This is a genomic window from Nonomuraea insulae (genome assembly GCF_042656245.1).
This window is the reverse complement of the sequence record NZ_JBHSPA010000057.1, coordinates 171590-223965: the sequence shown is the minus strand read 5'-3', so window position 1 is coordinate 223965 and position 52376 is coordinate 171590. Positions and strand designations below refer to the sequence as shown.

At 69.8% G+C, this 52376-nt stretch carries 47 protein-coding genes and 1 tRNA gene; 18 read left to right on the top strand and 30 right to left on the bottom strand.

Annotated features, from left to right (window positions below; translation table 11 throughout):
- Positions 1 to 139: 139 nt before the first annotated feature.
- From ACFPZ3_RS44295 to ACFPZ3_RS44270, 6 genes are all read left to right on the top strand, one after another.
- Positions 140 to 535, top strand: coding sequence for a PaaI family thioesterase (locus tag ACFPZ3_RS44295; RefSeq protein WP_379520399.1), 396 nt, complete (start codon positions 140 to 142; stop codon positions 533 to 535).
- Positions 536 to 963: 428 nt separating this feature from the next.
- Complete coding sequence (locus tag ACFPZ3_RS44290; protein ID WP_379520390.1) at positions 964 to 2250, top strand: branched-chain amino acid ABC transporter permease; 1287 nt, start codon at positions 964 to 966, stop codon at positions 2248 to 2250.
- A 12-nt stretch (positions 2251 to 2262) separates the two neighbouring features.
- Complete coding sequence (locus ACFPZ3_RS44285; RefSeq protein ID WP_379520389.1) at positions 2263 to 3249, top strand: branched-chain amino acid ABC transporter permease; 987 nt, start codon at positions 2263 to 2265, stop codon at positions 3247 to 3249.
- A gap of 4 nt (positions 3250 to 3253) precedes the next feature.
- Complete coding sequence (locus tag ACFPZ3_RS44280) at positions 3254 to 4177, top strand: ABC transporter ATP-binding protein (RefSeq protein WP_379520398.1); 924 nt, start codon at positions 3254 to 3256, stop codon at positions 4175 to 4177.
- Positions 4174 to 4971, top strand: a complete 798-nt coding sequence (locus ACFPZ3_RS44275) for an ABC transporter ATP-binding protein (RefSeq protein WP_379520388.1) — start codon at positions 4174 to 4176, stop codon at positions 4969 to 4971. Before ACFPZ3_RS44280 ends, ACFPZ3_RS44275 begins: the two co-directional genes overlap by 4 nt.
- A 63-nt stretch (positions 4972 to 5034) precedes the next feature.
- Entirely contained in the window at positions 5035 to 5436 is a 402-nt protein-coding gene (locus tag ACFPZ3_RS44270; protein ID WP_379520387.1) for a hypothetical protein, read from the top strand.
- Between the two features lie 51 nt (positions 5437 to 5487).
- On the opposite strand, the gene ACFPZ3_RS44265 is transcribed toward ACFPZ3_RS44270, so the two are convergent.
- Positions 5488 to 6783, bottom strand: a complete 1296-nt coding sequence (locus ACFPZ3_RS44265) for an ABC transporter substrate-binding protein (RefSeq protein ID WP_379520386.1) — start codon at positions 6781 to 6783, stop codon at positions 5488 to 5490.
- A gap of 187 nt (positions 6784 to 6970) precedes the next feature.
- Here ACFPZ3_RS44265 and ACFPZ3_RS44260 point away from each other — a divergent pair, with 187 nt between their 5' ends.
- Positions 6971 to 7828 carry a hypothetical protein gene (locus tag ACFPZ3_RS44260; protein WP_379520385.1) on the top strand — a complete coding sequence of 286 codons (858 nt, stop codon included), beginning with the start codon at positions 6971 to 6973 and terminating at the stop codon, positions 7826 to 7828.
- Here the strand turns inward: ACFPZ3_RS44260 and ACFPZ3_RS44255 are convergent.
- The 3 genes from ACFPZ3_RS44255 to ACFPZ3_RS44245 form a co-directional block, all read right to left on the bottom strand.
- On the bottom strand, positions 7825 to 9129 hold the full coding sequence (locus tag ACFPZ3_RS44255) for an ABC transporter substrate-binding protein (RefSeq protein ID WP_379520384.1): 1305 nt from the start codon (positions 9127 to 9129) through the stop codon (positions 7825 to 7827). The two genes, ACFPZ3_RS44260 and ACFPZ3_RS44255, sit on opposite strands and share 4 nt — an antisense overlap.
- 225 nt (positions 9130 to 9354) lie before the next feature.
- On the bottom strand, positions 9355 to 10647 hold the full coding sequence (locus tag ACFPZ3_RS44250; RefSeq protein WP_379520383.1) for an ABC transporter substrate-binding protein: 1293 nt from the start codon (positions 10645 to 10647) through the stop codon (positions 9355 to 9357).
- Between the two features lie 153 nt (positions 10648 to 10800).
- The gene (locus ACFPZ3_RS44245) at positions 10801 to 11385 is read right to left on the bottom strand and encodes an ANTAR domain-containing response regulator (RefSeq protein WP_379520382.1); all 585 of its coding nucleotides are present in this window, start codon (positions 11383 to 11385) and stop codon (positions 10801 to 10803) included.
- A gap of 109 nt (positions 11386 to 11494) precedes the next feature.
- Between ACFPZ3_RS44245 and ACFPZ3_RS44240 the strand changes: the two genes are divergently transcribed.
- Both ACFPZ3_RS44240 and ACFPZ3_RS44235 read left to right on the top strand, forming a co-directional pair.
- Positions 11495 to 11577, top strand: a tRNA-Leu gene (locus tag ACFPZ3_RS44240).
- 244 nt (positions 11578 to 11821) lie between these two features.
- Positions 11822 to 12391, top strand: a complete 570-nt coding sequence (locus tag ACFPZ3_RS44235) for a helix-turn-helix domain-containing protein (RefSeq protein ID WP_379520381.1) — start codon at positions 11822 to 11824, stop codon at positions 12389 to 12391.
- A 9-nt stretch (positions 12392 to 12400) separates the two neighbouring features.
- Here the strand turns inward: ACFPZ3_RS44235 and ACFPZ3_RS44230 are convergent, their stop codons facing one another.
- Complete coding sequence (locus tag ACFPZ3_RS44230; RefSeq protein WP_379520380.1) at positions 12401 to 13129, bottom strand: SDR family NAD(P)-dependent oxidoreductase; 729 nt, start codon at positions 13127 to 13129, stop codon at positions 12401 to 12403.
- A 70-nt stretch (positions 13130 to 13199) separates the two neighbouring features.
- Here ACFPZ3_RS44230 and ACFPZ3_RS44225 point away from each other — a divergent pair, with 70 nt between their 5' ends.
- Positions 13200 to 14036 (top strand): LysR family transcriptional regulator, encoded by an 837-nt coding sequence (locus tag ACFPZ3_RS44225; protein ID WP_379520379.1) that lies wholly within the window; start codon positions 13200 to 13202, stop codon positions 14034 to 14036.
- 143 nt (positions 14037 to 14179) lie between these two features.
- Here the strand turns inward: ACFPZ3_RS44225 and ACFPZ3_RS44220 are convergent, their stop codons facing one another.
- Positions 14180 to 14659 carry a MarR family winged helix-turn-helix transcriptional regulator gene (locus tag ACFPZ3_RS44220; protein WP_379520378.1) on the bottom strand — a complete coding sequence of 160 codons (480 nt, stop codon included), beginning with the start codon at positions 14657 to 14659 and terminating at the stop codon, positions 14180 to 14182.
- Positions 14660 to 14741: 82 nt separating this feature from the next.
- On the opposite strand from ACFPZ3_RS44220, the gene ACFPZ3_RS44215 reads away from it, so the two are divergent.
- The 3 genes from ACFPZ3_RS44215 (at position 14742) to dapD (ending at position 17715) form a co-directional block, all read left to right on the top strand.
- Positions 14742 to 16178, top strand: a complete 1437-nt coding sequence (locus ACFPZ3_RS44215; protein ID WP_379520377.1) for an MFS transporter — start codon at positions 14742 to 14744, stop codon at positions 16176 to 16178.
- A gap of 120 nt (positions 16179 to 16298) precedes the next feature.
- Positions 16299 to 16721, top strand: coding sequence for a pyridoxamine 5'-phosphate oxidase family protein (locus ACFPZ3_RS44210; RefSeq protein ID WP_379520376.1), 423 nt, complete (start codon positions 16299 to 16301; stop codon positions 16719 to 16721).
- Positions 16722 to 16746: 25 nt separating this feature from the next.
- Positions 16747 to 17715 carry a 2,3,4,5-tetrahydropyridine-2,6-dicarboxylate N-succinyltransferase gene (gene dapD / locus ACFPZ3_RS44205; RefSeq protein WP_379520375.1) on the top strand — a complete coding sequence of 323 codons (969 nt, stop codon included), beginning with the start codon at positions 16747 to 16749 and terminating at the stop codon, positions 17713 to 17715.
- Positions 17716 to 17954: 239 nt separating this feature from the next.
- On the opposite strand, the gene pyk is transcribed toward dapD, so the two are convergent.
- From pyk to gltB, 7 genes are all read right to left on the bottom strand, one after another.
- Complete coding sequence (pyk, locus tag ACFPZ3_RS44200; protein ID WP_379520374.1) at positions 17955 to 19385, bottom strand: pyruvate kinase; 1431 nt, start codon at positions 19383 to 19385, stop codon at positions 17955 to 17957.
- Positions 19386 to 19420: 35 nt separating this feature from the next.
- Positions 19421 to 19771, bottom strand: a complete 351-nt coding sequence (locus tag ACFPZ3_RS44195; protein ID WP_379520373.1) for a DUF2784 domain-containing protein — start codon at positions 19769 to 19771, stop codon at positions 19421 to 19423.
- Entirely contained in the window at positions 19768 to 21396 is a 1629-nt protein-coding gene (locus tag ACFPZ3_RS44190; RefSeq protein WP_379520372.1) for a S8 family peptidase, read from the bottom strand. Before ACFPZ3_RS44190 ends, ACFPZ3_RS44195 begins: the two co-directional genes overlap by 4 nt.
- Positions 21397 to 21526: 130 nt before the next feature.
- Positions 21527 to 22936, bottom strand: coding sequence for an MDR family MFS transporter (locus ACFPZ3_RS44185; protein WP_379520371.1), 1410 nt, complete (start codon positions 22934 to 22936; stop codon positions 21527 to 21529).
- Between the two features lie 145 nt (positions 22937 to 23081).
- Entirely contained in the window at positions 23082 to 23663 is a 582-nt protein-coding gene (locus ACFPZ3_RS44180) for a TetR/AcrR family transcriptional regulator (protein ID WP_379520370.1), read from the bottom strand.
- 291 nt (positions 23664 to 23954) lie between these two features.
- Complete coding sequence (locus ACFPZ3_RS44175; protein WP_379520369.1) at positions 23955 to 25433, bottom strand: glutamate synthase subunit beta; 1479 nt, start codon at positions 25431 to 25433, stop codon at positions 23955 to 23957.
- Between the two features lie 14 nt (positions 25434 to 25447).
- Positions 25448 to 29953: a glutamate synthase large subunit gene (gene gltB, locus ACFPZ3_RS44170; protein WP_379520368.1), complete on the bottom strand. Its 4506-nt coding sequence runs from the start codon at positions 29951 to 29953 to the stop codon at positions 25448 to 25450.
- A gap of 258 nt (positions 29954 to 30211) precedes the next feature.
- Here gltB and ACFPZ3_RS44165 point away from each other — a divergent pair, with 258 nt between their 5' ends.
- Entirely contained in the window at positions 30212 to 31753 is a 1542-nt protein-coding gene (locus tag ACFPZ3_RS44165) for a bis-aminopropyl spermidine synthase family protein (protein WP_379520367.1), read from the top strand.
- A gap of 306 nt (positions 31754 to 32059) precedes the next feature.
- Here the strand turns inward: ACFPZ3_RS44165 and ACFPZ3_RS44160 are convergent, their stop codons facing one another.
- From ACFPZ3_RS44160 to ACFPZ3_RS44130, 7 genes are all read right to left on the bottom strand, one after another.
- Entirely contained in the window at positions 32060 to 32647 is a 588-nt protein-coding gene (locus ACFPZ3_RS44160) for a hypothetical protein (RefSeq protein ID WP_379520366.1), read from the bottom strand.
- Positions 32648 to 33245: 598 nt separating this feature from the next.
- Positions 33246 to 33998 (bottom strand): hypothetical protein, encoded by a 753-nt coding sequence (locus ACFPZ3_RS44155; protein WP_379520365.1) that lies wholly within the window; start codon positions 33996 to 33998, stop codon positions 33246 to 33248.
- A 467-nt stretch (positions 33999 to 34465) separates the two neighbouring features.
- Positions 34466 to 35956, bottom strand: coding sequence for a hypothetical protein (locus tag ACFPZ3_RS44150; protein WP_379520364.1), 1491 nt, complete (start codon positions 35954 to 35956; stop codon positions 34466 to 34468).
- Between the two features lie 120 nt (positions 35957 to 36076).
- The gene (locus ACFPZ3_RS44145) at positions 36077 to 36781 is read right to left on the bottom strand and encodes a VIT1/CCC1 transporter family protein (RefSeq protein WP_379520363.1); all 705 of its coding nucleotides are present in this window, start codon (positions 36779 to 36781) and stop codon (positions 36077 to 36079) included.
- The gene (gene lgt, locus ACFPZ3_RS44140) at positions 36778 to 38076 is read right to left on the bottom strand and encodes a prolipoprotein diacylglyceryl transferase (RefSeq protein ID WP_379520362.1); all 1299 of its coding nucleotides are present in this window, start codon (positions 38074 to 38076) and stop codon (positions 36778 to 36780) included. The genes ACFPZ3_RS44145 and lgt overlap by 4 nt, the downstream gene beginning before the upstream one ends.
- 26 nt (positions 38077 to 38102) lie before the next feature.
- Positions 38103 to 38867 carry a DsbA family protein gene (locus ACFPZ3_RS44135; RefSeq protein ID WP_379520361.1) on the bottom strand — a complete coding sequence of 255 codons (765 nt, stop codon included), beginning with the start codon at positions 38865 to 38867 and terminating at the stop codon, positions 38103 to 38105.
- Positions 38864 to 39340 carry a MauE/DoxX family redox-associated membrane protein gene (locus tag ACFPZ3_RS44130; RefSeq protein ID WP_379520360.1) on the bottom strand — a complete coding sequence of 159 codons (477 nt, stop codon included), beginning with the start codon at positions 39338 to 39340 and terminating at the stop codon, positions 38864 to 38866. Before ACFPZ3_RS44130 ends, ACFPZ3_RS44135 begins: the two co-directional genes overlap by 4 nt.
- Positions 39341 to 39534: 194 nt before the next feature.
- Between ACFPZ3_RS44130 and ACFPZ3_RS44125 the strand changes: the two genes are divergently transcribed.
- Positions 39535 to 40131: a TetR/AcrR family transcriptional regulator gene (locus ACFPZ3_RS44125; protein ID WP_379520359.1), complete on the top strand. Its 597-nt coding sequence runs from the start codon at positions 39535 to 39537 to the stop codon at positions 40129 to 40131.
- On the top strand, positions 40128 to 40775 hold the full coding sequence (locus ACFPZ3_RS44120) for a VC0807 family protein (protein WP_379520358.1): 648 nt from the start codon (positions 40128 to 40130) through the stop codon (positions 40773 to 40775). The genes ACFPZ3_RS44125 and ACFPZ3_RS44120 overlap by 4 nt, the downstream gene beginning before the upstream one ends.
- Here ACFPZ3_RS44120 and ACFPZ3_RS44115 read toward each other — a convergent pair.
- The 10 genes from ACFPZ3_RS44115 to ACFPZ3_RS44070 all read right to left on the bottom strand — a co-directional run bounded on the left by ACFPZ3_RS44115 (position 40762) and on the right by ACFPZ3_RS44070 (position 51140).
- Positions 40762 to 44604, bottom strand: a complete 3843-nt coding sequence (locus ACFPZ3_RS44115) for an endo-alpha-N-acetylgalactosaminidase family protein (protein WP_379520357.1) — start codon at positions 44602 to 44604, stop codon at positions 40762 to 40764. The two genes, ACFPZ3_RS44120 and ACFPZ3_RS44115, sit on opposite strands and share 14 nt — an antisense overlap.
- A 123-nt stretch (positions 44605 to 44727) precedes the next feature.
- Positions 44728 to 45522 carry a tryptophan synthase subunit alpha gene (trpA, locus tag ACFPZ3_RS44110; RefSeq protein ID WP_379520356.1) on the bottom strand — a complete coding sequence of 265 codons (795 nt, stop codon included), beginning with the start codon at positions 45520 to 45522 and terminating at the stop codon, positions 44728 to 44730.
- Positions 45523 to 45641: 119 nt separating this feature from the next.
- On the bottom strand, positions 45642 to 46847 hold the full coding sequence (gene trpB / locus ACFPZ3_RS44105) for a tryptophan synthase subunit beta (protein ID WP_379520397.1): 1206 nt from the start codon (positions 46845 to 46847) through the stop codon (positions 45642 to 45644).
- 38 nt (positions 46848 to 46885) lie between these two features.
- Positions 46886 to 47725, bottom strand: coding sequence for an indole-3-glycerol phosphate synthase TrpC (gene trpC / locus ACFPZ3_RS44100; RefSeq protein WP_379520355.1), 840 nt, complete (start codon positions 47723 to 47725; stop codon positions 46886 to 46888).
- Positions 47726 to 47858: 133 nt separating this feature from the next.
- Positions 47859 to 48290, bottom strand: coding sequence for a DUF2752 domain-containing protein (locus ACFPZ3_RS44095; protein WP_379520354.1), 432 nt, complete (start codon positions 48288 to 48290; stop codon positions 47859 to 47861).
- 43 nt (positions 48291 to 48333) lie between these two features.
- Entirely contained in the window at positions 48334 to 48858 is a 525-nt protein-coding gene (locus ACFPZ3_RS44090; RefSeq protein ID WP_379520353.1) for a CD225/dispanin family protein, read from the bottom strand.
- 152 nt (positions 48859 to 49010) lie between these two features.
- Positions 49011 to 49703, bottom strand: coding sequence for a DUF4190 domain-containing protein (locus ACFPZ3_RS44085; RefSeq protein ID WP_379520352.1), 693 nt, complete (start codon positions 49701 to 49703; stop codon positions 49011 to 49013).
- A 109-nt stretch (positions 49704 to 49812) separates the two neighbouring features.
- Positions 49813 to 50394, bottom strand: coding sequence for a Trp biosynthesis-associated membrane protein (locus ACFPZ3_RS44080; protein WP_379520351.1), 582 nt, complete (start codon positions 50392 to 50394; stop codon positions 49813 to 49815).
- 9 nt (positions 50395 to 50403) lie between these two features.
- Positions 50404 to 50751 (bottom strand): phosphoribosyl-AMP cyclohydrolase, encoded by a 348-nt coding sequence (gene hisI / locus ACFPZ3_RS44075; protein WP_379520350.1) that lies wholly within the window; start codon positions 50749 to 50751, stop codon positions 50404 to 50406.
- A gap of 53 nt (positions 50752 to 50804) precedes the next feature.
- Positions 50805 to 51140 (bottom strand): STAS domain-containing protein, encoded by a 336-nt coding sequence (locus ACFPZ3_RS44070; protein ID WP_379520349.1) that lies wholly within the window; start codon positions 51138 to 51140, stop codon positions 50805 to 50807.
- 154 nt (positions 51141 to 51294) lie between these two features.
- Here ACFPZ3_RS44070 and ACFPZ3_RS44065 point away from each other — a divergent pair, with 154 nt between their 5' ends.
- On the top strand, positions 51295 to 52125 hold the full coding sequence (locus ACFPZ3_RS44065) for an MEDS domain-containing protein (protein ID WP_379520348.1): 831 nt from the start codon (positions 51295 to 51297) through the stop codon (positions 52123 to 52125).
- Positions 52118 to 52376, top strand: a 259-nt coding sequence (locus ACFPZ3_RS44060; protein WP_379520347.1) for an ATP-binding protein, incomplete at its 3' end; no start/stop codon positions are given. The genes ACFPZ3_RS44065 and ACFPZ3_RS44060, both read left to right, overlap by 8 nt.

Here is a 52376-nt window from a genome sequence, read left to right as displayed (position 1 = left end):
TCAACGAGGCCCTTCCCCATTGGTGGCGATGGCCCAAGAACTTCGGACTTACTCGTCTAGTCTGCGTCTACGACAGAAAACCCGAGCTCGGAAGAGTGGAGGCGTCCCCTTGACGCAGACCAACCCCGCGGACGCCCCCATGGACGCGAACATGTTCGGTGACCTGCACCGGGGCACGCTCCCCGACCGGATGGGCATCGAGTTCCTCGAGACCGGGCCCGAGCGGGTCGTGGGCCGGATGCCGGTCGAGGGCAACAGGCAGCCGTACGGGCTGCTGCACGGCGGGGCGTCGGCGGTGCTGGCGGAGACGCTGGGATCGGTGGGGGCGGCCATCCACGCGGGGCCCGACAGGATCGCGATGGGGATCGAGATCAACGCCACCCACCACCGTTCTGCGACCTCCGGCTACGTCACGGGCGTCGCCACCAGGGTGCACGGCGGACGCTCGCTGGCGACGTACGAGATCGAGATCAGCGATGAGCAGGGGCGGCGCGTGTGCACCTCCCGTCTCACCTGCATGTTGCGCGACCGCTGACCCGTCTGCCACTTTTCCTGACCCTTTGCGCATGGCCCCCGCGGGTCGCTACGGTGGGTGCACCAGAGCCCGCGGGGAGGCCCAGTAGAAAACGTGTTCGGCCCTTCCGCATGCGGGGTGTCCCGCCCGCGGCAGGGGAAGCCCTTACATGGCCCCAAAGGCCGTCCCCGCGGGCTCGTTCACGGTCTCCGGCGATCGTTATCGATCCGCCCCCCGAAGCGCCAGGCGTCAAGCCCGATTTAGCCCCTGACCAGGCTCGTTGATTCCTCACATCAGTGACACACACATGTCACTAATTGGTGACGAACGATACTGAAACGGGCGTCTCCGGAATAAGCTCCCGCCATTGCATCCCAGTTGTGCCTGCGATGCGCGCGTGTCGAGATGGAGGGGCACAACCCCGCCTTGACCTACTTGAGGGAGCACCATTGCGCAGAGCCGTGATCGCGTTCACGGCCTTCCTGGGTGGACTCATCTTCCTGCTGGCCGGTCCCGCCCAGGCGGACCCGGCCGACTGCCAGGGTTTGAGGGGAACACTCACATTCCAAGGCCAGCCAGTGAACGGCGCCAAAATCGCTGTGACCGACGAGGGCGGACAACCCGTCGAGACGGTCACGAGTAACGCCCAAGGCACGTGGGAAGTCCAGGTCGACAAAAAGGGTAAGTACAAGGCCACCCTGGATGTCAGCACCCTGCCGCAGAACGCCGAGGTGCGCGGGGGCAACAACGTCCGCACGCCGACCGTCTACGAGGACAACTGCTCCGCGGTCCTGTTCGCGCTCCAGGCCAAGAGCGCCCCAGGCCAGGCTCAGGAGGAAGCCCCCGGAAGCACGTTCTGGGGACAGGCCGCCCAGCTGACCTTCGAGGGCGTCAACCTCGGCCTGATCATCGCCCTGGGCGCGCTGGGCCTGTCGCTCATCTACGGCACCACCGGCCTGACGAACTTCGCCCACGGCGAGCTGATCACGCTCGGCGCGGTCATCGCCTACGCCTTCAACGTCGGCTTCGGCATACAGCTGATCCCCGCCGCGGTGCTCGCCGTCGTGGTCGCGGGAGCGCTGGGCTACGGCCAGGACCGCCTGTTCTGGGGGCAGCTGCGCAAACGCGGCACCGGCACCATCGCCATGATGATCATCTCGATCGGCGTGGCGATCCTGCTGCGCAACCTCATCCAGTTCTTCTTCGGCGCGCAGAACGAGAGTTTCACCGACTACAACACCCAGGCGGGCATCACGATCGGCCCGATCAGCGCGGCGCCCAAGAACCTCTGGGCGATCGGCATCGAGCTCGCGGTCCTCATCGTCGTGGGCCTGGCCCTGATGAAGACCCGGACCGGCAAGGCCGCGCGCGCCGTCTCCGACAACCCGGCGCTGGCCGCCTCCTCGGGCATCAACGTCGACCGGATCATCCGCATCATCTGGGCCTCGGGCTCGGCCGTCGCGGCGCTGGCCGGCATCATGCTCGGCGTCTCGCAGTCGCTGAAGTTCACCATGGGACAGGACATCCTGCTGCTCATCTTCGCGGGCGTCACGCTCGGTGGGCTCGGCACGGCCTTCGGCGCCCTGGTCGGCTCGCTCGTGGTGGGCATCTTCATCCAGGTTTCCACCCTGTGGGTGCCACCGGAGCTGAAGTCCGTCGGTGCGCTGGCCGTACTGATCATCGTGCTTCTCTTCCGGCCGCAGGGCATCCTGGGCCGCCGCGAGCGGATCGGGTGACGGGGGTAACACATGGACTGGCTCACGATTCTCACCACCACCGTCCACGCCGCCATCGGCTGGGAGACCGTCGTCTACGGCCTGGCCGCGATCGGCGTCAACATCCACTTCGGCTACACCGGCCTGCTCAACTTCGGCCAGTCGGCGTTCATGGCCGTGGCCGGGTACGGCCTGGCCGTCACGGTCACCGTCATGAACATGCCCTTCTGGGTCGGCATCCTGGTGGGCCTGGCGGCCGCGGTGGTCCTCGCGCTCCTGCTGGGCATCCCGACGCTGCAACTGCGTGCCGACTACCTGGCGATCGTGACCATCGCCGCGGCCGAGATCGTCCGGCTCGTCTTCCGCTCGGTGTACTTCAAGGACATCTTCGGCGGCTCCGACGGCCAGCGCGGCTTCAACGGCGACTTCTACGCGATGAACCCCTACCCGACCGGCCATTACGGCATCGGCCCGTTCGGCTTCGACGAACGCACGATGTGGCTGCTCACCGTCGGCTGGATCGTCGTCCTGCTCAGCTGCCTGGTGGTCTACCTGCTCATGAAGAGCCCGTGGGGCCGCGTGCTCAAGGCGATCCGCGAGGACGAGGACGCCGTGCGGGCCCTGGGCAAGAACGTCTTCGCCTACAAGATGCAGTCGCTGCTCCTGGGCGGCATCATCGGCTGCTTCGGCGGCTTCTTCTACGGCCTCTACAACGGCGCCGTACAGCCCGACGTGTTCGGCACCGAGATGACCTTCTTCGCCTACACCATCGTCATCCTCGGCGGCGCCGCCCGCGTCTTCGGGCCGGTCGTCGGCGCGATGATCTTCTGGGTGCTGTTCGTCTTCGTGGGCAACCTGCTGGCCGAACTCGTGTCCAACGGGTACATCCCGTTCATGACCACCATCCAAGTAGGCCCCATCCGCTATGTCCTGGTTGGTCTAGGCTTCATCCTGTTGCTGGTCATCCGGCCACAAGGCATCTTCGGGGACAAGAGGGAGATCGCCATCGATGCGCGATGACACGATGACCGCCGGCCCCAAGGCGACGGCGCTGGCCGCGTTCAAGGACATGCCGCGCGAGCCCGGCGTGCCCAAGCCCGACCCGATCCTCGTGGTGGACAACGTGGTGCGCCGCTTCGGCGGCCTGACCGCCGTGGAGGTGAACCACGTCGAGATCCAGCGTGGCTCCATCACCGCGCTGATCGGCCCCAACGGAGCCGGCAAGACCACGTTCTTCAACCAGCTCACCGGGTTCGACACGGCCGACTCCGGGTCGTGGACGTTCAACGAGCGGCCCATGAACGGCGTGCCCGCGCACCGGGTGGCACGTTCCGGCATGGTGCGCACGTTCCAGCTCACCAAGGCGCTGTCGCGGCTGACGGTGCTGGAGAACATGCGGCTGGGCGCCCAGCAGCAAAGGGGCGAGAACTTCTTCCGCGCCCTGGTGCCGCGCTTCTGGCGTACGCAGGAGGACGAGATCACCGAGCGGGCCGAGGAGCTGCTCGCCCGCTTCAAGCTCGACACCAAGCGCGACGACTTCGCCGGGTCGCTGTCCGGCGGCCAGCGCAAGCTGCTGGAGATGGCCCGCGCGCTCATGGTCCAGCCCGAGCTGGTCATGCTCGACGAGCCCATGGCCGGGGTGAACCCGGCGCTGACGCAGTCGCTGCTCGGCCACGTCAAGGACCTGCGCGAGCAGGGCATGACGGTGCTGTTCGTGGAGCACGACATGGACATGGTCCGCGACATCAGTGACTGGGTGATCGTCATGGCTCAGGGCCTGGTCATCGCCGAGGGACCGCCCTCGACGATCATGTCCGACGAACGGGTGATCGACGCCTACCTGGGCGCCCACCACGACGCGCCACTGTCGGAGACCGAGCTGGAGGCCCAGCTCAACGAGGCCGAGGCGGCTCTGTCGGCCGAGATCGAAGAGGAGACGCAGAAGTGAACGCCGAAGAGCCGGAGCCGGCTCAGTCCAAGGCGGCCATCACCGACCGCAGCGCTCACGTGGAAGGCGCCGAGGGCGCCGTGCTGCGCTGCGACGAGCTGATCGCGGGCTATCTGCCGGGCGTCAACATCCTCAACGGCTCCGACCTGTACGTGGGGGACGGCGAGCTGATCGGCATCATCGGCCCCAACGGCGCCGGCAAGTCGACCCTGCTCAAGGCCATGTTCGGGCTGGTCAACATCCGCAGCGGCACGGTCCTGCTCAAGGGTGAGAACATCACGAACATGAAGGCCCACTCGCTGGTGGCGCGCGGGGTCGGCTACGTGCCGCAGAGCAACAACGTCTTCCCCAGCCTCACCATCGAGGAGAACCTCGAGATGGGCGCCTTCCAGGTGCCGGGCAAGTTCAAGGAGCGCTTCGAGTTCGTGGCCGAGCTGTTCCCCGCGCTCAAGGAGCGGCGCAAGCAGCGCGCCGGCTCCCTGTCCGGCGGCGAGCGGCAGATGGTGGCCATGGCCAGGGCGCTCATGACCGAGCCCTCGGTGCTGCTGCTCGACGAGCCGTCGGCAGGCCTGTCGCCGAAGCTGCAGGACCTGGTGTTCATCCAGGCCCAGCAGATCAACAAGGCCGGCGTGACCGTGATCATGGTGGAGCAGAACGCGCGGCGCTGCCTGCAGATCTGCCACCGCGGCTACGTCCTCGACCAGGGCCGCAACGCCTACACCGGAACCGGGCTGCAGCTCGCCAACGACCCCAAGGTCATCGAGCTCTACCTCGGGACGCTCGCGAAGGCGTAACGAAACGATTGAGACGGGGAAGGGGCTCCCACGGGGCCCCTTTCCCGTCTTTTAATGAGCGATGTGAAACGTTTGGCGACAGTCGCGCTCATCCTGCCCGTCCTGCTCGTCGGCTGCCAGGACGCCCCCTCCTCGGCGGAGAAGTACAGCACCGGCGGCGACCCCACCGACAGCCCGTGCGCCCGCGTGGTCTCCTCCATCGGCTACGCCGGCCTCATGCTGGGCCCGAAAGGCCAGGAGGAGCGGCAGAACTTCGAGGACGCGCTGATCGGCCGGCTGGCCGAGGTACGCGGGATCACGCTGGAGTTCGGCCCCCGGCTGCCCGGCTCGCTGAGCGGGGCCGTGGCGACCGTCAGGACGACGACCGCGGGGTTGTCCAGGAACGACGTGCCACACGATCGGCAGGTGGCGCTGCTCAAGCAGTACCGGGTGGCGGCCGACCAGATCGTGGCCGGCTGCGCGTGACGAAAGGGGCCCGGTCGCGGTGACCGGGCCCCTCTTCGTCCGCTGCGCTGACTAGCCGGCGATGTTGCCGGTGCGGTACTCCAGCGCCTTGGTGGCGTACTTGTTGTTGTCGCCGTACTGGTAGATGCCGATGGTCGCGACGGCCGGGTCACCGGCCTCGTCGAACTCGACCGGACCGCTGACGCCGTCGTAGTCGATGTCCGTGCCGGCCTTCAGCAGGTCCACGCACTCCTTGAAGCTCTTGCACTTCGTGCCGCCCTTGCTGACCTCCGCCAGCTTGGCCGCGACGTCCACGCCCGCGTCGCTCTTGGCGGCCTCGGCGGCCAGCGCGATCAGGTTCGCGGCGTCGTAGGACTCGGGGGCGTAGCTGAAGTCCTCAAGCTTCGGGTTGACCTCCTTGAGCTTCGTCTGGAACTCCTCCGGGGCGGCCGCGCCGGGGATGGTGCCCTTGACGCCGTCGAGCGTGCCCTTGGGCATCTTCACGTAGTTCGTGTTGGAGGTGTTGCCGTCCACCATGTACCACTTGTGCTCACTGGCCGGCAGACCCTGCTTGACCAGCTCCTGCACGACCTTGGCGGTCTCCTCGAAGCCGATCAGCACGATGCCCTTGGGGGCCTTCGCCTTGATCTTGGCCACGTCGGCGGAGAAGTCGGCGGCCTTCGGGTCGTAGTCGACCCGCTCGACCACCTGGGCGCCACCGTCGGTGACGGTCTTCTGGACCTGGTCGGCCAGGCCGGTGCCGTAGGAGTCCTGCATGGCCAGGATGCCGACCGTGTCGTTGCCGTCGGCCACGATCAGGTCACCGAGCACACGGCCCTGCAGCTTGTCCGGCGGCGCGGTACGGAAGTACAGGCCCTTGTCGGCGATCGTGGTGAACTTGTCGGAGGTGTTGGCCGGCGAGAAGTGCACCACACCCGCACCCGTGATCTTGTCGATCACCGACTCCGACACCGACGAGGACGCCGCACCGATGATGGCGTCGGCCTTCTGCGCCAGCAGCTTGTCCACCGACTGCGAGGCGATGTTGGTCGTCGTGTCGCCCGAGTCCGTGTCGAACTTGGCAACGGGCTTGCCGAGCACGCCGCCGGCCTCGTTGATCTCCTTGAGCGCGAGGTCGACCCCCGCGAACTCGGGCGGGCCGAGGAATGCCAGCGAACCGGTCTGGGGCAGCAGCGTGCCGAGGGTCAGCGTGCCATCCCCCTTTGCCGCGGGCGCTGATGAGGCCGGCGCCGCACTCTGGGACGACTGCGTGGCGGTGTCACCGCCACCACCGCCGCAGGCTGTCAGGGCCAGGCTCGTGGCAGCCACGACAGCCAGCGCCCGTCCCACGGGAGCAATGCGGATCATGAAGTGTCTCCTTCATTCCAGGCCGGGATCCGTCAGCACCGCCGAGCGTTCCCGATCGAATGACGGAAACGTACAAAATAGTTGTGGACTACAACCAGTGTCCTGGGGAACTGTCGGCACTTGGATGCGGAGTCGTAATCACTCCTCAACTTACGGGACCTGCGGAAGCACGCTTAATGTGCGTTGGGTGAAGCGTTTTGGGCTCCTTCTGGCGCTGACCGTCCTCGCCGGTTGCGGTTCCCCGCCGCCGCCTTCTCCGCCGTCGGACAAGCCGCCCGCGGGCGTATCCGTCTCTCTGGCGCAATGGCGTTCCGACGAGCCGGTGCACATGCTTGAAGTGGCCGTCCGAAATACCAGCGACACACCGGTGCATTTCGCCGACGTCCAGCTCGTCACACCGTCCTTCAGAACGTTGCCGGCGCGACGGTCCGACGCCGTCATCAAGAAGACGCGGCGTACGGACCTGCCCATCACGTACGGCGCCGCCAACTGCTCCCCGGCGGGCCTGCCCGAGGTCCGCCCCGCCACCGTCGTGGCCCACCTCAGCACCGGCTCCGAGCCGCCGCGCAGGGTCGTCTTCGCCGTGCCGCACCCCGACCCGCTGCTGACCAGGCTGCTGCGCGACGAGTGCTCGGAGTTCCTGATCAAGCAGGCGGTGAACATCGAGTTCGGGCCCGAGTGGACGGAGTCGGGCCCGAAGCCGGACAGGGTCATGCGGGGCGACCTGGTCGTCACCCGGCGCGGGCCAGGATCGGTGTCGATCAACGACATGGGCGGCACCACCCACTACATCGTCACCGTGAAGAGCAGGCCCATGGCCGTGCTCGGGCCCGGGTCGCAGCGGCTGGAGCTGCCCGTCGAGCTCACTCCCGGCCGCTGCGACCCGCACGCGTTCGCCGAGGCCAAGAAGGCCTTCCTGTTCCCCGTGCGGGCCGCCATCGACGGGGGCCAGGAGCGCGTGGTGATCGTGACGCCGCCCAAGGCGTTGCAGGACCGCCTCATCACGTACGCGCTGCGGGCCTGCGGGCTGCCTCCCGCGGGTTAGCCGTCGATCTTGCCGGTCCGGTACTCCAGCGCCTTGCCGGGGTACTTGTTGTCGTCGCCGTACTGGTAGACGCCGATCGTCGCCACGGCCGGGTCGCCCGCGTCGTCGAACTCGACCGGGCCGCTGACACCGTCGTAGTCGATGTCCTTACCGGCCTTGAGCAGGTCCACGCACTCCTTGAAGCTCTTGCACTTCTCGCCGCCCTTGCTCACCTCGGGCAGCTTGGCGGCGATGGACCTGCCGGTGTCGTCCTTGGCGGCCTCGGCGGCCAGGGCGATCAGGTTCGCGGCGTCGTACGACTCGGCGGCGTAGGTGAAGTCGTCGAGCTTGGGGTTGAGCTCCTTGAGCTTCTTCCTGAACTCGTCCGGGGCCTCGGCGCCCGGGATCGTGCCCTTGACGCCCTTGAGCGTGCCCTTGGGCATCTTCAGGTAGTTGGTGTTCGACATGTTGCCGTCCACCATGTACCACTTCACCTTGTCCGCGGTCAGGCCCTGCTTGACCAGCTCGGCCATGACCTTGGCGCCCTCCTCGAAGCCGATCAGCACGACCGCCTTCGGGTTCTTGGCCTTGATCTTGGCCACGTCGGCGGAGAACTCGGCCGCCTTCGGGTCGTAGTCCACCCGCTCCACGACGCTCGCGCCGGCCGCCTCGGCCGTCGTCGTGATCTGGTCGGCCAGGCCGGAGCCGTAGGAGTCCTGCATGGCCAGGATGCCGACCGTGTCGTTGCCGTCGGCCACGATCAGGTCACCGAGCACACGGCCCTGCAGCTTGTCCGGCGGCGCGGTACGGAAGTACAGGCCGTTGTCGTTGATCGTGGTGAACTTGTCGGAGGTGTTGGCCGGCGAGAACTGCACCACGCCCGCGCCCGTGATCTTGTCGATGATCGACTCCGACACCGACGAGGACGCGGCGCCGATGATGGCGTCGGCGTTCTGCGTCAGCAGCTTGTCCACCGCCTGCGAGGCGATGTTGGTGGTGGTGTCGCCGGAGTCCGTGTGCACCTTGGTGATCGGCTTGCCGAGCACGCCTCCGGCCTCGTTGATCTCCTTGACGGCCTGGTCCACGCCGGCGAACTCGGGCGGGCCGAGGAAGGCCAGCGAACCGGTCTGCGGCAGCACCGTGCCCAGGGTCAGCGTGCCGTCGCCCTTGGCCGCCGGCGCCGAGGAGGCCGGGGACGAGGCGGCGGAGCTGGGGTCCTGCGCGGCCGTGTCACCACCTCCGCCGCCGCCACACGCCGTCAGGGCCAGGCTCGCCGCGGCGGCGACGGCCAGCGCGCGTCCCACTGGAGCAATACGGTTCATAAAGAGACTCCCCCTATCTCAACGAAGCGACGATCACCTTCGCCGGGTTTTCCGAGCTCAGCATGCCTCTCCTGAGACGCGGTGGGGAGTTCTTACGCGGCTTTTATACTGATTCGTAATGTCCCAAACACCCATAGTAATGACTTGTTTCATGAGAGTTACGGACAGCGCACGACATGTCAAAGCCCTGACCCGAAATATCCGGATCAGGGCCAGAATGTGAGATCAGCCGGCGATGTTGCCCTTGCGATATTCGAGCGCCTTGGCGGCGTTGAACTTGTTGTCCGCGCCGTACTGGTAGACGCCGATCGTCGCCACCGACGGGTCACCCACGTCGTTGAAGTCCACCGGACCGCTGACACCGTCGTAGTCGATGTCCGTGCCGGCCTTCAGCAGGTCCACGCACTCCTTGAAGCCGGCGCACTTCGTGCCGCCCTTGCTCACCTCCACCAGCTTGCCCGCGATCGCCGCGCCCGCGTCGTCCTTGGCCGCCTCTGCCGCCAGAGCGACGAGCGTCACCGCGTCGTACGACTCCGTCGCGTACGTGAACTCGGACAGATCCGGATCCACCGCCGCCAGCCGCTTCTGGAACTCCTCCGGCGCCTCCGCCCCCGGCAGCGTGCCCTTGACGCCGTCCATCGTGCCCTTCGGCGTCCCGGCGAAGTTGGTGTTCGACATGTTGCCGTCCACCATGTACCACTTGTACTTGTCGCTGGTCAGACCCTGCTTGACCAGCTCCTGCACGACCTTGGCGGTCTCCTCGAACCCGATCAGCACGATCGCCTTCGGGTTCTTCGCCTTGACCTTGGACACGTCCGCGGAGAACTCCGCCGCCTTCGGGTCATAGGCGACCCGCTCCACCACCTGGGCGCCGCCGTCGGTGACGGTCTTCTCCACCTGGTCGGCCAGACCGGTCCCGTACGAGTCCTGCATCGCCAGGATGCCGACCGTGTCGTTGCCATCGGCCACGATCAGGTCACCCAGCACCCGGCCCTGCAGCCTGTCCGGCGGCGCTGTACGGAAGTAGAGCCCCCGATCGTTGATCGTGGTGAACTTGTCGGAGGTGTTGGCCGGCGAGAACTGCACCACGCCCGCACCCGTGATCTTGTCGATCACCGACTCCGACACCGACGACGACGCGGCGCCGATGATGGCGTCGGCCTTCTGCGCCAGCAGCTTGTCCACCGACTGCGAGGCGATGTTGGTCGTCGTGTCGCCCGAGTCCGTGTCGAACTTGGCAACGGGCTTGCCGAGCACGCCCCCGGCGTCGTTGATCTCCTTGAGCGCCAGATTGACGCCCCCGAACATCGGCGGCCCCAGGTACGCCAGCGAACCCGTCTGCGGCAGCACCGTACCGATCGACAACGTGCCGTCCCCCTTCGCCGGCGGGGCCGAGGAGGGCAGCACGGAAGCGGACCCCGTGGCTTCGGACCCGGCGGTCGTGCCACCGGACGAGCACGCGGCCAGCGCCAGGCACGCCGCGGCGGCGGCGAGGGGCACGCGAAGAATGCGGATCATCGACAGCGTCTCCGTTCGGGATGAGCGGACCTTCCGTCCGCCCATCAGTTACGCGCCGGGACGCCGCCCCGCGAAAGCACCCGAAGCCGGTTGGATGCGCAGTCGTGACCACACCACAACCCACCGGGTCAAATCACCTGATAAAGGGCTTTTTCAGGATCGCGTCGCCGCGTCGTCTATAACGATCTGAGCAACCTCACGCATGCTCAGCCGCCGATCCATCGACGCCTTCTGAATCCACCTGAACGCCTGCGGCTCACTCCAGCCGTGCTGCGTCATCAACTGCCCCTTGGCCCGCTCCACCAGCTTCCTGGTCTCCAGCCGCTCCGACAGGCTCGACACCTCGGCCGCCAGCGCCACCATCTCCTCGTGCCTGCTGACCGCCATCTCGATCGCCGGCACCAGATCCGCCTTCGTGAACGGCTTCACCAGATAGGCCATCGCCCCCGCGTCCCTCGCCCGCTCCACCAGATCACGCTGGGAGAACGCGGTCAGGATCAGGCACGGGGCGATCCGCTCGGACACGATCCGCTCGGCCGCCGAAATGCCGTCGAGCACGGGCATCTTCACATCCAGGATGACCAGATCGGGCCTCAGATCGGCGGCCAGCTGGATCGCCTGCTCGCCGTCTCCGGCTTCGCCCACGACGACGTAGCCGTCCTCCTGGAGCATCTCCTTGAGGTCGAGGCGGATCAGGGCCTCGTCTTCCGCGATCACTACTCGCCGCTGCGTACTCACGAGCAGAAGAGTACAGACGTCCGGTAGATTAGATCCACGCTGGCGGCCCTTCCACCGATCACTTCGGCGGTAGGGTGTGGCAACGATCCGGACATGTCCGGATATATCAGCCGGAATGATGGAATGGCAGACATGGACGCCTCAAAAGCGTCTGCTCGAGAGGGCGTGCGGGTTCGAATCCCGCTTCCGGCACCGTAGCGCACCGAAAACTGTCGGTGACATTCGCCACTCTGGGTTCATGCACCCTCGCGAAACCGTGGATCGAGCCCTGCACCTCTCGGCCCAGGGCCTGTTCGATCGCCAAGTGGCCGAGCTGTGCGGCGTTAGCCTTGGAGCGGTCCAGAAGTGGCGGACCGGCGCTCGTCGCGCGCGGGAGGACGAGGATCGCCGACGCCACCGAAACTGTCCCCGGTGCGATGGCCGCGAGCTCGACGATGTGGCCTACGCCCACCTCCTGGGGCTCTATCTCGGAGACGGGCACATCGTGCGCTGCCGCAAGGAGGTCTATCAGCTCTCCCTCTTCTGCGGCGACGACTGGCCCGGCCTGATCGAGGAGGCAGAGCGGACGATGGCGCGGACCATGCCCACCTCATCCGTCAGCCGCCGGCAGCGCAACGGGTGCACGGAGGTGAAGAGTTACTCCAAGCACTGGGTGTGCCTGTTCCCCCAGCACGGCCCGGGAAAGAAGCATCAACGCGAGATCACGCTGGCCGACTGGCAGCAGGAGATCATGGAGGCGCATCCGGGCATGTTCGTCCGGGGGCTGATCCACTCCGACGGCTGTCGCGGCATGAACCGCGTCCGCCACGTCCTGTCCAGCGGCGTCCGCTGGTACGAATACCCCCGCTACCACTTCAAGAACGAGTCCCGCGACATCCTGGCCCTCTGCTGCGAGGCGCTCGACCTGCTCGGCGTCGCCTGGCGCTTCAACAACCGCAACGAGGTGTCCGTCGCCAGGCGGGAGGCCGTGGAACGGCTCGACCGCTACGTCGGGCCCAAATACTGACCCGCTGACCTACCAGGGCACCGTTCCCGCGTCGTCGAAGAAGCCGCCCGTCGGGCCGTCCTGGGCGAGGGTGGCCAGGTGGATGACGACGGCCGCGCCGTCGGCGGCCGTGCGGGTGATGGGGAAGGGGAGGTCCTTGGTGAAATCGGTGGCGCAGGCGCCGGGGGCGGCGGCGTTGACGAGGATGCCGTCCTTGCGCAGTTCCTTGGCGTACTGGACGGTCAGGGAGTTCAGGGCGCTCTTGGAGGGCGGGTAGGTGGCGGAGGCGGGGAGGGCGGACATGTAGTGGGCGGGGTCGGTGTGGTGGGACAGGGAGCCGACGCCGCTGGAGACGTTCACGATGCGGGGTGCCGGGGAGCGCCTGAGGAGGGGGAGCAGGGCGTTGGTGACCATGAGGACGCCTATGACGTTCGTCTCGAGGACCTGCCGCATCGTGCGCGCGTCCGTGGCGCTGGGCGGCCGGTCCACGGGGCCGGAGATGCCGGCGTTGTTGACGAGCACGTCCAGGCGGGTGAGGGAGGCGGCGGCGGCCTCGATGGTGGCGGGGTCGGTGACGTCGAGGACGATCGGGCGTACATCGGCTCCTCGCGCGCGGAGGCGGGCTGCCGCCTGCTCGCCTCGGGTGCGGTCGCGGGAGCCGAGCAGGACGGTCATGCCGTGGGCGGCGAGGCCGGCGGCGACCTCGTATCCGATGCCCTTGTTCGCTCCGGTCACCAGAGCGGTGGTCTTGTCGGTCATGTCATGAAGCTCATCATCGGGGTGGTCGCAGAGCCAACACCAGGTGGGTGCGGGGCAATACCCTGAGGGTATGGAGACGCGCGAGCTGACCTACTTCGCGGCGGTCGCGGAGGAGCTGAACTTCGGGCGGGCGGCCGCGCGGCTGGGCATGGCGCAGCCGCCGCTGTCCAGGGCGATCCAGAAGCTGGAGCGGCGGCTGGGGGTGCGGTTGTTCGAGCGGTCCAGTCATGGGGTGTCGCTGACGCCGGCGGGTGAGGTGCTGGCCAGGGAGGCGGCCAAGGTCCTCGACGCGGTGGCCGCCGCGACGGCGCGCACCCGGCGGGCTGGGCTGACCGAGCCCCGGCTGGTGGTGGCGCTGAAGCCGGGCGGCGACGGCGGGCTGCTGCCGGACATCCTGGCCGCCTACCGCGCCCGTCCCGACGCGGTGGCCGTGGACCTGGCCCTGTGCGGGGTGGCGCAGCGGGCCCGGCTGGTCCGCGACGGCACGGCCGACGTGGCGTTCCTGCACAGTCCGTACGAGGACCTGACGGGGTTCGACAGCGAGCCGCTCCGGGTGGAGGGCAGCGTGGCCGTCATGCCGTGGGGGCATCCGCTGGCGGGCCGGGACGGCCTACGCCTGGCCGACCTCGACGCCGACCCGACGCCCCGCTGGCCAGGGACGCATCCGGAGGTCGATGATCCGGCTACGTTGATGCAGCTCGTCGCCCTGGGGCGGTTGATCGTGGTGGCCCCGGAGTCGGTGCGGGATCAGGTGCGGCGCGACCTGACCTGCGTGCCCGTCCTCGACGCGACGCCTACGACGGTGGTGCTGGCCTGGGCCGAGCAGACGCGGTCACGGGCACTGGCGACCTTCGTACGGACGGCGGCGGAGGTAGCCGGGCGCCTCCCCTGCGCTCCGGGCGCCTGACGCTGCCGGACGGTGACATAGGCGGCGGGCGCGGGCCAGGCGAGCCAGGCACAGGCGGGCAGGCGGGCAGGCGGGCCAGGCTGGCCAGGCAGCGCAGAGGGTAGGCAGCGCAGGGGCAGGCAGCGCAGGCGGGTCGGGCGGGGTCAGGGCTGGGCGGTCAGGTTGTCGGATTCCTGGACGGCGTTGTGGTGGCTGGCGGCCAGGAAGGCGTGGACGGCCGCGAGTTGGTCCTCGGTGAACTCGGCCATCAGTCGGCGGCTGCGCGCGTCCAGGCCCGTGTAGAGGGCGGCGACCTTGCCGAGGGCGTCCGGGATGGCCTCGATCACGACGCTGCGGCGGTCTTCCGGGTGGGGGCGGCGCCGGACGTATCCGGCTTTCTGGAGGCGGTCCACCATTTGGGTGATGGCGCCCGTCGTGCGGCCGAGGCGGGCGCTCAGGGCGCCGGCGGTGCTGGGGCCCTCCCGGTTGAGGGTGTGCAGGCACAGCAGGTCCGTGGGCCCGACCCCCAGCCGCTGCGCGACCAGGTCGTTCAGCCGTCCCATCGCGCCGACCAGGTCGGTCATGGCGAGCACGATCTGATCCGCGAGCGTGCCTTCCTCCTCGCCGGGCGGTTTGACGTCCACGCTCACTCCCGTTTATCTTCGCCGCTAAGATATTCAGTCATTAAGATGCTTCTCCACTAAGATAACGCATCCCGGAGGGTCCATGCGGACATCCAACCCGACCGCCGGCGGCCGCACGCGTACGGTCGCCCTGATTGTGATCTTGCTGGCCAGCTTCATGGACCTGCTCGACGTCACCATCGTGAACGTCACCGTGCCCTCCATCAGAATCGAGCTCGCCGCGTCACCCGCGCACCTGCAGTGGATGCTCGCCGGTTACACCCTCGCCTTCGCCCTCGGCATCACCACCGGCGCCAGGCTCGGCGACCTGTACGGCTACCGCCGCGTCTTCCTGATCGGCATCGCCGGGTTCATCGCCGCCTCGGCCCTGTGCGGCGCCGCCCCGACGGCCGGCCTGCTGGTGGCGGCGCGCGTCGTCCAGGGCTTCTTCGCCGCGGCGATGGTCCCCCAGGTGCTCTCGCAGATCCAGCTCATGTACGCCCCGCACGAGCGCGGCGGCGCGATGGCGGCCTTCTCCTCGTTGTCCGGCCTGGCCGCGGCCGTGGGACCGATCCTCGGCGCGGCGCTGCTGGAGACGGACTGGTACGGCCTGGGCTGGCGCAGCGTGTTCTGGCTCAACGTACCCGTCGGCATCGTGACCCTGATCGTGGCCGCCCGCGTCCTGCCCCAGGGACACGGCGCCATCCGGCCCCGCCTGGACCTGACGGGCATGGTCATCGGCGCGACCGGCCTGCTGCTGATCCTCTACCCCCTCATCGCGGGCAGCGAGCAGCGCCCCTGGCCGTTGTGGACGTACCTCTGCCTGGTGGCCGGCGTGGCCGTGCTGGCCGGATTCCACCGCCACCAGCGACGGCTGTCGGGCCGCGGCGGCTCCCCGCTGGTGGAGGTGTCCCTCTTCCGGGTGCGCTCGGTCGGCGGCGGGCTGCTGGTGCAGTTCCTGTTCTTCGTGCCGGTGATGGGCTTCTTCTTCACCTTCATGCAGCTCCTGCAGTCCGGCCTCGGGATGGCGCCGCTGCGGGCCGGGTTCACGATCCTGCCCTGGCCGATCGCCACCACCATCGCCGCCGGGCTCGGCGCGGCGGTGCTGCTCCCCCGGCTGGGCCGGGCGACGGTGCAAATCGGGCTGGCCGTCCTGGCCGCGGGATTTGCCCTGCTCGCCCTGACCGCGGCCACCGCCACGCCGGGCACCGGATGGCTCGCCTTCCTGCCCGGCGTCCTCGTCGGCGGCGCGGGCATGGGCCTGACCGTCGCCCCGCTCGCCCAGCTGACCTTGGAGAACGTGCCCGCCGAGCACGCGGGGTCCGGCTCCGGCCTGTTCAACACGGTCGCCCAGGTCGCCGCCTCGGCCGGGGTCGCCGTCGTCGGCACGATCTTCTTCCCGCTGCTGAGCGCCCGTTCCGGCGAGGCCACGCATGGGTACGGCACCGCGTTCGGCGTCACGATCTGGGTCAGCCTCGCCCTGCTGGCCCTCACCGTCGCGGCCACCTTCCTGCTGCCCCGCAGGCCGATCGCCGGCTGACGACTCCTGTGAAGGCGAGACCGTCCGGGCGGGTGATGCTCAGGATGACAACGGGAGGTGTGGGACTTTTCGGGATCGCTCCCCCTGGGAATAGATCAATGAATACGGGGGGTGGGTGGGATGCCGTTGAATGTGGCGGTGCGGGAGGGGTTCCTGGCGGAGGCGCACATCGCGAGCCTGGCCGTGGAGGCGGGTGAGGGCCGGGCGCCGCTGACCGTGCCGGTCTGGTACGACTACCGCCCCGGCGGCGACATCCGTTTCCTGACCGACGGCGACTCGATCAAGGCCAGGCTGATCGCGAAGGCGGGCCGGTTCTCGATGCTGGTGCAGCGGGTCAGCCCGACCTATCGCTACGTCTCGGTGGAGGGCCCGATCGTGCGGTCGGGGCCGACGACGCTGGAGGACCTGACGCGCATCTCGGCGCGTTACCTGCCGCCCGACGCCGTCTCCGGATATGTGCAGGGATCCGACCTGAACGTGCTCGTCACGTTCGTCATGCGCCCTGAACGCTGGCTCTCCGCGGACCTGGGCGCCCTCGGCTGAGCTGCGTAACGGTATTTTTGGGCCCGTGACTGCTATCGATCCCACCTCGACCGGCGCCTTCGGCGTCGGCCTCGCGACCATCGCCGCCGACGGCGCCGTCCTTGACACCTGGTTCCCCGCCCCCGAGCTGGGGGACGCGCCCGCGAAGGGCACTCAGCGGCTCTCCTCCGAGGAGGCGGGAGAGCTGGCCGGCCTGACCGGTCCCGACGCGGCGCGGGGTGTGGAGGTGGTGGCGGTACGCACCGGCATCACCGAGCTCTCCGAGCCCCCGGTGGACGCGCACGACGTCTACCTGCGCCTGCACCTGCTCTCCTCCCGCCTGGTCAGGCCGCACGGGGTCAACCTGGACGGGATGTTCGGCCTGCTCGCCAACGTGGTGTGGACGAACTTCGGCCCGTGCCCGGTGCCGGACTTCGAGCGCACGCGGCTGCGGCTGCGGAGCAGGGGGGCGGTGACGGTGTACGGGGTGGACAAGTTCCCGCGCATGGTGGACTACGTGCTGCCGTCCGGCGTGCGGATCGCCGACGCCGACCGGGTGCGTCTGGGCGCCCACCTGGCCGCCGGCACCACGGTCATGCACGAGGGCTTCGTGAACTTCAACTCGGGCACCCTGGGCGCCTCGATGGTGGAGGGCCGGATCTCGGCCGGCGTGGTGGTCGGCGACGGCTCCGACGTCGGCGGCGGCGCCTCGATCATGGGCACGCTGTCGGGCGGTGGCAAGCAGGTCATCTCGGTCGGCGAGCGCTGCCTGCTGGGCGCCAACTCGGGCCTGGGCATCTCGCTGGGCGACGACTGCGTGGTGGAGGCGGGCCTGTACGTGACGGCGGGCACGAAGGTCGCCCTCCCTGACGGCACGGTGGTCAAGGCGGCCGAGTTGTCCGGCTCGAACGCCATCCTCCTGCGGCGCAACTCCCAGTCTGGCGCGGTGGAGGCGGTCCCCCGCAAGGGCGGCAGCACGATCGAGCTCAACGCCGCCTTGCACGCCAACGACTGACGGACAAGACGGTGCGGCCATGGCCGTGGGGAGCGGGGTGAACGCTCGCCACGGCCGTATGGTCAGGCTCACAAAGACCACGGAGCCGGGCAACGCGGGCTCGCGTAACGGCGGCCCGCCACTGACGGGGTCAGAGGCCGTTTCCCTGGGGGGCCGTCGAGGGGCTGCGGCGGGTGGCCGGCCACGGCAGCGCGTAACAGATCAGGGCGGGCACTGATCAGTGGCCGCGCGGCCACTGATCAGTGGACGTGCGAGACCGCGGAGCCGATCGTGTGGACGCGCAGGGCGTTGGTGGAGCCGGGGGTGCCGGGAGGGGAGCCGGCCACGATGACCACCTTGTCGCCCTTCTCGAGCCGCCCCAGCGACAGCAGCGACGCCTCCACCTGCCGCACCATGTCATCGGTGTGATGCACGAACGGCACGTGGAACGTCTCCACCCCCCACGTCAGCGACAGTTGCCCCCGCACGTGCGGCGATGAGGTGAAGGCCAGCAGCGGGATCGGCGAGCGGTAGCGGGCCAGCCGCCGCGCCGTCTCCCCCGACATCGTGAACGCGATCAGCGCCTTGGCCCCGACGATGGCCCCGACCTCGGCCGCCGCGCGGGCGATGGCGCCGCCGGTGCTCTCGGGCATGCGCTCCAGCGTGTGCGTGGCGTGCAGGGAGGACTTCTCCGCGGCGGAGGCGATGCGGTCCATCGTGGAGACGGACTCGATCGGGTAGGTGCCGACCGAGGTCTCGCCGGACAACATGACCGCGTCGGCGCCGTCCATGACCGCGTAGGCCACGTCGGAGGCCTCGGCGCGGGTGGGGCGCGGGGAGCTCATCATGGAGTCGAGCATCTGGGTGGCCACGATGACCGGGTGGGCCTTCTCGCGGCACAGCTCGATGATGCGCCGCTGCACGATCGGGACCTGCTCCAGCGGCAGCTCGACGCCGAGGTCGCCGCGGGCGACCATGATGCCGTCGAAGGCGTCGACGATCTCGGGGAGGCGGTCGACGGCCTGCGGCTTCTCGATCTTGGCGATCAGCGGCAGGCGCACGGCCTCCTGCTCCATGATGTTGCGCACCACGTCGGCGTCGGACGGGCGGCGGACGAAGGACAGGGCGATCATGTCGAAGCCGGTGCGCAGCGCCCAGCGCAGGTCGGCCTCGTCCTTGTCGGTCAGCGCGGGCGCGCTGACGTTGATGCCCGGCAGGTTGAGGCCCTTGTTGTCGGAGATCATGCCGCCGATGACGACGCGGGTGACGATGCGGTCACCCTCGACGCGGGTGGCCTCCAGGACGAGGCGGCCGTCGTCGACCAGGATGGTGTCACCGGGGCGGACGTCGTTGGGCAGCCCCTTGTAGGTGGTGGAGACCTGCTCGCGGTCGCCCGGCACGTCTTCCGTGGTGATGGTGAAGACGTCTCCGAAGCCGAGCCTGACGGGGCCCTCCTCGAAGGTGCCGACACGGATCTTGGGGCCCTGCAGGTCGGCGAGCATGCCTACGCCGCGGCCGAGCTCGGCCGCCACCTCCTTGATACGGTCGTAGACCTCTCTGTGCATGTCATGATTGCCATGGCTGAGGTTGAACCGTGCCACGTCCATGCCCGCCGAGATCAACTCTCGGAGGCGTTCTTTGGAAGAAGTGGCGGGGCCCAGGGTGCAGACGATTTTCGCGCGACGAGTCACGAGTCCTACCTTAATTGGTACAGACCACTTGGCAGTCACTGACGACGCAGAACGTACCCGGCGTAAGAGAACAGAACGAGAACGGCGACTCCAAGTCGCGCCAAGTTCGTGTACTCCTCCGGGTAGATCACGCCCTCGATGTAGTGGTCGATGAAGCCGCTGGCGGGCAGCCCCTCATGGCCGGCTTTGCGGCGAGCCCAGTCCTCGGCGAGGGTGAGGGGGCACTCGACGCCGGTCAGGACCGATAACAGGCCCCAGGCGGCGACGGCGAGGTGTGCCCAGATCGTACGCCCCCAGCGCCACGCGAGAAACCCGCCCACGGCCATGTAGAGGAGAAAGGCGAAGTGCACCACCATCGCGGCGTCCGCGACGAGGCGATACGTCATGGTTCGACGGTAGCGGCCTTCCAGGCGTCCACGATGCCGTGGCCGTAGAAGCCGTTGTCGGATCGCCCGCCCTCGCACGCGTGCGTCTCGTTCTGGCCGTAGGCCTTGTAGACGTACTGGCGGGGTGAGGGGCACGCCTTCTGCGTCGCGGTCTTGTAGAGCAGTTCCTCGACGGTGGCGGGGGCGAGGCCGAAGCCGCCCCGAGCGGGCTTGCCGAAGCGGCTGACGAGGATCGCGGCGACGCCGGCGGCGTGCGGCGAGGCCATGGAGGTGCCTTCGAGATACTGGTAGTAGGAGCAGATGCCGCGGGCGCAGTCCTTGACGACGTCGGAGCCCTTGGGCCGGCCTGAGGCGTCGATGCGGCCGGCGGCGCGCAGCACGTGCTCGGGCGCGGCGGCCAGGATCGAGCGGGTGGCCTTGGCGTCTCCCCCGTCGAGCACGTCGCCGCCGGGCGCCGCCAGGTCGGTCTGCTCCTCGCCGTAGTCGCTGTACATGGCCTTGCGGCCGGAGGGGCCGACCGCGGAGACGGAGATGACGCCGTTGGACTCGGCGGGCACGTTCAGGCAGGAGTTGTCGACCACGCGCTCCTTCTCGTCCCCCTTGGGGTAGCCCGGGCTCTGGTTGTCGGCCTTGGGGTGGCCGAGGTCGGTGGAGCCGTTGCCGAGGGCGGAGATGAGCGTGACGCCCTTCTGGCGGGCGTAGTCGAGGGCGCGCTGCATGCCGGTGATGATGGCGCGCTGTTCGAGTTGCTGCTTCTCGGTGTCGGACTTGTTGGCCGTGCAGTTGAACAGCCAGGGGTCGACGAAGTAGCTCATGTTCACGACGTCCACGCCGATGTCGGCGGCGTAGGTGAGGGCGTCGAGGCTGGGCTTGAGGAAGAAGAACCCGGAGTCCTGACCGGCTCTGAGGTTCACGATCTGTACGCCGGGAGCCACGCCGACGATGCCGATGCCGTTCACCGGGGAGGCGATGGTGCTGGCCACGTGGGTGCCGTGGCCGTCGTCGTCCACGTCCACGGGGTCCTTGCAGTCCTTGGCCTCGCAGGGGCCGTCGAGTGTCTCGCCGTTCTCGTCCTTGGGTCTGTCGGTGACGAAGTTGCGGCTGAGCTCGCGGTTGAAGTTGGGGGCGATGTCGGGGTGCTTGCCGTCGACGCCGGTGTCGATCACGCCGACGAGGACCTGCTTGGTGCCGGGGGCCGTGGCGTTCGCGCGGTCGGCGCCGATCATGCGCATGTCCCACTGGCGGCCGGACAGCGGATCGCCCTTGCTCTTGGTGAGCGACTGCTCGTCGGGGAAGCGCTTCGCGCTGGTGGCGGGGCGGGCGGTGGCGAAGCCGATGCGGCGGTCCGGGGAGACGCCGACGACGGACCTGTCCGCGCCCACGGCCTCCTCGAACCCGGCCTCGCCCGAGCCGGCGGCCGTGAGGTAGCCGAGCCTGGTCTCGGCGGAGACCGTGGTGCCGCCGGCGCGTTCGACGGCGGCCTCGGCCTCGCGTTGCTTGCCCTGGTCGTAGAAGACGAGGTATTCGGCCTGCGGGACGGCCGGTTTCGGGGGCGCGGAGGGAGAGCAGGCGCCGAGCGCTGTCACGGCGGCCAGCACCGTCAAGCCAGAGGCGACCCGCCGCATTGTTCCCCCATCCGACCGACTTGCCGCAGAACCTGAATCTTCCCGACAGTCATCTAGTGATGCAACATAGTAGTGAAATTTCGGTCGATGCCGGGCGAAGCGGACCCATCGGGCCCGCTTCCGCCGGGCCTCAGTCCTGGTGCGCGAGGCGTACGTTCGGGAGGAATGCCAGCAGCACGGCGGCGGCCAGCATGATCGGTCCCATCCACGCGAACACGCCTGTGATCGCATGAGAGAAGGAGAGCTGCGCGGCGTGCCGCGCGGCCTCGGGCAGCGCCTGGATGGCGGCGGGCGTGAGAGACGCCTGCCCCGCCGCGAGCCGCCCGCTGAAGACGCCCCCGAGCACGGCCACGCCCACGGCCCCGCCGACGCCCCTGGCGAACGTGACGGCCGAGGTCGCCGCTCCCCTGTCGGAATCCGGCGTGGTGGTCTGGACGGCGAGCACGAGGTTCTGCCCGATCACGCCCATCCCGAGCCCCAGCAGCGCCATGTACGTCCCGGAGAGGAACCCGCTGGTCCCGAGGTCCATGGTGGCGAACAGGAACCCGGCGGCCCCCGAGACCACCGCCCCGGCGACCATGAGCCACTTGTAGCTGCCGAGCCTGGTCACGACCTGCCCGCCCAGCGTGGAGGCCACGATCATGCCGGCCATCAGCGGGAGCAGCAGCAGCCCTGAGTCGGCGGCGCTCGCCCCGCCCGCGAGCTGCAGGAACATGGGCAGGAACGTCGCCCCGCCGAGCATCGTGGTGGCCAGCAGCACGACCCCGAGCACCGGGATGGTGAACGAGGCGTCGCGGAACAACCGCAGCGGCAGCACGGGCTCGGCCGCCACCCGTTCCACCAGCACGAACAGCACGGCCAGCAGCACCGCGCCCGCGCCGAGCCCGAGGACGACCGGCGAGGTCCAGGCGTAGACGGTGCCGCCCCACGAGGCGAACAGGGTCAGGCAGGTCAGCAGTCCGGCGATCAGCGCGGCGCCGAGCCAGTCGACGCGGTGCGGGGAGGTACGGCGGGGCAGCTTCAGCACCGCGAACGCCACGGCCAGCGCGATCGCCCCGAGCGGCAGGTTGATGTAGAAGATCCAGCGCCAGGAGATGTGCTGGGTGAGGTAGCCGCCGATCAGCGGGCCGGCGATCGAGGCCACGCCGAAGACGGCGCCGAAGAGTCCCTGGAACTTGGCCCGCTGCCGGGGTGTGGCCAGGTCGGCGGCGATGGTCATGGTCAGCACCATGAGGCCGCCCGCGCCGATGCCCTGGAAGGCGCGGAAGGCGATGAGCTGGCCCATCGACTGGGCGAGCCCGCACAGGGCCGAGCCGATGACGAACAGGACGATGGCCGACAGATAGAGGTTGCGGCGGCCGTACATGTCGCTGAGCTTGCCGAACAGGGGGGTGGCTATACCGGAGGCCAGGGCGAACGCGGTGACCAGCCACGACAGGCTCTCAAGGCCGTGCAGCTCGCCCACGATGGTCGGCATGGCGGTCGCCACGACGGTCTGGTCGATGGCGGCCAGGAACATGGTGAGGATGAGTGAGCCCATACTCACCCAGAGTGAGCGTCCTGGCGCGGACTGCCGGGACATTGTCGATACCATGAGTCGACTCCTTGCTTCTTTTCGCAGAGGGCAGGAGGGATCCGCGGCGATCGGGGGTGCAACCCCGGTCGCCGCATTTCGTTACGGAGGTTCAGAGTCCGTTTTCGAGCAGCGTGAACGCCTCGTCGAGCAGTTCGTCCACGGGAGCGCCCGTCTCAGCCGACACCTGGATGGAGGAGATCATCGCGCCGAACGTCGCGATGACGAGCAGCCTGGCGTGCAACGCGCTCGTCACGCCCGGACGGCTCCTGACGGCGCCGAAGATCGCGTCCATGGTCTTCGACTCGTCGGCCGCCCTGACCTTGGCGGCCAGTTCGGGATGGCGCTTGCGCAGTTCCATGAAGGGCTTCATGTCCGCCCAGAGAGGTTGGGCGCGCACCGCGAGGGTCCGCGCCACCGCCTGGAGCGAGGTGAACGCGAGCTCGCCGCCGGGGCGGTGCCCGAGCAGGTCGATGAGCTCTTCGGGGCTCCACAGCGGCCCCATGACGAGCGCCTCCTCCTTGGAGGCGAAGTAGTTGAAGAACGTGCGCGGCGAGATGTCGGCCGCCGCGCTGATCGCCTCCACGGTCGCGGCTTCGAGCCCTTCGTCGAGCACGATCTTCACGGCGGCCAGTCTGATGGCCTGCCGTTTCTCGGCCCGGCGACGGTCACGCCGCTCCTGCGGACTTTCCATGACTTGCACTGTACGCACCTTTTGCACGGTCTGCAACTCTTGCATGACATGCAAAAGCGCAAGCGTACGCGTCAACGCCCGTGGCCGGAAGCTGCTCCGGCACGCCACGGAGGGGCCGCTCACCGTCGAGTACGAAGTGCTGGTCCCGCTCCAGTCCCCCGGCCGGCGGCTGATCATCTACCGCCGCCGACCCCGGCTCCCAGCGCGTCCTGGACGCCATCGCAGCCACCTGCTGACCGGCGCCCAGACGAAAGGCCCGGCCGGCGGCCGGGCCTTTCGCGGATGGCGTCGTCAGACGAGCGGACGCGCCGTGGGCAGGATCGGGTACGGCAGCGCCGTGTCACCGGTCAGGAACCGGTCCACCCCCGAGGCGGCGGCGCGCCCCTCGGCGATGGCCCACACGATGAGCGACTGCCCGCGGCCCATGTCACCGGCCACGAAGACGCCGTCCACCTTGGACATGTACGTCTTGTCGCGCGAGACGTTCCCTCTGGCGTCGTAGAAGCCGTCACCGCCGTCAACGGCCAGGTCCTGCAGCAGCGAGCCCTTCTCCGGCCCGAGGAAGCCCATGGACAGCGTGATCAGCTCGGCCGGGATCTCCCGCTCGGTGCCCGGGACCGGCTTGAACCCGGCCTGCGGCCCCTCGACCTCGACCAGCCGCAGCGCGCGCACGTTGCCGTCGGCGTCGCCGACGAACTCGGTGGTGGAGACCGCGTAGACCCGCTCTCCCCCGCCGTCGGCCAGCTCCTCGTGGGCGCTCTCCATCTTGAACAACATCGGGTACGTCGGCCACGGCTGGCTGCCGGGGCGCGAGGCCGGGGGCTGCGGCATGATCTCCAGCTGGGTGACGGACTTGGCGCCCTGCCTGATCGCCGTGCCGATGCAGTCGGCGCCGGTGTCGCCGCCGCCGATCACCACGACGTGCTTGCCCTCGGCCGAGATGGGCGGCGTGTCGTAGTCGCCCTCCTGGACCTTGTTGGACAGCGGCAGGTATTCCATCGCCTGGTAGACGCCCTTGAGCTCGCGTCCCTTCGCCGGCAGGTCGCGCCACTGGGTGGCCCCGCCGGACAGCACCACGGCGTCGAACTGCTCGCGCAGCTCGGCGGCGGTGATGTCGACGCCGACGTTGACGCTGGTGCGGAACTCGGTGCCCTCGGCCCGCATCTGCTCCAGGCGCCGCTCGATGTGCCGCTTCTCCATCTTGAACTCGGGGATGCCGTAGCGCAGCAGACCGCCGATCCTGTCGGCCCGCTCGAACACCACCACGTCGTGCCCGGCCCTGGTGAGCTGCTGCGCGGCGGCGAGCCCCGCGGGGCCGGAGCCGACGACGGCGACCTTCTTGCCGGTCCTGACGGCCGGGGGCTGCGGGGTCACCCAGCCCTCGGCGAACGCCCGGTCGATGATCTCGACCTCGACCCGCTTGATGGCGACCGGGTCGGAGTTGATGCCGAGCACGCACGCCGCCTCACACGGAGCCGGGCAGAGCCTGCCGGTGAACTCCGGGAAGTTGTTCGTGGCGTGCAGCCGCTCGATCGCCTCGCGCCAGTCGGTGCGGAAGACGAGGTCGTTCCACTCGGGGATGAGGTTCCCGAGCGGGCAGCCGTTGTGGCAGAACGGGATGCCGCAGTCCATGCAGCGGGCCGCCTGCTTGGTCAGCTTCTCCTGGGAGAAGTCCTGGTAGACCTCGCGCCAGTCGCTGATGCGGACGTCCACGGGGCGGCGCGACGGCAGCTCCCTGTCGTGCGTGAGAAAACCCTTCGGGTCAGCCATTCGGTACGCCTCCCTTAACCCTGCACAGCGGCCGACATGACCGCCTCGTCGATGTCCCTGCCCTCGATGCGGGCGGCCTCGGCGGCCTCCAGCACCCTCTTGTAGTCGGTCGGCATGATCTTGCCGAACCTGGCCAGCGCCTCGTTCCAGTCGGCCAGCAGCTGCTTGGCGACCGGCGAGCCGGTCTCCGCGAAGTGCTTCTCGACCGTCTCCTTGAGGAACTCGGCGTCCTGCTCGGTGAGCGCCTCGATGGCGACCATCCCGCGGTTGACCCGATCGGGATTGAGATCCAGCAGGTACGCGACGCCGCCCGACATGCCGGCCGCGAAGTTGCGCCCTGTCGGGCCGAGCACGACGGCCTTGCCGCCGGTCATGTACTCGCAGCCGTGGTCGCCCACACCCTCGACGACCGCCGTGGCGCCGGAGTTGCGCACACAGAACCGCTCGCCCACGACGCCGCGGATGAACACCTCGCCGGACGTGGCGCCGTACAGGGCGACGTTTCCGGAGATGATGTGGCCGTCGAGCGGGGCCTCCTCGTGCGGCCGGACGGTGATCCGCCCGCCGGACAGGCCCTTGCCCAGGTAGTCGTTGGCGTCGCCGGCCAGCCGCAGCGTGATCCCGCGCGGCATGAACGCGCCGAACGAGTTGCCCGCGGAGCCGGTGAAGGAGATGTCGATCGTGTTGTCGGGCAGGCCCTTGCCGCCGTGGCGCTTGGTGACCTGGTAGCCGAGCATGGTGCCGACCGTGCGGTTCACGTTGCGGATGGGCAGCTCCAGCGTGACCGGGACGCCGTCCTTGATGGCGCCCTCGGCGAGCTGGATGAGCGTGTTGTCCAGCGCGTGCTGGAGCCCGTGGTCCTGCTCGACGAGCTTGCGCAGCGTGGTGCCCGCGGGCAGCTCGGGCCGGTGCAGGATCGGCGACAGGTCGAGGCCGCTGGCCTTCCAGTGGTTCTCGGCCGCCGTCATGTCGAGCATCTCGACGTGCCCGATGGCCTCGTCGAGCGAGCGGAAGCCCAGCTCGGCCAGGTATTCGCGGATCTCCTCCGCGATGAACTCGAAGAAGTTGACCACGAACTCGGGCTTGCCGCTGAAGCGCTTGCGCAGCTCGGGGTTCTGCGTGGCCACGCCCACCGGGCAGGTGTCGAGGTGGCAGACCCGCATCATCACGCAGCCGGAGACGACCAGCGGAGCGGTGGCGAAGCCGTACTCCTCGGCGCCCAGCAGCGCGGCGATGACCACGTCACGGCCGGTCTTGAGCTGGCCGTCCACCTGGACGACGATGCGGTCGCGCAGGTCGTTCAGCAGGAGCGTCTGCTGGGTCTCGGCCAGGCCGAGCTCCCAGGGGGCGCCCGCGTGCTTGAGGCTCGTCAGCGGGGACGCGCCGGTGCCGCCGTCGTGCCCGGAGATGAGCACCACGTCGGCGTGCGCCTTCGACACGCCCGCGGCGACCGTGCCGACCCCGACCTCGGCGACCAGCTTCACGTGGACCCTGGCCTCCGGGTTGGAGTTCTTCAGGTCGTGGATGAGCTGGGCCAGGTCCTCGATCGAGTAGATGTCGTGGTGCGGCGGCGGCGAGATGAGGCCGACGCCTGGCGTGGAGTGCCGGGTCTTGGCGATCCACGGGTAGACCTTGTGGCCGGGCAGCTGGCCGCCCTCGCCCGGCTTGGCGCCCTGAGCCATCTTGATCTGCAGGTCGGAGGCGTTGACCAGGTATTCGGAGGTGACGCCGAACCGGCCGGAGGCGACCTGCTTGATCGCCGACCTGCGGGCCGCGTCGTACAGGCGCTCGGGGTCCTCGCCGCCCTCGCCGGTGTTGGACTTGCCGCCGAGCCGGTTCATCGCGATGGCGAGCGTCTCGTGCGCCTCCATCGAGATGGAGCCGTAGGACATCGCGCCCGTGGAGAACCGCTTGACGATCTCCGAGGCGGGCTCGACCTCCTCGATCGGGATCGAGGCGCCCTCGCGCAGCTTGAACAGGCCGCGCAGGGTCATCAGCCGCTCCGCCTGGGAGTCCACGAGGTTCGTGTACTCCTTGAAGATCTCGTAGCGGCGGGTCCTGGTGGCGTGCTGCAGCTTGAAGACGGTCTCGGGGTTGAACAGGTGCGGCTCGCCCTCGCGCCGCCACTGGTACTCGCCGCCGATCCGCAGCCCGCGGTGGGCGTTCTCCGCACGCGGGTAGGCGTGGCGGTGGCGCTGCGCGACCTCGCCGGCCAGCACGTCGAAGCCGACGCCGCCCAGGCGGGAGGTGGTGCCGGTGAAGCAGGAGTCGATGACCTCCTGGCTCAGGCCGAGCGCCTCGAAGATCTGCGCGCCGGTGTAGGAGGCCACCGTGGACACGCCCATCTTGGACATGACCTTGATGACGCCCTTGCCGTACGCCTTGATCAGGTTGCGCACCGCCTTGCGCTTGTCGATCGGCAGCGCGCCGGAGTCGACCAGGTCCTCGATGGTCTCGATCGCCAGGTACGGGTTGATCGCGCCCGCGCCGTAGCCGATCAGCAGCGCCATGTGATGGCACTCGCGGGCCTCGCCGGTCTCGATGACCAGGCCGATCTTGGTGCGGGTCTTCTCCTGGATCAGGTGGTGGTGCACCGCGCCGGTCAGCACCAGCGACGGGATCGGCGCCAGCGTGTCGGAGGAGCCGCGGTCGGACAGCACGATGATGCGCGCGCCGTCGGCGATCGCCGTGGACGCCTCGGCCCTGATCTCCTCCAGGCGCCGCAACATCTCCTCACCGCCGCCGGCGACCTCGTACAGGCCGCTGATGACGTACGGGTGGAAGCCGGGCAGGTCGTGCTCGTCGTTGATGTGGATGATCTTGGCGATCTCGTCGTTGTCGATCACCGGGTACGGCAGCACGAGCTGGCGGCAGGAGCTCGGCCCCGGGTCCAGCAGGTTGCCCTCGGGCCCGATGGTGCTGGCCAGGGAGGTGACCAGCTCTTCACGGATGGCGTCCAGCGGCGGGTTCGTGACCTGCGCGAACAGCTGCGTGAAGTAGTCGAACAGCAGCCGCGGCTTCTCGCTCAGCACGGCGACCGGCGTGTCGGTGCCCATGGAGCCGATCGGCTCGGCACCGCTCTTCGCCATCGGCGACAGGATGATCCGCAGCTCTTCCTCGGTGTAGCCGAAGGTCTGCTGCCGCTTGACGAGCGCCTCGTGGGTGGGGATCTCGCGCTGGCGCGCGCGCAGTTCCTCGAAGCGGACGAGCCCGGCGTGCAGCCAGTCGGCGTACGGGAGCTCGGCGGCGAGCTCGGCCTTGATCTCGTCGTCCTCGATGATCTTGCCGCGCGCGGTGTCGATGAGGAACATGCGGCCCGGCTGCAGGCGGCCCTTGCGTACGACGTCCTCGGGCTTGAAGTCGAGCACGCCGGCCTCGGAGGCCAGCACGACCAGGCCGTCGGCGGTCACCCAGAAGCGGCCGGGACGCAGGCCGTTGCGGTCGAGCACGGCGCCGGCGAGGGTGCCGTCGGTGAACGTGATCGAGGCCGGGCCGTCCCAGGCCTCCATCATCGTGGAGTGGAACTCGTAGAACGCCCGCCGCGCCGGGTCCATCTCGGTGTGGTTCTCCCACGCCTCGGGGATCATCATCAGCACGGCGTGCGGGAGGCTGCGGCCGCCGATGTGCAGGAGCTCCAGGGCCTCGTCGAAGCTGGCGGTGTCGCTGCCATCCGGGTCACAGATGGGGAAAAGTCGCGAAATATCGCCAGGAATGTGGGCGGACTTCAGCATCGCTTCGCGAGCGCGCATCCAGTTGCGGTTGCCCTTGACCGTGTTGATCTCGCCGTTGTGTGCGATGTAACGGTAGGGGTGCGCCAGCGGCCAGCTCGGGAAGGTGTTGGTGGAGAAACGCGAGTGGACCAGCGCGATCGCGCTCTCGTAACGCTCGTCACTCAGGTCGGGGAAGAACGGCTCGACCTGGTCGGGCGTCAGCATGCCCTTGTAGACGATCGTCCGGGCGGACAGCGAGGGGAAGTAGACGTCGGCCTCGTGCTCGGCCCGCTTGCGCAGGCAGAACGCGAGGCGGTCGAGCTCCAGGCCCTCGTGCCCGGCCTGGCCGGCGACGAAGAGCTGGGCGAAGTGCGGCATGACGGCCCGGGCGCTCGGCCCCGGCAGGTCCCGGTCGACCGGCAGTTCGCGCCAGCCGAGCACGGTCAGGCCCTCTTCGGCCGCGATCTCCTCGATCAGGCGCGTGGCGACGCTCCTGGCCTCGGCGTCGAACGGCAGGAAGGCGATGCCGGTGGCGTACGCACCGGCGCCGGGCAGCGTGAACGGCACGCTCGCCCGGTAGAACCCATCAGGGATCTGCGTCAGGATCCCGGCTCCGTCGCCAGTGTCCGGCTCGCTACCCTTGGCCCCCCGATGATCAAGATTGCACAGCGCCGTCAGCGCCTTGACCACGATCCCATGATCACGGCGTCCCGCGACGTCGGCGACCATGGCGACACCGCAGGCATCGTGCTCATTGGCGGGGTGGTAAAGGCCCTGGGGCTCGGGGAACCCGAGGTGGGCAGCAGGCATTGAATCCCTCCCGTCGTCATCGTCTGTCTAGAACTGCTCTACAGGCGGGGACGACGTTGGCCCTGCTGCATATCGTGGGTAGAGATTACCCCACCCTGCCGGAATGGTGCCCGCCGCGTCCGTATTGCGAACATTCGCCTTCATCCCAACATCCGAACTCGCTATCCCAAACCCCGGCTCTGGGGCCCAAAATTCCCGATCCTGACCGTGGAATGCGTCACGGGGAGCGAGTACCCGCAGCCCCGATAGGGTTCACCCATGGAACGCGACGGGGTCGAACGGCTGCTCACCGAGGCGGGGGCCGACAGCAGGCGGTTGCGGCACGCCCTGACCCTGCTGTGCGACGGGCAGTGGCAGACGCTACCCGATGTGGTCAGGCAGACCGCCACGTCCCGGCGCACCGTCGAGGCCCTGCTGCGCGAGCTCCCGCTGGAGCACGACGGCGACCGGCTGCGGGTCCCGCTCGCCGACACGCCCGCCTACCAGGATCTCCTCTCGCTGGCCCCGCCGCCCGAGGACCCGGTGGCCCACCTGCTGCCCCACTACGCGCCCGAACTGGAGCGGCTGACGGCCCTCATCGCCGGGGCGCCGCGCGCCCGCCACGTGCTCGACCACGTTTCGGCCACGCCCGACACCGTGCTGCGGCGGGCCCTGCTGCTCGGGGCCCGGTTCTGGCTGCCCGGCGCGCGCCTGCTGTGCGTGGGCGACCACGACCTGACCTCGCTGGCCGTCAAACTCATCCACCCTGAGACCGACGTCACGGTGGTCGACGTCGACGAGCGCATCCTGGCCTACATCGACGCCCAGGGGCTCGACGTCCGCACCCGCTGGGCCGACCTGCGTCTCGGCCTGCCCGCCTCGGCGAGGGAGCACGACCTGGCGCTCACCGACCCGCCGTACACACCGGAGGGCACGAGCCTGTTCGTGGCGCGCGCCGTGGAGGGGCTGCGGGAGGAGGGGCGGGTGGTGCTGGCGTACGGGGTGAGCGAGCGCACACCCATGCTGGCACTCAAGGTCCAGCAGGAACTCGCGAACCTCAACCTCACCTACGAAGCCATCTACCCCGACTTCAACCGATATTTCGGGGCAGAAGCCATCGGCTCCGCCGCCGACCTGTACGTCCTGCGCCCCACCACCAAGACCCGCCCGGCCGTGCAGTCCCGCCTGAGCCGCCAGGCCACCGCCATCTACACCCAGGGCCCGCAGTCCATCGAGAGCGCCGGCGGCGCGCCCTCGGTCCCCGCCGGGGCCGCGTCGGGCTACGACCTGCTGGTGGGCGAGTGGCCCAAGGACCTCCCGCAGCCCCGGGTCCGGCTCTCGACCTGGCTCGCCAAGCCGTACGCCGCCACCCCGTCCCGCGTCGCCATCGCCCTGCCCTCCGGCCTGGAGTCCGCCCTCCCCCGTCTCCTCCTGGCCGCCCGCGCCGCCCACGTCCGCGTCCTCGGCTCCGCCCTCCCGCCGCTCCCCTCGCCGCTGTCGGCCGTCTACGAGGTGAGCGAGGCCGGCGAGGGCATCCTGGACGCCGTACGCCGCCCGCAACCGGCCAGCGAGGCCGACTCCGTCCTGCGCAGGATCCTGGACAACGGGCACGCCAAGCTGGCGAACACGTGGCGCGAGGCCCTCATCGCGGTGGCTCGCGACCAGGGCACGACCCTGACGAAGAACGAGGCCCGCGCCCTCATCCGCGACTCGGCCCCCTGGTCGGACGACCTGACCGTCCTGGAGACCCCACTCCACCGCCTGTCATCCCTCCCAGAGGCCGTCACCACAACGGTCTCAGCCTTGACCACGACCACCTGACCCCACCTGCCAGCCGATTACCCCGCACGGCGGCCGGTGCCGGGACAGCGATCGACACCAGGAGAGAACTTCGCGCCAGGCAACGGCCACGCCAGGTAACGATCACGCGAGGCCACCGCCGCGCCAGGTGGCGATCACGTCAAGCAACAGTCATGTCAGGCGATGACTGCGCCAGGCGACACCCCGTCCCAGGCGACGGCCGTGCCGCGTGAGAGTCAGCGTCAGGTGAGGTCAACGCCAGGTGAGGGCTTGCGTTTCGTTGCAGCAGCCGTCAGGTGACAGCGGGCGTCGGGATGCCAGCAGGCGTCAGGTGGCAGCGATGATGCGGGCCTGAACCACCCGTCCCAGGCCGTCCAGTGCGACGAGGGCGGTGACCAGGTCCTGCGCGGACGCCCGCCCACCGGCCCAGCTCACCGTCACGTAATGCCCCATCGCCCGAGCCTGCGCGCGGCTGCCGGCGGCGTCGAACTCGGCCTCCTGCCGTACGAAGGCGTCCTTGCGCAGCGCCGCCACCAGCGAGTCGGCCGCCCGCCCGTCCCGCAGATTGAAGATGACGAACTGCCCCGCCACGGCACCGCCCTTGTACGTGGCCCGAAGCGCCTGCGTACAACCCTCGGCCGTGGCACCCCAGAGCACCTCGGCGCAGTCGCTGAACTCGCTCGTGGCCTCCAGCCGCATGGTGCCCAACGTCTTGGCAGCAGGAGTGAAGACCTCCTGAAGAGTCAACGGAGCGGCGTCGCTGTCGCGGGTGTCAATAGCCGAGTAGAAGGCCGAGGTGGACTCGGAACGAAAGCTGGCCGGCCGAGCATCATCCCCCCGCAACCACAACCACCCCGCCACAGCCACGATCACCACACCGGCCAGCACCGCAGGAACGACGACACGGCGAGACATCAGCACCCCGCCCTCACCCCGCCCGCAACCGCAGCACCCACCACGCCTCCCCCACCGCCAAACGGAACACCCGCAGAACCCGCCTTATATCCACCATCGCTGCGCACTACATCCCGCAGCATCCACCACATGTCCCACACCCCCAGGCACTGCGCCCGCAGCACCCGCCACGCCTCCCCCACCGCCAGACACAACCCCCACGGCATCTGGCGCCGCACCCCTACCAGCGACGCCCGCGTAAACGGCATCGGACATCACCCGCCCGCTCCTGACCGAACCGGGCACCGCACCGCCACACCAACCGCGCCCGACGTCGCACCGCCAGGACCCACGACCACGCCAACCGCAGCCGGAGTCGCACCGCCAGGACCCACGACCACGCCAACCGCAGCCGGCGTTGGTCTCCCGCACCCCGCCACCACGCCAACCGCAGCCGGAGTCGCTCCCCCGCACCCCACGGCCACACCAACCGCAGCCGGAGTCGCACCGCCAGGACCCACGACTCGACCAACCGCCTTCGGCGTTGCTCTCCCGCACCCCACCACCACGCCAACGGCAGCCGGAGTCGCCCCCAGAGGCGCAAGGAAATCGCTGAGCATCAGGAGGGCGTCCCCGTGATCGAGACGACCCGACGGTAGACGGCCTTCTCCGCGCCGCGCAGTGCCAGGGTGAGCGAGACGAAGTCGTCCTTGGCGGTGGGTTCGGTGCCGTCCGTCCTCCCGAGCCACACCAGCCCGACATAATGCCCGAGCGCGTACCCACCCGCCTCCGAGTACCCGCCGCCGGGGAAGGAGGCCTTGGAGGAGGTCAGGGGGGTTGCCCATCCGCCCCGGTAAAGCGTCTTCAATGTCTCGACCAGTTGACCGGCCGACTGTCCGTCTTTGAGGTTGAGTAGCGTGTACTGGCCGACATAGCGGCCGTCGGAGCTGGCGTACAGGCCACGGGCGGCCTGGGTGCATCCGGCGTCCGACACCAGTTGGAGGAGGTTCTCACCCCACAAGGCCTGGGAGCAGTTGGCGTCGAGCTGCTTGGCGACGAGCTTGAGCTTGAGCTTCTTGGAGACGGCGAGTTCGCTCTGACCGAACACCTCCTTCTCGGTCAGCGCCTTCCCGTCCTTGGACCTCTCGGTGAGGGGGTCGAACAGCTTGGGGGAGTTCCAGCCGTGGAACACCTGAGGCAGGACCGCGTCAGGACCGATCACGGCGGCGCTCGCCTGCCGTTCGGGCGAGTACGTACCGATCGAACCCACCGCCACCACCAGCGCCACCACGGCCACCACCGCACCGGCGACGGTAGCGATGATCACCATCATCCGCTGCTGTTCCGGCCGGAACCCCCAATCGGTGAGCACCGGGAACTGCCAGTCCGACCTTGGGGTACGGCGCCGCTTACGAGAGCCGCCCCCCTCATCGTCATCATCCAGCCCGTCACCGCCACTGGCCAACGACCCGCCGACGTCAATCGCACCCGTCGACCGAGCGCTGCCATCCGCCTTCCGCCCACGCCGTCGGCCGACGTCACCGCCGCCGGCCTCCCACCCACCAGCCTCCGAGTCCGCAGCCGTCCGCCGCCCAGCACCCGCAGCCTGTCGGCCATCCCCATCACTTGAAGCCCCTCGGCGCCCACCCTCAACACCCGAAGCCTGCCGCCGGCCACCTTCAGCGCCCGATGCCTCTCGACGGCCGCCCTCAACACCAGATGCCTCAGGATGGCCGCCCTCAACACCCGATGCCTTTCGGCGGCCGCCCTCACCACGTGAAGCCCGCCGCCGACCAACGTCACCGCCTGCCTCTTGCCAATGACCAGCATCGGCACCGGCTACCGGCCAACCACCGCCATCAGTACCGGCAGCCTGCCTGAGGCCAGCGTCAGCGCCGGCTGCCGGCCAACCACCGCCATCCGTTCCGCCCGCCTGCCTGTGGCCGGGATCCGCACCTGCTGTCGGCCAGCCGCCACCATCCGTGCCCGCGGCTCGTCGCCGACCAGCGTCAGCAGTCGAAGCTTGCCGTCGGCCGGCGTCAGTGCCCGTCTCTTGCCAGTGACCGGCATCAGCGCCCGCCACCGACCAGCCACCGTCCTCGGTTCCCGCCATGGACCAGCCACCGCCGCCGGTGCCCGAATGGCGTCCTCCGTCTTCACCGGCCGACCGTCCACCGCCACCGGCCGGCCACCCACCACCAGCATCCGACTGCCAGCCACCGCCGGTATCCGACTGCCAGCCGCCATCGGTGCCCGACTGGCGGAAACCTCCGGTATCTGACAGCCGCCCGCCATCGATGCCCGGCAGCCTCTCACCATCAGCACCCGGCAGCCGCCCGCCGCCGGTATCCGACAGCCGCCCGCCATCAGTGCCCGGCAGCCGCCCGCCATCAGCACCCGACAGTCGCCCGCCATCAGTGCCCGGCAGCGGCCCGCCGTCATCTGGCCTCGCTGCCCGCCAGTCACCGCTGACCGCAGGATCCGTGGATCGTCCAGTGTCGCGCGAGCGAGCCGCCCGCCGGCCGCCACGAGTGCCTCCGGACCGCCCGGTCCCCTCGGCGTCGGCCCCAGGATCGCCGGGCTCGTCCCAGAAACCGCCATCGGTGCCCGCACTGTGCTCCTGAGCACCGGCTGCCAGCCATCCGCCACCGTCTGTGCTCGCCTCGGACCGGCCACGTCCGCCGGCAGACCTGCCGCGATCGCCCCGGCCCCAGCGCCGACCTCGGCCCCGACCCCGGCCGTCGCCGTCCGCCGCGGACCGGCCCTGGCCACCTCCATGCTCACCAGTACCGTCGGCCCCTGCGGAATGCCAACCCCGGCCGTCGCCGCCCACACCAGAGCGGCCGTGACCGCCAGGGAACTCGCCACCACCGTCGGTCCCGGCGGAACGCCGGGCCCGGCCTTCGTCGCCCGCCGCAGAGCGACCGCGACCACCAGCAGGCTCAGCACCATCCGCCCGAGCCGACCGCCGCCCCCGGCCTCCGCCCCCACCGTGCACCATGGGTCCGTCACCAGACGCGGACCTGCCACCAGCATCCGTATCAGCGGCCCGCCGGCCACCACCATCCGCACCTGCGGCCCGCCGGCCACCACCATCGGAGCCAGCAGCCGACCAACCGCCACCGTCCGTACCGGCAGCCGACCAACCGCCGGTACCCGTGCTGGTAGCCCTCCGAGCGCCATCATCCGTGCTGGCAGCCCTCCGACCGCCACCGTCCGAACCAGCCGCCCGGCGACCGCCTCCGTCCGTACCAGCAGCCCGGCGACCATCACCGTCCGTACCAGCAGCCCGGCGGCCTTCGCCGTCGGCCGGCCAGGCGCCATCCGCACCGGTGGCCGGCCAGCCGCCACCGTTGGTGCCCGGGGTGGGCCGGCTGCCGCGGCCGCTGCCGTCAGGGTTTCCGCCCGACCGTCCGCCGTTGGGGCCGGACGAGGCTCGTCGGCGGGCCATCACAGCCCCGCCGCCCCGATCAGGTTCCCGACGGCGAAGGTGACCGCGGCGGCCACCGCCCCCACCAGGAGCTGGCGTAGCCCGGAATACCACCAGCTACGTGCCGTCACGGCCGAGACGAGGGCCCCGGCCACGAACAGCGCCACGCAGGACACGCCCGCCGACAGCGCCAGGCCGCGGGCCCCGAACAGGTAGGGCACCAGCGGCAGCGCCGCCCCCACCGCGAACGACAGGAACGAGGAGACCGCGGCCACCATAGGTGACGGCAGGTCGCCGGGGGCGACTCCGAGTTCGTTACGTGAGTGGACCTCCAGCGCCCGGTCCGGGTTCTGGGAGATCTGCCTGGCCACCTCGGCGGCCAGGTCGGGGGTCACGCCCTTGTCCACGAACGTCTGCGCCAGCTCCTCCTGCTCGTCGGCCGGGTGGCTGGCCAGCTCGCGTCGTTCGACCGCGATCTCGGCCTGGGCCAGCTCACGCTGGCTGGCGACCGAGACGTATTCGCCGCCCGCCATGGACAGGGCCCCGGCGGCCAGCCCGGCGACGCCGCCGAGTGCGACGACCTTCGTGTTGGCGGTGCCGCCCGCGACTCCCGCGATGAGCGCGAAGTTCGACACCAGGCCGTCCATGGCTCCGAACACCGATGGTCGCAACCATCCCCCGGTGACGTCGCGATGTTGGTGGTGGGCCTCCGCGCGACCGCTCATCGAGAGTTCTTCTCCTTCGTGACGGGTTCAGGGTCGGAAGGGTCGGTCCGGTCGCCCTCCTCCGTGGCCTCCGGGGCCTCCTCGGCGGAGTCCCGCGCCTTCTCCGCGGCCTTCGGGGCCTCCTCGGCGGAGTCTCCCGGGTCTGCGGCGCCCTGAGGATCGCCCGGGTCCGCGGCGTCCTGAGGATCGCCCGGGTCCGTGGCAGCCTGAGAGTCGCCCGAGTCCGTGGCGGCCTCACGATCGTCCGAGTCCGTGGCCTTGGGGTCGTCGGCCCGCTGCTCCTCGGCCTCAGGCTTCTCGACCTCCACGCCGTCCCCGTCCGTCCCAGGCGGCTCCTTCGCGATCTCAGACGCGCCAGACGCCTCGGACACCTCAGACGTCTCAGTGGACTCCCCGGTGTCGGGGTCCGCCTGGCCGGAGGAGTGTTCCGGGTCGACCGCCTCCGCCCCGGGCTCGCCGTCCGACGGCGGCACGACGATCTCCTCGCCCGTCTTGTTCCTGGTCGCCCAGAAGTACACCAGCGCGCCGATGAACAGCACGATCGAGGTCCACTGGTTGATCCGCAGTGAGAAGAACGTCACCGCGTGGTCCACGCCGCCGACCGGGTCGATGCGCAGACCCTCGATCCAGAAGCGGCCGAGCGTGTAGCCGGCGACGTAGAGGGCGAACAGCCGCCCGTGGTGGAGCGCGAAGCGGCGGCCGGCGAAGATGAGCACGAAGCCGAGCGCCACGTCCCACAGCGACTCGTACAGGAACGTCGGGTGGTAGAGGACGCCGGGCTCCCCGCCGTGGTCGGCGTCGATCTCCAGGCCCCACGGCAGCGTGGTGGGCGAGCCGTAGAGCTCCTGGTTGAACCAGTTGCCCCAGCGGCCGATGGCCTGCGCGAAGGCGATGCCGGGCGCGACCGTGTCGGCGACGGCGCTCATGGACAGGCCGCGCTTGCGCACCGACCACCAGACGCCGACGGCGCCGAGGGCGACCGCGCCCCAGATGCCGAGCCCGCCCTCCCAGATGAACAGGGCCTGGTAGGGCTCCTTGATCGCGCGGCTGCCGAAGTAGGTCTGCCAGTCGGTGATGACGTGGTAGAGGCGGCCGCCGATCAAACCGAAGATCACCGCGGGGACCGCGATGTCGATGATCGTCCCCTGCTGGCCGCCGCGAGCGCGCCAGCGCCGCTCGCTCAGCCAGACGGCGACGATGACACCGAGCACGATGCATAGCGCATAAGCCCGGATCGGGATGATTCCGAGATACCAGACCCCTTGGGAAGGGCTGGGAATCGAGGCAAGGGGCATGTCAGGTGAGGGTAGCGGAAGCGCGGCTACTTGGCGGCCCCCGTAATCTCATCGCGCAGTTGCGACGGGCTGAACAGTACCTGATTGTCTATTTCTGTGCCGTTCAATTTCACTGTCGGCGTGTGATCGAGCTTCTGCTCAGCGCTGACCTTCTTGCTGTACGCGAGCTGCGCGTCCGCGTTCTTGTTCGAGGCGACGCACTGGTCGAAGTCCGGCGCGGTGACCCCGGCGTCCTTGCCCCACTGCTTGAGCTGATCGGGCTTGAAACCCTCCTCGGTCTCGGAGGGCTGGTTCTGGTAGAGCAGGTCGTGGAAGGCCATCCACTGCTTGCCGTCGGCGATGCACCGGGCCGCGCTGCCCGCGCGCACGGAGTTGGACTTCGTGGGCTCCTGCGAGAAGATCGTGATCGGGTGGTAGACGACCTTGGCCTTGCCCTCGGCGGCGAGGTTCTTGAAGGTCTGGCTGCTGACGCGTTCCAGCTCCTTGCAGGCCGGGCACTGGAAGTCCTCGTAGATGTCCACGACGGGCTTGGCGACGCCGGTCTGGGCCATCACGACGCTGCCGTCGGGCTGGACGTTGATCGGCGCGAGGGCCGCGGAGGCCTCCTCGGAGCGCGAGGAGCTGGCGGCGTACCACCAGCCGGCCCCGACGGCGGCCGCCGCGACGACGCCCGCGGTCACGTACGTCACCAGCCGCCTGCGCTTCTCGCGGGCACGCGCCTCGGCCTGCTGCACCTTGATCTTCTCCCGCGCCGACTGCGACTGCGTCTTCGTCCGCTCGCTCTTGCTCATCGCTCGTCCTCCCCCTCATCACGTGTGTCGCCCCCGAGACCGAGGGCCCCGTCGAGTGCGAAGCGGCCCGGCGGGAAGCGCGCGGCCCAGGCGCCGAGCAGCACCAGGCCGAAGTCGCGCAGGATGTCGAGCAGGTAGGTCGGTTCCTGGCCCACCCCCAACTGCCCGCCGCCGCCGAAACAACCGCAGTCGATCCGCAGGCCGTGCGTCCACGCCCAGGCGATGCCGAACACGAACGCGAACATGAGCAGCCCGGCGATCACCGATGCCACTCTGGTCAGCAGACCGACGACCAGCAGCACGCCGACCACGATCTCCAGGATCGGCAGGGCGTATCCCACCGCGACGGCGATCGACTCGGGCAGCAACTGGTAAGCCTTGACCGCCACGACGGAGTCGGCCGGGTTGCCGATCTTCAGCGCGCCCGCCGCGATCAGCACCCCGCCCAGGACGAGCCGGGCGACGGTCGTCACCCAGGGTATCGCCGATCTCGCCTTAGGTGACGGTTGTGACGCGGCCACGTGTGTTCTCCTCTGTCTCTGCGCTGAGATGCGCACAGTACCCGCCTCCCATCCGATCACGCCGGAGATAAGCGTCAGCTAAGACGCTTTCCCGCCGCTGACCTGGGAGGGTTGCCACATTTACTCATCTAAGTTAAAAATTACTCATGCCAGTAAATACGGTCACCAACTCGGCCAGAAGGGCGCAGATCGTGGCGGCGACCATCGAGACGATCGCCGAGATCGGATACCACCAGGCGAGCTTCGCCCGGATCGCCGAGAAGGCCGGGCTCAGCAGCACGCGGATCATCTCGTACCACTTTGATGGCAAGGACGAGCTGATGAGCCAAGCCATCGTCACAATTTATGGCGATTTGTCCAAGTTTATGACCATACGGGTGAGCGCCCAGACGACGGCGACCGGCGCGCTGGACACCTACATCCGTTCACTCGTGGCGTACATGAGGGACCACCGCACCGAGATGCGCGCCGCCACGGAGATCTTCCTCAACTTCCGGCCGGAGGGCGGCTCGCGGGCGCAGGACGTGGCCACGGACCTGTCCGCCCTGTCCCACATCGAGCGCCTGCTGGCCTGGGGGCAGGAGAGCGGCGAGTTCGGGCGGTTCAGCACGCGGGTGATGGCGATGGCGGTCCAGCGGGCGCTGGACGGGCTGCCGTTCCTGGTGGAGGCCGACCCGGAGGCGGACCTGGACGAGTACGCCGACGAGCTGGCCGCGCTGTTCGCCAGGGCGACGCGCGCATGAGCACCAGGCTCAAAGGACTGACGCTGCTGGCGGTGGACATCGGGCTGCCGATGGCCCTCTACTACGTGCTGCGCGCGTCCGACGTCGAGTACCACACCGCGCTCGTGGTCAGCTCGTTCATCCCGGGCCTCAGCGTCGTCTCCGACCTCCTGCGCCGCCGCAAGCCGGACCGGCTGGGCCTCTACATGACGGTCATGATGCTGGCCAGCGCCGCCGTCTCCCTGCTCGTCCACGACGTCCGCCTCCTGCTGGCCAAGGACGGCTGGTTCACGGCGGTCGCCGGTCTCTGGTTCCTGGCCAGCGCGCGCGGCGAGCGGCCGCTGGCGTTCGTGTTCACCCGCTTCCTGCTGGAGGGCCGGGTCGGTCCCAACCGCGAGTCGTGGGACGTGCTCTGGGAGCGGCTGCCCGCCTTCCGCCGGATCTGGCGCGTGGTGAGCGTCATCTACGGCATCGGGCTGCTGATCGACGCCGTCGTACGGGTCGTCATCGCCTACACGCTGCCGGTGGACGCCGTGCCCGGGATCAACACCGCGCAGTACGTCGTCTGGTTGCTGCTGATGCAGGTCGCCATCAACGTCTACCTGGTGCCCACCGGCCTCTTCAACCGCTACTCCCGCCTGTACGCCGAGCTCAGCCGCACCTGAGCCTGGCCTCGCCCCAGTCCGCGTGGTCGTTGCCGTTGCCGTCACCGGCGTCGCCGGCCACGAGGTCCACGTACCGGGCGCCGGTCAGGTCGGCGCTCAGCTCGTACGCGGCGTCGGCGGCCCGCAGCACCGGGCTGCGCGCCTTCTCCACACCGTCGGCCACCACGGCGAACTCCACCGACCCCCGCGTCGTCTGCACGTCGTCAACGCCGACGAAGGCCGTGAACCCGGTACACCGGCCACCCACGTAGAAACGCACTTTGGCGGGCGCATGCGTGCCCAGCCCCTTGTCGAACGCCCGCCCGCCGATGACGATCGGCCCGCCGTCGGCCGGCCCGGTGTCGCCGTTGGACCGGTCGCGCTCCACCGGCCCCCAGCCGTTGTCGGCGCTGACCCACTCCAGGTCGCCGGCGTAGGCGTCGGCGGCGGGCGGGGGCGGCAGCGTGCGCACGGACGCGGTGGCGGTCAGCGTCCTGGGCGCGCCGCCGACGGTGTAGGAGGCGGTGGCGGTGAGCTCGTACGTCTCGTACGGCGCGCCGGCCGGCGGCGTGACCCGCCAGGTGGTGACCAGCCTCCCGCCGGGCTCCACGGAGCCGTTCCCTTCGCCCTCGGCCGTCCACCCGTCCGGCACCCCCAGCCGGACCTCGGCGTCCTGGACCGCCGCCTGCTCAAGGTTGGTGAACGTGGTGGTGACCTCGTTGGCCGCGCCCTGCTCGAAGGCCGCCGAGGCGGGCGTCAGGTCCAGCGACCCGCACGCCTGCGCCTCCGGCGTGGGGCCGAGGTCGGTGACGGCGAAGTCGTCGAGGACGAAGTCGGCCCCGGCCAGTTCGGGCCGGAGCGAACGCAGCCCGACCCAGACGTCGCCGCACCCCGCGACCACCCGCTCGCTGAACCTCGCGGTCGTGCGCCGCTCGGGAATGGGCGTGCGCCGGGTCTCGGTGCCCGGGTCGTAGCCGGTCACCCACTGGTAGGTGCCGGCCAGCGCGTTCTGATAGGCGAACGACACCTCGTAGGCGTGCCCGGGCTCGAAACGGGCCGTCTGCGGCACCGTGCGGTAGATCAGTCCCTGCCGCTCCTCGTGCGCCTTCAGCGACCAGCGCCCGCTCAGCACGTCGTCCACCGTCTTGCCGTTCCACCCGGCCTGCGTGTAGGGCTCGTGCCGCTCGGACAGATGCGTGCGCGCGTCGAACGACCCGCCCGCGTCCCCCTTCACGAACGGCCCCCACCCGGGCTCCACGGACTCGAACGTCTCCACCGCGCCGCCCGGCTCCCGCTCGAACACCCGCACGTCGTCCACCCGCACCTCCCCGTCGCCCGCCGCGGCCGTGATCCGCAGCGTGACGGCCGGGGACGCCGCCCTGAACGTCACCTTCACTCGCTGGAAGAAGGTGTCGTGCTTCTCGTCGGAGGCGATGTAGTTCCTGGCCGTCGAGCGCGACACGGTCACCGCCTCACCCTCTGCCTCCAGGGTGGTCGCGCGCGTCTTACCGGGCTCGACCTCGACGAACGCCGAGGCGGTGTACGTACGTCCCGGCCGCAGCCCCTTCAGCGGCTGCTCCAGCCGCGCCCGCGCGCCGCCGCCGAGCAGCGCCACCCGATGGCCCAGGTCATTCCTCTGTACGCTGACGGGCCCGCTGACGTTCCACCCGCCGAGGCGATCACCGTTGAACCCCGGGTCCCGCACGCCACTCCCCTCGCCCCAGCCGGGATCGGCCTGCTCGGGCGCTTTGCCGGGATAGAGCACGTACGGCACCCCGGCCTTAGCCCGCAGAGTGATCTTCCCGCCGGCCGGCCTGACCGTGCCCACGGGGACGCGGCCCTGGTCGGTGAGCTCGTACACGGTCATCGACCGGTCGGCCTGCCACGTGGTCTCGCCGCCCGCCGGGTTGTAGTGGTAGTACCGGCCCTGCCACGGCAGCAGGTACGTCCCGCCGTCGAGCACCTTCCGCCCATTGACGAAGAACTCGCGCCTTCCCTCCCGGTACGTCCCGCGCACGCCCCCGGTGAACACGATCTCGTCGGCGTTCCAGTCCACGATCCGCTGCCGCTGCAGGAACTTGGCAGGCAGGTTGTTCTCCCAGATGTTGCGGTAGAAGGCGGTGAAGTCGTTCTCCGCCGTCCAGCCCTCGAACTCGACGATGCGGGCGTTGCCCAGGATCGGATGGGCGTTCCAGACGTCCTTCTCGTGGTTGCGGACGAACCGGATGATCTGCGAGTTCAGCCCCTTGTTGGTGGCCCCGCCGTAGTTGAGGTCGTTGGCCCAGTGCGCCCACAACGACGAGCGCTCCAGCTTGTCCGACCACTCGGTGGTCACCTGCCAGCCCTGCGCGCGCAACTCGGCCAGCGTACGGTCGGCGACCCAGCCGTACGGCCTGAAGACGTCCACGTACAGCACGGCGAGGTTCCTGTCGGTCTCCTGGCGGAGCTGGGCTAACCTGCGGGCGAGGGTGCCCCTGGTCAGGTCGCCGCGCTGGTCGATCAGGTACGCCTGGTCGAGCCAGTTCCAGCCCTTGGCGTCCTTGTTCACCAGTTTCTCGCCGAAGTTCCCGGCCTCGGGGTAGGACTCGGTGGCGTTGACGTGCACCCCGAACGTCGCGTTCCACTCCTTACCGCCACGGAGCAGCGCGTTCAGGTCCTTCAGCCCTCCCGCGCGCCGGTTGTAGTTGCCGCCGTAGTCGGGATGCGCGGCATCGTGCCCCTCGGACTGGTAGCCCTTGAGTAACGCGAGCTGCCCGAGCCCGTCGGTGGCCAGCGAGACACGCTTGACGTCGTCCAGCGTGCGCAGGAACGGGTGCGTGGCCTGGCTGGAGAAGTTGAACGGAATGTGCGTGACCACCCGGTCCTTGGTGCGCTCCGCGCCCAGAGGCGCCACGGCGATGCTCCTGTACGCGACCGCGCCGTCCTGCCAGTCGAGCGTGCCGTCACCGTTGGCGTCCGGGGTCAGCACGACCTTCGCCCACGGCAGCTCCTCGGTGAACGGCGATCCCTCCGCCCGGTAGGTCCACTGGCCGCTCCACACGCCCACCCGCACCGCGCCGTCGGCTCCCATCCTGGCCTGATGCCAGAGCCGGGCCGCGTCCCGGTCCGTCACCCCCGCGGGGCGGTCGTAGGTGGAGTTCGACTCGACGGCGGCGGCCAGCCGGCCGGTGCTGACGATCGCGTACGTCGCCCCCACCGGCGCCTGCTCGGGCGCCGTGCCCGCGGTGACCTGGGCGAAGACGTCGGCGGTACGCGTCGAGTTCGGGTCCAGCCGGGTGAACGCCGTGGCCGCGCCCGGCTGCGCGCTCGACACGGACACCAGGTCATGTCCCGGCAGGTCGATGGTGCTGACCCGGAACGCCTCGGTGTCGGTCACCTTGTCGATCGCGAACGTCGTCACCCGGCCCCTGACACCGACGCTCGCCTCCATGGCGACGCCGTCGCCGAACGCCAGCCGGTAACGGGCGGTCGCGCCGTCGTTCGCGGTCAGGGTGACTTCGGCGGTGCGGGCCTGGCCGTTCAGCACGACGGCGGGCACCCCCGTGCCGCCGCCCATCGTGGCGCCGCCCGCCCTGTCGGTGTAGCCCAGGACACGCGGGAACGCCGGGTCCAGCTCCACGCGCAGGGCCCCTGACGAGATCACGACCGGCTCGGCCACCCGCGCGGGCGCGGGCCGCACGTTCTGCTCGGTGGGGCTCGGCGGCGGCGCGCCCGTGGGTGACGGCTCGGGCGAGGACAGCTCGTACGCCGGCTCGCCCGTGGGCGTGGGCGGCGGATCGGCGGGCGCCGGGGCGGCCATGGCCGTGGCCGCGAGTGCGAGGGCAGCGAGGATTACGGGACTTGGACGCATAGGTGTCCTTCCGGGTCATGCGTCACACCGTTCGGGAGCCCCGATCATCACCCGCCGCACGACCGCACGCCATGCGCGTACGCGTCAGATTTCTACGCTGCCCCGGCCACAAGCATGCATGACCTAGCGACGCACGCCCTTGGCCATGTCCCTGGCCAGAGCGGCGATGGACTCCCGGCCCGCCGCCTCGTCGGGCGCGTCGAGAATGCGCCGGATGAACGCCGACCCCACGATGACGCCGTCGGCGTAGGCGGCCACCTCGGCCGCCTGCGCGCCCGTGCCGACGCCCAGGCCCACGCACACCGGCAGATCCGTGTGCGCCCGCGTCTTCTCCACCAGGCCCTCGGCGGCGACGTTGACCGTCTCCCTGGCGCCCGTGACGCCCATGAGCGAGGCCGCGTACACGAAACCGGTGCAGCAGTCGACCACGGCCTTGATGCGCTGCTCGGTCGAGCTGGGCGCGACCAGGAACACCGTGTCGATGCCCGCGGAGGCGGACGCCGCCCGCCACGGCTCGGACTCCTCAGGCGTCAGGTCGGGCGTGATCGTGCCCGCGCCGCCCGCGTTGGCCAGGTCACGCGCGAACCGCTCGGCGCCGTATTTGTCGATGGGGTTCCAGTAGGTCATGACGAGCGTGGCCGCCCCGGTCGCGGCGACACCCTCGACCGTGCGCATGACGTCGGCGATGCGCGTGCCGTTGAGCAGCGACCTGTGCACCGCGTCCTGGATGGTCGGCCCGTCCATGAGCGGGTCGGAGTAGGGCAGGCCGATCTCGATGACGTCGCAGCCGGCTTCCACCAGGGCCGCGGCGGCCGAGATGCCGCCGTCCTTGGAGGGGAAGCCCGCGGGCAGGTAGCCGACAAGCGCGGCCCGGTTGTCCGCCTTCGCCTTGGCGAAAACCGTCTGAAGAGTCGTCATGTCTGTCCGTTTCGAAGGTCGAGTCTCACCATGATGCCCTGCCGCGCGCCCACCCCAGAATCCTCCGCGCCGGTAGGGCGCCGATGTGTCGCCGCAGCCCGGCGCAGGCCGTCAGCGGGTCACAGGTTGAAGTACTTCATGGCCGTGCCCATGTCCTTGTCGCCGCGCCCCGAGAGGTTGACCAGGATGGTCGCCTCGGGGCCGAGCTCGCGGCCCAGCTCCAGCGCGCCCGCCAGGGCGTGGGAGGACTCGATGGCCGGGATGATGCCCTCGGTCCTGGACAACAGCGAGAACGCGGCCATCGCCTGGTCGTCGGTGATGCCGTGGTAGGTGGCGCGGCCGGTGTCCTTCAGCCAGGCGTGCTCGGGGCCGACGCCCGGGTAGTCGAGCCCGGCGGAGATCGAGTGGGACTCGATGGTCTGGCCCTCGTCGTCCTGCAGGACGTAGGTGCGCGAGCCGTGCAGCACGCCCACGGAGCCGGCGGTGAGCGTGAGCGCGTGCTCGCCGCTCTCCAGGCCGTGCCCGGCGGCCTCGTAGCCGTGCAGCTGAACGCCCTCGTCGCCGATGAAGGCGTGGAAGATGCCGATCGCGTTGCTGCCGCCGCCGACCGCCGCGCACACGGCGTCGGGCAGCTTGCCGGTCAGCTCCAGGATCTGGCGGCGGGCCTCGACGCCGATGATGCGCGCGAAGTCGCGCACGATCTCGGGGAACGGGTGCGGCCCCGCGACCGTGCCGAACAGGTAGTGGGTGCTGTCGACGTTGGTCACCCAGTCGCGGAAGGCCTCGTTGATGGCGTCCTTCAGCGTCTGGGAGCCGTTGGTCACCGGCACCACGGTCGCGCCGAGCAGCTTCATCCTGGCCACGTTGAGCGCCTGGCGCTCGCAGTCGACCGCGCCCATGTAGATGACGCACTCCAGGCCGAGCAGGGCCGCGGCGGTGGCGGTGGCCACGCCGTGCTGGCCAGCGCCGGTCTCGGCGATCACCCGCTTCTTGCCCAGCCGCTTGGTCAGCAGCGCCTGGCCCAGCACGTTGTTGATCTTGTGGGCGCCGGTGTGGGTGAGGTCCTCGCGCTTGAGCACGATCCTGGCGCCGCCGGCCTGCTCGCTGAAGCGCAGCACATCGGTCAGCGTGGTGGGCCGGCCCGCGTAGGTGCGCAGCAGGTGGTCGAACTCGCGCAGGAACTCCGCGTCGTTCTTGGCCTTCTCATAGACCGCGGCCACTTCGTCGAGCGCCGGGATGAGCGCCTCGGGCACGTATCGGCCACCGAAGATGCCGAACTTGCCGTGCACGTCGGGGTCGTTTCCGTGGGCGCCGTTGCCCGCCAGGTCGGCGGCGGTCAGGATGGTGCCTTCTTTTGCCACTGCTATCCCTCTGCTGAGTGGTCGGGGCGCGTCGACGGATGGGCGCCGGCGGTCACCAACGCCTCCACAGCCTTGCGCGGGTCCTTGCCGGTGACCAGGCTCTCCCCCACCAGAACGGCGTCCGCGCCACCCCTGGCGTAGGCGAGCAGGTCGTGCGGGCCGCGCACGCCCGACTCGGCAATCTTGATCACATTATCGGGGATCTTCGGCGCCAGCTTCGCGAAGACATCGCGGTCGACCTGGAGTGTCTTCAGATTTCGCGCGTTGATCCCGATGACCCGGGCGCCGGCGGCAACCGCCCGCTCCAGCTCCTCCTCGGTGTGCACCTCGACCAGCGGGGTGAGCCCGATGGACTCGGACCGCTCGATGAGCGACACCAGCGCCTCCTGCTCCAGGCAGACGACCATGAGCAGCGCCAGGTCGGCGCCGTGGGCGCGAGCCTCCCAGAGCTGGTAGGAGGTCAGGATGAAGTCCTTGCGCAGGATCGGGATGTCGACCCGGGCGCGGACCGCCGCCAGGTCTTCGAGGCTGCCGCCGAACTTGCGCCGCTCGGTCAGCACGCTGATCACGTGGGCGCCGCCCGCCTCGTAGTCGGCCGCCAGCGCCGCCGGATCGGCGATCGCGGCGAGCGCGCCCTTCGACGGGCTGGAGCGCTTGACCTCGGCGATCACCGAGATCCGGTCACCCCCGAGCGCGGCCATCGCGTCCCTGGGCGCGTGCGCCCGCTCGGCTCGCTGCTTGAGCTCGTCAATAGACACGGCCTGCTGACGTGCGGCGAGGTCGGCGCGCACCCCGTCGAGGATGTCGTCGAGGACACTCGGCCCTTCCGTCCGCTCACTCACGCGCTTGGGGTCCCTCCGGTCGGCTTCTGGGGGTGGCGGAGAGTTCGCGTCGCGTCCGCTCTCCGCCTTTGTCCTGCGATGGTATCGGCCCGCACGGTGTCACCTCACCACCGGTCCCCGAAGTGGGGAAAGCCTAGGGGGCGAGGAACGCCCCGAATGGCAGATTACGGACGACCCAGTAGACCATGACGACCCCGATGAAGGCCCACAGCCACGCCGGATGCGCCAGCGTCGTGCGCCGGGGCCTGCCCTGCAGGGTCCGCACCACCCACCGCCCCCACCAGAACAGCAGGAACGGGATCATGGCCATCGCCAGCGGGTTGAGACCCAGCGCGGCGACCGGATCGAGGTGTGCCAGCGCGTGGATGGTGCGCAACGTGCCGCACCCCGGGCAGTAGAGACCGGTGAGCCACAGGAAGGGGCAGGTCGGATAGTGACCGGGCTCGTTGGGGTTGATCGTGCCGACGAACGCGAACACCGCTCCGGTGAGCGCCGCAACACCGAGCGGGGGCAACAGTTCTCTGAGGCGGTCCGCGCCTCTCCGCCCGGTCGCTGCGCTGCTCATACTGCCAGTATCCGCCTTTCCATGAACGAGGTCGTCACGCGGTCTAGAGACTGCTGGAGTACGAGGCGCTCAGGGAGGCGAGCAGCATGATGTACAGGACGACGCCGATGATGATGAGGATGTACTGGATGACGCCGCCGATGATGGCGCGCTTCCACCACGTCTTGGCCTCCTCCGACGCCTGCTGCGCGCCCGCGAAGTCGCCGACCTGCCACTTCTGGTTCACCTGCGACGACTTGACGATCGACACGATGCCGATGGGCAGGCAGCAGAACAGGGTGGTGAGGATCGCGGCGACGAGGTGGTTGTCGGGCGGGGTGCCCCCGGGAGGGCCGCCGTAGCCACCGCCGGGAGGCTGCTGCCCGTAACCGCCGCCGCTCGGGGGCTGCTGCCCGTAGCCGCCGGGGGGCTGCTCGCCGTAACCGCCGCCGGTCGGGGGCTGCTGGCCGTAACCACCACCGCTGGGAGGCTGCTGGCCGTAGCCGCCACTGCTGGGAGGCTGCTGCCCGTAACCGCCGCCGGGCGGCTGGGCGCCGTAACCGCCGTCGCCCTGGTTACCGTAGCTCATGGTAATGACCCCTCATGTCGTCATCGTTGAGTCTGGTTGCGCGCGGCAGCCTAGCGAGAAACCAGCCCCTACGTGGACATACGCCCAATTCGCGGACAAGTCGTAATCGGACCGCAAGCGGGTCGTCACGGTCCGGCTACGCTCCCGACGGGCTAATAGTCGTACGAGGTCGACGCGGCGCTGCTCAGTCCGATCGCCGACAGCAGCAGGCCGCCGAAGATGATCCAGCACAGCACCCAGATCACGACCGTGATGTAGGAGGTGACGAGGCCGCCCATGGCCATGCCGGAGCCCTCCTCGCCGGTGCGCTTGATCCGGTTGAGCGCGATGTGCCCGCAGATCACGCCCGGGATGCTGGTGAGACCGCAGAAGACCAGGCCGACGATGCCCAGGACGAGCGAGGCCACCGCCATGCCGTTGGTGCTGCGCTGGGGTGCGCCGTACTGCCCGTAGCCCTGCTGCCCGTAGCCCTGCTGCCCGTAGCCCTGCTGCCCGTAGCCCTGCTGCCCGTAGCCCGGCTGCCCGTAGCCCGGCTGCCCGTAGCCCGGCTGGCCGTAACCGCCGCTCGGGGGCATCTGGCCGTAGCCGAGGTCCTGCGGATAGCTGGGCGGCTGTTGCCCGTAGCCTCCCCCGCTCGGGGGCTGCTGGCCGTAGCCGCCCTGACTGGGTGGCTGCTGCCCGTAGCCGCCACCCTGGCTGGGCGGCTGCTGGCCATAGCCGCCACCCTGGCTGGGCGGCTGCTGACCGTAGCCACCACCGCCCTGACTGGGGGGCTGCTGACCGTATCCTCCCCCGGGTGGCTGCGCGCCGTAGCCGCCGTTGCCGCCCTGATCCCCGTAGCTCATGACGTACTCCTCAAGTGTTTCGTGGCGAGTTGCAACGGCAGCTTATTGAGGAAACGTTTGCCTGGCGGACAAGGATTCAGAAGAGTGGAGAATTCGCCATTGCCGAATCTCAGCGCGAATCGGTGGGGTCGTCCCCGCGATCGAGCGCGTCCCAGAGTGCTTTGTCCTCGCTGACCTGCGCACTCGCGCCTGTGGCCGGGCCCGCGTCCCTGTCGTAGCGCGCCGACATGCCCGCCCAGCGGCTCGCGCGGACGATCGCGACGAATCCCCCGGCTGTCATCAGCACCGCGCCGGCGGCCGCGACGACCGGCCACAGGGGCACGCTCTCCCAGGGCAACTCGGTGACGCCGTGCAGCACGTTGCGCTCGCGCAGCCAGCCGGCGACGTTGGCGGCGTCCAGCGCCGTCCACGTCCCCGCCGCCGCTCCCACGCCGCAGAGGGCGAGCAGCGCGCCGACGACGCGGCGCCCCATGCCCTTGGTCGCCAGCACGGCCACCACGCCGGCCAGCCCGGCCAGCGCCACAGGAGTCAGCACGGGACTCAGCTCGCCCCCGGTGGGCGCCACCGCGCCGGCCTCATGTAGCACCCGCACCCAGGACCGGCCCGCGGCGAACAGCACCAGCAGGCAGCCCGCGGCGGTCGCCACCACCCAGCCCCACAACTCCCCGCGCCCGGAGGCCCCCTTGCCCATGGTCACCGCCTAGCCGAGCCGGATCTCTAGCCGGTCGGCGTCGAAGCAGGTGCGGTCCCCGGTGTGGCAGGCGCCGCCCTCCTGGTCGACCTTGATCAGGACGGTGTCGCCGTCGCAGTCGAGCGCCACGGCCTTGACGTGCTGGACGTGGCCCGAGGTGCCGCCCTTGACCCAGAACTCGCCGCGGCTGCGCGACCAGTAGGTGGCCCTGCCGGTGGTCAGCGTCCGATGCAGGGCCTCGTCGTTCATCCAGGCCAGCATGAGCACCTCACCGGTGTCGTACTGCTGGGCGATCGCGGGGACCAGGCCGTCGGGGTTGCGCTTCAACCGTGCGGCGATCTTGGGATCGAGGGACATGCACCCCATTCAACCAGCCACGTCCCGCGCCTCCGCCACGGGACGGCCGGTGGTCAGGCCAGAGCCTGGGAGAGGGTGTCGTAGATGGGGAACAGCGGCGCCAGGTTCGTCCGCCGCAGCCGCCGCAGCACCAGCCCGTCCGGCGCCACCAGGGCCATGGTCCCGTCGCGCTCCCGGAGCGTGGCCAGCTGGCGCACCAGGACGCCGAGGCCGGTCGTGTCGATGAAGGTCAGGGCGGACAGGTCCACCACGAGCCGGGGACCGTGCGTCCGCACGGCCTCGGCCAGGCACAGCCGGACCTGTGAGGCGTTGTCGAGATCGACCTCGCCGGCCAGGCTGACCACCACGAGCTCCCCGTGCTGGCGTCGTGACATCTCAAGCACATCCACGCCCATGCTCCTCATGACCCCTCCCGCGGGTGGCCCCGCCGAAAAGGTATACCTGTCTGTATCGCGTCACGGAGGGTTTTGCCGAGAATGCGCTACGTGATGACATGGATCGGAGTAATTTCTGACCCGACGCGTGCTAGGGGAGGACACCATCGTGGTGCACGTCGCGGACTCCGGCCTCGATCCCGACCTGGGTGATCATGTCTGCCTGCCGTTCGAGGGCGAGCGGGAGCGGATGGCGGCCACGCGGGCGTTCACGGTGAACGGGCTGCGCCGCCGTACCAAGGTGGTGATCATCACCCACGCCGACAGTCCGGACAGGACGCGGCGGTGGCTGGCGCCGCTCGTGCCGGGGTTCGCCGACGCCGAGGCCGCCGGGCAGGTCGAGATCCTGGCGTGCGCCGACACCCACTTCACCGCCGGCCGCCTGGACCCCGGCCGGGTCTACGAAGGGCTGGCCGACGCCAACAGCCGGGCCCGCGAGCACGGGCAGCACGGCGTGTACGCGCTGGTCGACGCCTCCTGGGGGGTGCGCGACGCGCCCGGGCAGGCGGCGTTCGAGGCGGCGACCAACCAGTTGTTCGGGGAGCGGTGGCTGGCGGCGGTGTGCCAGTACGACCGCGGGCTGTTCGCCCGCGACGCCCTCGACCGGGCCGCCTCCGTGCACCCGATCTCCCCCGAGCAGGCGCTGCTGCGCTTCTCCACGACGCCCCGGGGGCTGACGGTGTGGGGTGACGTCGATCTCACCAACCGGCCGGCGTTCGCCTCGCTGCTGGCGCGGATGGAGAAGGAGCCGGGCGAGGTCGTGGTCGACGCGTCCGGGCTCGACTTCATCGACGCCGGTTCTGCCCAGTTGCTCACCGTCACGGCCATGGCCAGGCCGCCCGGCACCACAGCGGTCGTGTGCCGGGACCCCATGGCCCGGGTCCTGCGGCTGATCGGGGCGGAGGAGTTCGTCGCCGTGCGCCGGGTGGGCGATGGGTAGGCAGGTGCTCTGCCTGAGCTTCGCGCGCGGGCGCATCACGTTCCTGCGCCGGACGGTGGCCGAGCACGCGAGGTACGAAGGGCTGACCGGCAGGCGGCTGGAGGACTTCGTGCTGGCGGTGAACGAGATCACCACCAACGCGGTCGAGCACGGCGGCGGGCACGGGCGGTTGCGGCTGTGGTCGCACGAAGAGCGGTTGTGGTGCGAGATCGCCGATGAGGGGCCGGGGATGCCGGCGGGGTGGGTGGGCG

Bases quoted from the DNA above. Each gene is read 5' to 3' on its own strand.
- ACFPZ3_RS44295 (WP_379520399.1), top strand. From the start codon at position 140: ATGGACGCGAACATGTTCGGTGACCTGCACCGGGGCACGCTCCCCGAC.
- ACFPZ3_RS44285 (WP_379520389.1), top strand. From the start codon at position 2,263: ATGGACTGGCTCACGATTCTCACCACCACCGTCCACGCCGCCATCGGC.
- ACFPZ3_RS44280 (WP_379520398.1), top strand. From the start codon at position 3,254: ATGACCGCCGGCCCCAAGGCGACGGCGCTGGCCGCGTTCAAGGACATG.
- ACFPZ3_RS44265 (WP_379520386.1), bottom strand. From the start codon at position 6,783: ATGATCCGCATTGCTCCCGTGGGACGGGCGCTGGCTGTCGTGGCTGCC.
- ACFPZ3_RS44255 (WP_379520384.1), bottom strand. From the start codon at position 9,129: ATGAACCGTATTGCTCCAGTGGGACGCGCGCTGGCCGTCGCCGCCGCG.
- ACFPZ3_RS44250 (WP_379520383.1), bottom strand. From the start codon at position 10,647: ATGATCCGCATTCTTCGCGTGCCCCTCGCCGCCGCCGCGGCGTGCCTG.
- ACFPZ3_RS44230 (WP_379520380.1), bottom strand. From the start codon at position 13,129: ATGACCGACAAGACCACCGCTCTGGTGACCGGAGCGAACAAGGGCATC.
- ACFPZ3_RS44225 (WP_379520379.1), top strand. From the start codon at position 13,200: ATGGAGACGCGCGAGCTGACCTACTTCGCGGCGGTCGCGGAGGAGCTG.
- ACFPZ3_RS44215 (WP_379520377.1), top strand. From the start codon at position 14,742: ATGCGGACATCCAACCCGACCGCCGGCGGCCGCACGCGTACGGTCGCC.
- ACFPZ3_RS44210 (WP_379520376.1), top strand. From the start codon at position 16,299: ATGCCGTTGAATGTGGCGGTGCGGGAGGGGTTCCTGGCGGAGGCGCAC.
- ACFPZ3_RS44195 (WP_379520373.1), bottom strand. From the start codon at position 19,771: ATGACGTATCGCCTCGTCGCGGACGCCGCGATGGTGGTGCACTTCGCC.
- ACFPZ3_RS44190 (WP_379520372.1), bottom strand. From the start codon at position 21,396: ATGCGGCGGGTCGCCTCTGGCTTGACGGTGCTGGCCGCCGTGACAGCG.
- ACFPZ3_RS44185 (WP_379520371.1), bottom strand. From the start codon at position 22,936: ATGGGCTCACTCATCCTCACCATGTTCCTGGCCGCCATCGACCAGACC.
- ACFPZ3_RS44180 (WP_379520370.1), bottom strand. From the start codon at position 23,663: ATGGAAAGTCCGCAGGAGCGGCGTGACCGTCGCCGGGCCGAGAAACGG.
- ACFPZ3_RS44175 (WP_379520369.1), bottom strand. From the start codon at position 25,433: ATGGCTGACCCGAAGGGTTTTCTCACGCACGACAGGGAGCTGCCGTCG.
- gltB (WP_379520368.1), bottom strand. From the start codon at position 29,953: ATGCCTGCTGCCCACCTCGGGTTCCCCGAGCCCCAGGGCCTTTACCAC.
- ACFPZ3_RS44165 (WP_379520367.1), top strand. From the start codon at position 30,212: ATGGAACGCGACGGGGTCGAACGGCTGCTCACCGAGGCGGGGGCCGAC.
- ACFPZ3_RS44160 (WP_379520366.1), bottom strand. From the start codon at position 32,647: ATGTCTCGCCGTGTCGTCGTTCCTGCGGTGCTGGCCGGTGTGGTGATC.
- ACFPZ3_RS44145 (WP_379520363.1), bottom strand. From the start codon at position 36,781: ATGAGCGGTCGCGCGGAGGCCCACCACCAACATCGCGACGTCACCGGG.
- lgt (WP_379520362.1), bottom strand. From the start codon at position 38,076: ATGCCCCTTGCCTCGATTCCCAGCCCTTCCCAAGGGGTCTGGTATCTC.
- ACFPZ3_RS44135 (WP_379520361.1), bottom strand. From the start codon at position 38,867: ATGAGCAAGAGCGAGCGGACGAAGACGCAGTCGCAGTCGGCGCGGGAG.
- ACFPZ3_RS44125 (WP_379520359.1), top strand. From the start codon at position 39,535: ATGCCAGTAAATACGGTCACCAACTCGGCCAGAAGGGCGCAGATCGTG.
- ACFPZ3_RS44120 (WP_379520358.1), top strand. From the start codon at position 40,128: ATGAGCACCAGGCTCAAAGGACTGACGCTGCTGGCGGTGGACATCGGG.
- ACFPZ3_RS44115 (WP_379520357.1), bottom strand. From the start codon at position 44,604: ATGCGTCCAAGTCCCGTAATCCTCGCTGCCCTCGCACTCGCGGCCACG.
- trpA (WP_379520356.1), bottom strand. From the start codon at position 45,522: ATGACGACTCTTCAGACGGTTTTCGCCAAGGCGAAGGCGGACAACCGG.
- ACFPZ3_RS44095 (WP_379520354.1), bottom strand. From the start codon at position 48,290: ATGAGCAGCGCAGCGACCGGGCGGAGAGGCGCGGACCGCCTCAGAGAA.
- ACFPZ3_RS44090 (WP_379520353.1), bottom strand. From the start codon at position 48,858: ATGAGCTACGGTAACCAGGGCGACGGCGGTTACGGCGCCCAGCCGCCC.
- ACFPZ3_RS44085 (WP_379520352.1), bottom strand. From the start codon at position 49,703: ATGAGCTACGGGGATCAGGGCGGCAACGGCGGCTACGGCGCGCAGCCA.
- ACFPZ3_RS44080 (WP_379520351.1), bottom strand. From the start codon at position 50,394: ATGGGCAAGGGGGCCTCCGGGCGCGGGGAGTTGTGGGGCTGGGTGGTG.
- hisI (WP_379520350.1), bottom strand. From the start codon at position 50,751: ATGTCCCTCGATCCCAAGATCGCCGCACGGTTGAAGCGCAACCCCGAC.